The 48,920-nt window shown below is 68.5% G+C and carries 50 protein-coding genes and 2 pseudogenes; 20 read left to right on the top strand and 32 right to left on the bottom strand.

The genetic code is table 11. The features are described 5' to 3' along the window. Positions 1-192: hypothetical protein (locus tag AB0L65_RS59340; RefSeq protein ID WP_364265851.1), on the top strand; the 192-nt coding region annotated here is incomplete at its 5' end. 29 nt (positions 193-221) lie between these two features. On the opposite strand, the gene AB0L65_RS59335 is transcribed toward AB0L65_RS59340, so the two are convergent. The 7 genes from AB0L65_RS59335 to AB0L65_RS59305 all read right to left on the bottom strand — a co-directional run bounded on the left by AB0L65_RS59335 (position 222) and on the right by AB0L65_RS59305 (position 4,693). After that, entirely contained in the window at positions 222-1,331 is a 1,110-nt protein-coding gene (locus AB0L65_RS59335) for an ABC transporter permease (RefSeq protein ID WP_364265849.1), read from the bottom strand. Continuing rightward, positions 1,328-2,224, bottom strand: coding sequence for an ATP-binding cassette domain-containing protein (locus tag AB0L65_RS59330; RefSeq protein ID WP_364265847.1), 897 nt, complete (start codon positions 2,222-2,224; stop codon positions 1,328-1,330). Before AB0L65_RS59330 ends, AB0L65_RS59335 begins: the two co-directional genes overlap by 4 nt. 65 nt (positions 2,225-2,289) lie before the next feature. Beyond that, positions 2,290-2,946 (bottom strand): GPP34 family phosphoprotein, encoded by a 657-nt coding sequence (locus AB0L65_RS59325; RefSeq protein ID WP_364265845.1) that lies wholly within the window; start codon positions 2,944-2,946, stop codon positions 2,290-2,292. Then, positions 2,921-3,181 carry a hypothetical protein gene (locus AB0L65_RS59320; protein ID WP_364265853.1) on the bottom strand — a complete coding sequence of 87 codons (261 nt, stop codon included), beginning with the start codon at positions 3,179-3,181 and terminating at the stop codon, positions 2,921-2,923. Before AB0L65_RS59320 ends, AB0L65_RS59325 begins: the two co-directional genes overlap by 26 nt. Beyond that, the gene (locus tag AB0L65_RS59315) at positions 3,181-3,381 is read right to left on the bottom strand and encodes a hypothetical protein (RefSeq protein WP_364265843.1); all 201 of its coding nucleotides are present in this window, start codon (positions 3,379-3,381) and stop codon (positions 3,181-3,183) included. The genes AB0L65_RS59320 and AB0L65_RS59315 overlap by 1 nt, the downstream gene beginning before the upstream one ends. Continuing rightward, a complete protein-coding gene (locus tag AB0L65_RS59310; RefSeq protein ID WP_364265841.1) occupies positions 3,374-3,811 on the bottom strand; it encodes a hypothetical protein in 438 nt (145 codons plus the stop codon). Before AB0L65_RS59310 ends, AB0L65_RS59315 begins: the two co-directional genes overlap by 8 nt. 99 nt (positions 3,812-3,910) lie before the next feature. Beyond that, the gene (locus tag AB0L65_RS59305) at positions 3,911-4,693 is read right to left on the bottom strand and encodes an alpha/beta hydrolase (protein ID WP_364265840.1); all 783 of its coding nucleotides are present in this window, start codon (positions 4,691-4,693) and stop codon (positions 3,911-3,913) included. A gap of 233 nt (positions 4,694-4,926) precedes the next feature. On the opposite strand from AB0L65_RS59305, the gene AB0L65_RS59300 reads away from it, so the two are divergent. Then, positions 4,927-5,523: a DUF2218 domain-containing protein gene (locus AB0L65_RS59300; protein WP_364265838.1), complete on the top strand. Its 597-nt coding sequence runs from the start codon at positions 4,927-4,929 to the stop codon at positions 5,521-5,523. A 19-nt stretch (positions 5,524-5,542) separates the two neighbouring features. Here AB0L65_RS59300 and AB0L65_RS59295 read toward each other — a convergent pair whose 3' ends face one another. From AB0L65_RS59295 to AB0L65_RS59235, 13 genes are all read right to left on the bottom strand, one after another. Further along, positions 5,543-6,121 (bottom strand): TetR/AcrR family transcriptional regulator, encoded by a 579-nt coding sequence (locus AB0L65_RS59295; protein WP_364265836.1) that lies wholly within the window; start codon positions 6,119-6,121, stop codon positions 5,543-5,545. 54 nt (positions 6,122-6,175) lie between these two features. Beyond that, positions 6,176-7,012: an alpha/beta fold hydrolase gene (locus AB0L65_RS59290; protein ID WP_364265834.1), complete on the bottom strand. Its 837-nt coding sequence runs from the start codon at positions 7,010-7,012 to the stop codon at positions 6,176-6,178. Continuing rightward, positions 7,009-7,515: a RidA family protein gene (locus tag AB0L65_RS59285; protein ID WP_364265832.1), complete on the bottom strand. Its 507-nt coding sequence runs from the start codon at positions 7,513-7,515 to the stop codon at positions 7,009-7,011. The genes AB0L65_RS59290 and AB0L65_RS59285 overlap by 4 nt, the downstream gene beginning before the upstream one ends. Then, positions 7,512-8,963, bottom strand: a complete 1,452-nt coding sequence (locus AB0L65_RS59280) for an amidohydrolase family protein (protein WP_364265830.1) — start codon at positions 8,961-8,963, stop codon at positions 7,512-7,514. Before AB0L65_RS59280 ends, AB0L65_RS59285 begins: the two co-directional genes overlap by 4 nt. Continuing rightward, on the bottom strand, positions 8,960-9,853 hold the full coding sequence (locus AB0L65_RS59275; RefSeq protein ID WP_364265828.1) for a fumarylacetoacetate hydrolase family protein: 894 nt from the start codon (positions 9,851-9,853) through the stop codon (positions 8,960-8,962). The genes AB0L65_RS59280 and AB0L65_RS59275 overlap by 4 nt, the downstream gene beginning before the upstream one ends. Beyond that, positions 9,828-10,769 carry a LysR family transcriptional regulator gene (locus tag AB0L65_RS59270; protein ID WP_364265826.1) on the bottom strand — a complete coding sequence of 314 codons (942 nt, stop codon included), beginning with the start codon at positions 10,767-10,769 and terminating at the stop codon, positions 9,828-9,830. Before AB0L65_RS59270 ends, AB0L65_RS59275 begins: the two co-directional genes overlap by 26 nt. Before the next feature lie 4 nt (positions 10,770-10,773). Beyond that, positions 10,774-11,328, bottom strand: a complete 555-nt coding sequence (locus AB0L65_RS59265; protein ID WP_364265824.1) for a flavin reductase — start codon at positions 11,326-11,328, stop codon at positions 10,774-10,776. A 51-nt stretch (positions 11,329-11,379) separates the two neighbouring features. Next, positions 11,380-13,002, bottom strand: a complete 1,623-nt coding sequence (locus AB0L65_RS59260) for a 4-hydroxyphenylacetate 3-hydroxylase N-terminal domain-containing protein (protein WP_364265823.1) — start codon at positions 13,000-13,002, stop codon at positions 11,380-11,382. Further along, positions 12,929-14,485 (bottom strand): histidine ammonia-lyase, encoded by a 1,557-nt coding sequence (gene hutH / locus AB0L65_RS59255; RefSeq protein ID WP_364265821.1) that lies wholly within the window; start codon positions 14,483-14,485, stop codon positions 12,929-12,931. The genes AB0L65_RS59260 and hutH overlap by 74 nt, the downstream gene beginning before the upstream one ends. A 136-nt stretch (positions 14,486-14,621) precedes the next feature. After that, positions 14,622-16,229 (bottom strand): alpha-amylase family glycosyl hydrolase, encoded by a 1,608-nt coding sequence (locus tag AB0L65_RS59250; protein WP_364265819.1) that lies wholly within the window; start codon positions 16,227-16,229, stop codon positions 14,622-14,624. Further along, positions 16,226-17,104: a carbohydrate ABC transporter permease gene (locus AB0L65_RS59245; protein WP_364265818.1), complete on the bottom strand. Its 879-nt coding sequence runs from the start codon at positions 17,102-17,104 to the stop codon at positions 16,226-16,228. The genes AB0L65_RS59250 and AB0L65_RS59245 overlap by 4 nt, the downstream gene beginning before the upstream one ends. Next, complete coding sequence (locus AB0L65_RS59240) at positions 17,101-17,937, bottom strand: sugar ABC transporter permease (RefSeq protein WP_364265816.1); 837 nt, start codon at positions 17,935-17,937, stop codon at positions 17,101-17,103. The genes AB0L65_RS59245 and AB0L65_RS59240 overlap by 4 nt, the downstream gene beginning before the upstream one ends. A 92-nt stretch (positions 17,938-18,029) precedes the next feature. After that, the gene (locus AB0L65_RS59235) at positions 18,030-19,196 is read right to left on the bottom strand and encodes an ABC transporter substrate-binding protein (protein ID WP_364265814.1); all 1,167 of its coding nucleotides are present in this window, start codon (positions 19,194-19,196) and stop codon (positions 18,030-18,032) included. A 259-nt stretch (positions 19,197-19,455) separates the two neighbouring features. Between AB0L65_RS59235 and AB0L65_RS59230 the strand changes: the two genes are divergently transcribed. The 3 genes from AB0L65_RS59230 (at position 19,456) to AB0L65_RS59220 (ending at position 21,840) form a co-directional block, all read left to right on the top strand. Then, positions 19,456-20,172, top strand: a complete 717-nt coding sequence (locus AB0L65_RS59230; protein ID WP_357754311.1) for a FadR/GntR family transcriptional regulator — start codon at positions 19,456-19,458, stop codon at positions 20,170-20,172. Between the two features lie 7 nt (positions 20,173-20,179). Next, positions 20,180-21,274 carry a D-2-hydroxyacid dehydrogenase gene (locus AB0L65_RS59225; RefSeq protein WP_364265812.1) on the top strand — a complete coding sequence of 365 codons (1,095 nt, stop codon included), beginning with the start codon at positions 20,180-20,182 and terminating at the stop codon, positions 21,272-21,274. A gap of 68 nt (positions 21,275-21,342) precedes the next feature. Further along, positions 21,343-21,840, top strand: a complete 498-nt coding sequence (locus AB0L65_RS59220; RefSeq protein ID WP_364265810.1) for a gluconokinase — start codon at positions 21,343-21,345, stop codon at positions 21,838-21,840. Positions 21,841-21,871: 31 nt separating this feature from the next. Here AB0L65_RS59220 and AB0L65_RS59215 read toward each other — a convergent pair whose 3' ends face one another. Further along, positions 21,872-23,074, bottom strand: a complete 1,203-nt coding sequence (locus tag AB0L65_RS59215) for an acyltransferase (RefSeq protein ID WP_364265808.1) — start codon at positions 23,072-23,074, stop codon at positions 21,872-21,874. 97 nt (positions 23,075-23,171) lie between these two features. On the opposite strand from AB0L65_RS59215, the gene AB0L65_RS59210 reads away from it, so the two are divergent. Beyond that, positions 23,172-23,576, top strand: a complete 405-nt coding sequence (locus tag AB0L65_RS59210; RefSeq protein ID WP_364265806.1) for a hypothetical protein — start codon at positions 23,172-23,174, stop codon at positions 23,574-23,576. 183 nt (positions 23,577-23,759) lie between these two features. Next, positions 23,760-24,092 carry a hypothetical protein gene (locus AB0L65_RS59205; protein ID WP_364265805.1) on the top strand — a complete coding sequence of 111 codons (333 nt, stop codon included), beginning with the start codon at positions 23,760-23,762 and terminating at the stop codon, positions 24,090-24,092. Here the strand turns inward: AB0L65_RS59205 and AB0L65_RS59200 are convergent. Continuing rightward, positions 24,083-24,637 (bottom strand): TetR/AcrR family transcriptional regulator, encoded by a 555-nt coding sequence (locus AB0L65_RS59200; RefSeq protein WP_364265803.1) that lies wholly within the window; start codon positions 24,635-24,637, stop codon positions 24,083-24,085. The two genes, AB0L65_RS59205 and AB0L65_RS59200, sit on opposite strands and share 10 nt — an antisense overlap. 115 nt (positions 24,638-24,752) lie before the next feature. On the opposite strand from AB0L65_RS59200, the gene AB0L65_RS59195 reads away from it, so the two are divergent. Both AB0L65_RS59195 and AB0L65_RS59190 read left to right on the top strand, forming a co-directional pair. After that, positions 24,753-25,400 carry a methyltransferase domain-containing protein gene (locus tag AB0L65_RS59195; RefSeq protein ID WP_364265801.1) on the top strand — a complete coding sequence of 216 codons (648 nt, stop codon included), beginning with the start codon at positions 24,753-24,755 and terminating at the stop codon, positions 25,398-25,400. Between the two features lie 59 nt (positions 25,401-25,459). After that, positions 25,460-26,305 (top strand): histidine kinase, encoded by an 846-nt coding sequence (locus tag AB0L65_RS59190; RefSeq protein ID WP_364265799.1) that lies wholly within the window; start codon positions 25,460-25,462, stop codon positions 26,303-26,305. Here AB0L65_RS59190 and AB0L65_RS59185 read toward each other — a convergent pair. Together AB0L65_RS59185 and AB0L65_RS59180 are read right to left on the bottom strand one after the other, a co-directional pair. Continuing rightward, positions 26,295-26,825 carry a GNAT family N-acetyltransferase gene (locus tag AB0L65_RS59185; RefSeq protein ID WP_364265797.1) on the bottom strand — a complete coding sequence of 177 codons (531 nt, stop codon included), beginning with the start codon at positions 26,823-26,825 and terminating at the stop codon, positions 26,295-26,297. The two genes, AB0L65_RS59190 and AB0L65_RS59185, sit on opposite strands and share 11 nt — an antisense overlap. Positions 26,826-26,908: 83 nt before the next feature. Beyond that, entirely contained in the window at positions 26,909-27,610 is a 702-nt protein-coding gene (locus AB0L65_RS59180; protein ID WP_364265795.1) for a GntR family transcriptional regulator, read from the bottom strand. Between the two features lie 134 nt (positions 27,611-27,744). On the opposite strand from AB0L65_RS59180, the gene AB0L65_RS59175 reads away from it, so the two are divergent. From AB0L65_RS59175 to AB0L65_RS59140, 8 genes are all read left to right on the top strand, one after another. Beyond that, positions 27,745-29,034, top strand: a complete 1,290-nt coding sequence (locus tag AB0L65_RS59175) for an alpha-L-fucosidase (RefSeq protein WP_364265793.1) — start codon at positions 27,745-27,747, stop codon at positions 29,032-29,034. Then, entirely contained in the window at positions 29,021-30,373 is a 1,353-nt protein-coding gene (locus tag AB0L65_RS59170; protein ID WP_364265791.1) for an extracellular solute-binding protein, read from the top strand. Before AB0L65_RS59175 ends, AB0L65_RS59170 begins: the two co-directional genes overlap by 14 nt. Further along, complete coding sequence (locus AB0L65_RS59165) at positions 30,373-31,296, top strand: sugar ABC transporter permease (RefSeq protein ID WP_364265789.1); 924 nt, start codon at positions 30,373-30,375, stop codon at positions 31,294-31,296. Before AB0L65_RS59170 ends, AB0L65_RS59165 begins: the two co-directional genes overlap by 1 nt. Then, positions 31,293-32,162, top strand: coding sequence for a carbohydrate ABC transporter permease (locus tag AB0L65_RS59160; protein WP_364265787.1), 870 nt, complete (start codon positions 31,293-31,295; stop codon positions 32,160-32,162). The genes AB0L65_RS59165 and AB0L65_RS59160 overlap by 4 nt, the downstream gene beginning before the upstream one ends. Positions 32,163-32,176: 14 nt before the next feature. Continuing rightward, positions 32,177-33,265 (top strand): mandelate racemase/muconate lactonizing enzyme family protein, encoded by a 1,089-nt coding sequence (locus AB0L65_RS59155; RefSeq protein ID WP_364265785.1) that lies wholly within the window; start codon positions 32,177-32,179, stop codon positions 33,263-33,265. A gap of 255 nt (positions 33,266-33,520) precedes the next feature. Next, entirely contained in the window at positions 33,521-34,093 is a 573-nt protein-coding gene (locus AB0L65_RS59150; protein WP_364265784.1) for a DUF6506 family protein, read from the top strand. A 381-nt stretch (positions 34,094-34,474) separates the two neighbouring features. Further along, positions 34,475-35,668 (top strand): Nramp family divalent metal transporter, encoded by a 1,194-nt coding sequence (locus AB0L65_RS59145; RefSeq protein ID WP_364265782.1) that lies wholly within the window; start codon positions 34,475-34,477, stop codon positions 35,666-35,668. Positions 35,669-35,688: 20 nt separating this feature from the next. Then, complete coding sequence (locus AB0L65_RS59140) at positions 35,689-35,946, top strand: hypothetical protein (protein ID WP_364265780.1); 258 nt, start codon at positions 35,689-35,691, stop codon at positions 35,944-35,946. Between the two features lie 13 nt (positions 35,947-35,959). Here AB0L65_RS59140 and AB0L65_RS59135 read toward each other — a convergent pair whose 3' ends face one another. The 6 genes and pseudogenes from AB0L65_RS59135 to AB0L65_RS59110 form a co-directional block, all read right to left on the bottom strand. Beyond that, positions 35,960-37,147: a cupin domain-containing protein gene (locus AB0L65_RS59135; protein ID WP_364265778.1), complete on the bottom strand. Its 1,188-nt coding sequence runs from the start codon at positions 37,145-37,147 to the stop codon at positions 35,960-35,962. Positions 37,148-37,312: 165 nt separating this feature from the next. Further along, entirely contained in the window at positions 37,313-37,849 is a 537-nt protein-coding gene (locus AB0L65_RS59130) for a hypothetical protein (protein WP_364265776.1), read from the bottom strand. Further along, positions 37,846-38,277 (bottom strand): chromate resistance protein ChrB domain-containing protein, encoded by a 432-nt coding sequence (locus AB0L65_RS59125; protein WP_350737099.1) that lies wholly within the window; start codon positions 38,275-38,277, stop codon positions 37,846-37,848. Before AB0L65_RS59125 ends, AB0L65_RS59130 begins: the two co-directional genes overlap by 4 nt. After that, complete coding sequence (locus AB0L65_RS59120) at positions 38,274-38,750, bottom strand: Chromate resistance protein ChrB (RefSeq protein WP_364265774.1); 477 nt, start codon at positions 38,748-38,750, stop codon at positions 38,274-38,276. Before AB0L65_RS59120 ends, AB0L65_RS59125 begins: the two co-directional genes overlap by 4 nt. 122 nt (positions 38,751-38,872) lie before the next feature. Further along, positions 38,873-39,358, bottom strand: coding sequence for a hypothetical protein (locus AB0L65_RS59115; RefSeq protein ID WP_364265772.1), 486 nt, complete (start codon positions 39,356-39,358; stop codon positions 38,873-38,875). A gap of 382 nt (positions 39,359-39,740) precedes the next feature. Continuing rightward, a pseudogene (locus AB0L65_RS59110) lies at positions 39,741-40,562 on the bottom strand (cation:dicarboxylase symporter family transporter); the annotation flags it as partial. A gap of 34 nt (positions 40,563-40,596) precedes the next feature. Between AB0L65_RS59110 and AB0L65_RS59105 the strand changes: the two are divergent. After that, positions 40,597-40,716: pseudogene (locus AB0L65_RS59105) on the top strand (ATP-binding cassette domain-containing protein); the annotation flags it as partial. Positions 40,717-40,887: 171 nt separating this feature from the next. Here AB0L65_RS59105 and AB0L65_RS59100 read toward each other — a convergent pair. Next, on the bottom strand, positions 40,888-41,733 hold the full coding sequence (locus AB0L65_RS59100; RefSeq protein ID WP_364265770.1) for a hypothetical protein: 846 nt from the start codon (positions 41,731-41,733) through the stop codon (positions 40,888-40,890). A gap of 637 nt (positions 41,734-42,370) precedes the next feature. On the opposite strand from AB0L65_RS59100, the gene AB0L65_RS59095 reads away from it, so the two are divergent. Together AB0L65_RS59095 and AB0L65_RS59090 are read left to right on the top strand one after the other, a co-directional pair. After that, entirely contained in the window at positions 42,371-42,541 is a 171-nt protein-coding gene (locus tag AB0L65_RS59095; protein WP_364265768.1) for a hypothetical protein, read from the top strand. Positions 42,542-42,720: 179 nt separating this feature from the next. After that, a complete protein-coding gene (locus AB0L65_RS59090) occupies positions 42,721-42,981 on the top strand; it encodes a hypothetical protein (protein WP_364265766.1) in 261 nt (86 codons plus the stop codon). Between the two features lie 11 nt (positions 42,982-42,992). On the opposite strand, the gene AB0L65_RS59085 is transcribed toward AB0L65_RS59090, so the two are convergent. Then, positions 42,993-48,866 (bottom strand): RHS repeat-associated core domain-containing protein, encoded by a 5,874-nt coding sequence (locus AB0L65_RS59085; RefSeq protein ID WP_364265764.1) that lies wholly within the window; start codon positions 48,864-48,866, stop codon positions 42,993-42,995. Between the last annotated feature and the right edge of the window lie 54 nt (positions 48,867-48,920).

Below are 48,920 nucleotides of genomic sequence, written 5' to 3'. Positions count from 1 at the left end.
CCGTTCTCGATGATCGCCGAACCCACCGGCAACCTGGTGGTGACCCTGTCCACCCCGCCAAGCCGACTGCCCGCACTGGCCATCGACCAGATCGTCTGCACGGCCGCCGCCATGGCACCGGAAACCCCTGCAGCCCAGGTCACCCTCCTCGGCGCCGGGCAGGACAGCGGCCCCCGAAGCTGCCCGAGGTGACACGGGCGGTCTTGGTCAGATCGTCCCATTCAGCGCACGCGCACCACGTCGCCGAGCCTGACCCTGGCGCCCGTCCGCAGCACCGCCCGCTGGTACACCTTGGCGCCGAAGGCCAGCGCCGCGAGCACCGCCGCCACCATCGCCGCCGTGGCGAGCCCCGCCTGCCACAGCGGCACCTCGGTCGCGGCCATCCGCACCGGCATGACGATCGAGGAGAACGGCGGCACGTACGACATGACCATGGCCAGCGTACCCGTGGGATCGATGGTGGCGTAGAAGGCCACGAAGTAGCTCACCATGATCACCATGATGATCGGCGTCAGCACGCTGTTGACCTCCTCCAGGCGCGAGACCAGCGAGGCGAATGCCCCCGCCAGCGTGGCGAAGAAGGCGTACCCGAGGACGAACCACACCACCACCCCGGCCACCAGCCCCGGCATGCCGGGCGGGAAGTCGCCGGCGATACCTGAGACCATGGCGGCGGTCAGGCCGACCGTCAGGATCGTGACCAGGTTGATCAGGCCGACCGCGCCCAGCCCGACGATCTTGCCGCCGAACAGCTGCCAGGGCCGCAGCGTGGAGAGCAGGATCTCCACGATCCTGCTGCCCTTCTCCTCCACCACCCCCATGGCCACCATCCCGACCTGGCCGATGAGCATCATGAAGAGCACGATCACCAGCACCACGGCGAGCCCGGTGCGCGCGGCCTGATAGCGGGTGTCGGCGCCCACGGACTCCATCTTCAGCGGCGGGATCGACACGCCTGCGGCCCCGAGCTTCGCCTCCCGGTTGACGCTCTGCAGGAGCACGCCGAGCTGGTCGTCGATCTCCCCGTCCGTGAGCACCTTGGTGCCGTTGACCAGCACCGCGTCCACGTCCTTTGCGAGCACGGCCCGCTTGGCGGCGGCCTCGTCGGAGAACGCGCGCCAGGTGAACTCCGAGTCCGGGGCGGCGGCCTCCAGCGGCAGCCGCTGGGAGTTGACGGTGCCGAGGGTGTAGGAATTAGGCCCGTCGAGCAGCTTCGGCGCGAAGGAGACGGCCGCCACCAGCACGGCCGTGATGATCAGGCCGGTGACGAACGCCTTCGTACGGAGCTGCGTCACGATCTCCCTGCGGGCGACCAGCATCAACTCGTTCATGCCACGGCCTCCTTGAAGATCTCGGTGAGGGTCGGGCGCTCGTGGCCGAAGTGCTCGACGTGCCCGGCCTTGATGGCGCGGCGCAGGATCTCCTGGTCGTCGCCGTTCGTCGTACGCAGAATGTGCCGGTCGCCGGACACGGTGACCGTGCCGGGCAGGCCGTCCGCCCAGCCGGGGGACGGATCGCGGACGACCACCCGCAGCGTGTCGTCCTCGGCCGAGCGCAGGTCGGCCACCGTGCCCGAGGCCACCATCCGCCCGGCGGACACGATGCCGACCGAGTCGCACAGCCGCTCGACCAGCTCCAGTTGGTGGCTGGAGAAGATCACCGGCACTCCGCCCCTGCACCGTTCCTGTAGAGCGGTGGCCAGCGCGTCCACCGCGATCGGGTCGAGTCCGGAGAACGGCTCGTCCAGCACCAGGACCTCGATGTCGTGCACCAGCGCCATGGCGAGCTGCACGCGCTGCTGGTTGCCCAGCGAGAGCGCCTGCACCGGGTCGTTCCTGCGCTCGGCCACGCCCAGCCGCTCCATGAGGTCCTCGGTGGCCTTCCTGGCGGTGGCGGCGCTCATCCCGTGCAGGCGGCCGAAGTATTCGATCTGCTCGGCGACCCGCATCTTCTGGTAGAGGCCGCGCTCTTCCGGCATGTAGCCGAAGCGGCGCCGGTCGTCGTAGCCGAGCGAGCGGCCCTGCCAGCTCACCGAACCGGAGTCGGCCTGGAGCACACCCATCACGATGCGCATGGTCGTCGTCTTGCCCGCGCCGTTCGCGCCGACGAACCCGAACATCTCCCCCGGCCGTACGGCGAAACTGATCCCGTCCAGGGCGATCTTGCCGTCGGGAGCGTCGGGTCCGCCCGCGAAGCGCTTGTGTAACTCGCCGATCTCGAGCATCAGGTGCTCTCCTTCATCATGGGTGCCGTCAAGAACTGTGCGATGAGCCGCCGTGACGCGTCATGTCAGCCGCCCCCGCTCGCCGCCGCCGCCCTGGCCTGCTCGACGCTCTTGCGCAATGCGGTCGCGATCGGCTCGACGGGCGCGGACAGCTGCTCGATCCGGTCCCGGCGCAGACGCGCCTCCCGCCAGGAGGGAACCACCGTCTTGAGCCGGGCCGCCGTGGCCAGCGCCGCCAGGACGCGGACGTCCTCATCCAGGAGCCCGACCGGCTGCCCGCCGCGGATGGCCTGGCCGACGCGCTCGGCCAGCCTGCGCGACAGGTACGCCTTGCGCGGCGTGATCCGCTCGACCGGGAACAGCAGGATCCGGCGCCGCTCCACGGTGATCATCCGGGCGGCCGCCAGCTCGTCGCGTACCAGGCGGACCGCCTTGCCGTTGTGCTTCTGCACCCACCGCCGCCACGAGCGGGGTGGCGAGTTCGAGATCTGCTCCCAGACCACGGCCCGCAGGGAACCCGGCTCGGCGGCCGGGGCGGTGAGAGCCCGCGCCTTGCCCGACTCGTCCGCCAGGTTGCCCGCCCGCAGCAGCTCGGCGAGGGTGGCCGCGCGCAGCAGGTAGCCCAGGTCTCCCCGCTGGGTCAGCTTCTCCTTCCGCAGGTCCAAGGCCAGTAGGAAGGCCGATCGGGTCAGTGACTCACCCTGCTTCACTTGCGTCTCCATCCGCCTGCTCCCCTTCTTCCTGATCTGTGTCGTCCTCTAGGGCCTTCCTCGGCCGTCCGCGCGGGCGCATCCGCCCCACGCTGTCGGGCAGGCGACCCGCCTCCGAGAGGGCCTTGCGCAGCAGGAACTCGATCTGCGAGTTCGTGCTGCGCAGGTCGTCGGCGGCCCACCTGGCCAGCGCGTCGTGGACCACCGGGTCGAGCCGCAGCAGGATCTTCTTCCGCTCCACGGCGATTACTGGTAGAGCGTGCCGGTGTTGACCACCGACCGGGTGTCGCGGTCGCCGACCAGCACCACGAGCAGGTTGTTGATCTCGTCGGCGTTGTCCCGCAGCGACAGCCGCGGCTCGCCGCGCGCGTCGTACGGGTAGACACCCGCGATGTGCCGCACGGCTGTCTCCGCCTGGATGGCCACGAACTCCACGAAGTCATCCACCTCGAACACCGCGGTCGCGATCTGGATCGGGTCGCCCTCGTTGACCTTCGTCACGTCCGTCGCGCCGGCGCACCGTGATCGGGTTGACCCGCTGGAAGCCGGGGGTGCGCAGGGTGCCGACGTACCGGCCGAGCAGTTGCACCACCCTGGCCTCCCCCGGCGCCACCGCGGTGAGGCCGACGGACATGAAGAGCCCGAGCAGGATCATCAGGCTGCTCGCGATGACCACCCACATGCCGTCCTGCCCGGCCCCCGCGGCGAGCAGGACGATCCCCACGACGAGCAGCGCGATCCCGGCCAGGTCCAGCCCCGTCGCCACCCCCAGCATCACGAACCCGTTGGCCACCCGCACCGGGTGCTCGCTCGTGCGCGGTGCGGGCATGTCCACGACGGCGGCCTCAAGTACGGCCTCACCCGATGCGTTCGCCATCGTCCACCCCTTCTATGTGACTTCACCTTGCTAGCAAAGTGATATCACTTTTTGGGCGACTATGGAAGGCCGGGTCAGAGCTCCGCCCCTCCGCGCCCGTCAGAGCGACTTGACGAGCGCGGCGGCGAATGCCGGGGCGTCGGTGACGAAGCCGATGTGGCCGCCGGGAAGTTCGGCCACGTCGCGGCCCAGACGCGTGCCCAGCGCCACGGTCGCCTCGTAACAGGGGCGTCCGCGCGATTCGCGGCCGACCGCGGGAGTGACACGACCGGCGCGCGCCGCGAGCGAGGCAAGGTCGAGAGGGGCCGGCGGGTACTGGCGCAGCTCGTGCTCGAACCAGTAGGCGGCGTTGGCGTCGTTTCTCGGGGCGTTGGCCATGTACTGCTGGTCGTAGGGGGCGAATGTGCGTTCCCGGAACAGCGTCATCGCGGGCTCGGGACCGGAGCGCCGATGGAGGTCGTAGACCTCGGAGAAGAACCGTACCCATGTGTCGCCGTCGGAGAGCAGTCGCGTCACGGGCGGTTCGTACGGGATGAGCGTGCGGATCGCAGAGGGGTGGCGGGCGAGGAGTTCCAGTCCGACCACGGCTCCGGAACTGGCGCCGAAGACGATCGCCGGCCCGGCGCCGAGGTGCTCGATCAGACGGCGAGCGTCGTCGGCGTCGGTTTCCAGGCGGCGGTCGTAGTCCTGCGAGCCTTCGAGGAGGCTGCGGGAGAAGCCGCGGCGGTCGTAGCTGGCGACGGTGAAGTGGGTGGTCAGATGCCGGGTGACGGCTCGATATACGTCGGCCACGCCAGGGGCGCCGGTGATCAGGAGGAGGAGAGGGCCCCTCCCGTGGGTCTCGTAGTAGAGACGGGCTCCTGGGACTTCGAGCGTGCTCACGTGTCCAGCGCTCCTCATCTGTTCGCGGTGTTGCGGAATTTTGCGATACAGAGTGTATGTATATAGTACGACCTGTTCCAGGTCGAGACAGAGAGGCAGCGTCATGACAGGAACGCCGGCCGTACGCCATCGGCGTTCCTCGAAGCCCGGCGGCCGCATCCCCGACGGCGTCCTGGCCCGGCTCGCCGCGCTCACCAGAATCCGACCCTCACCGAATCCCGAAAGGACTGCCGATGCCGACCGCCGAAGCCCGCGTCGCAACCGAACGCGCCGGCCGATACCTCGCCCAGCTATGCCGCCACGCCACCCAGATGGGTCACGGCTTCCCCGCTCACCCCGGCCGCGACCGGCACATGGGCAGCGAGAGGCCGAAGAACGTCCAGGCCGAGTGGTCGGAGACCAGCGGGACCATCACCGTCGACGGGGGATCCTGCGTCCTGGAGGCCACTGCCGAGGCCCTGACCTTACGGATCGAGGCCGAGGACGAGGACGGGCTGCAGCGCCTCCAGACCCTCCTCACCAGGAACATCACGCGGATGGGCAGGAGGGACAGCCTGGCCGTGGACTGGAGCCGTACGGACGCGAACGCCGGAACGGCGCCCGCCGTGGCGAAGGCCACGCCGCGTCGAGGCCGGCACACGGTGCTCGGTCTCACGGTGGCCGCCCTCGTCGCGGTCGGCGTGCACGTGGGCCTGGCCGCGGGCGTTCTGGCGATTCCGCATTGGGCCGGACTGGGCGCGGACGTCGTCCTGGTGGCCCTCCTGGTGAAGGCGGCCCTTGTGGCGACCCACGTCTGGCGCCGCCGCCGTCCATCCGCCAAAGCCCGCTGAGACCGGGCGGGCGTCCGGCTCAGCGGGCTCGCAACCCGGCCAAAGTGAGTGCGACGAGCCGCTGGACAGCGGCTTTTGACGGAAGCGCGCCGGCCGCCTGAAGCGCGTGGAGGCAGAACGTGGCCAGCTCGTCCGCCGCCACGTCGTCACGTATGACGCCGGCCCGCACGGCATCGGCCAGCGCATCGCGGAACATGGCGTGCAGCTGCTGCCGGGCGTGGCCGGCGTCGTGCGATCGGTGCAGGAGGGTGACGAGGTCGGGGCTGAAACCGTGCCCTGCCATCTGCTGGTGGATGAGCGCGTACGTCTCCAGCATGGCCTCGAGCCGCTGCCCGGCATCGGCCTCACGCTCCCCCGCCCGTACGAGGTGCTCCAGATGCCCGGCGACCTGGCGGTTGTGCCAGGCCACCAGAATCGTCTCGACGTCGGGGAAGTACTTGTAGAGCGTGGCCCGGCCGATGCCGGTCTTCTCGGCGATCTGCGACATCGTCACCGCCAGCAGCCCCCGCTCGCCCACCAGCTCCACTGTGGCGTCCAGGATCGCGTCATGCACGGTACGGCGGTGCGCCTCGATCGTCTCGTTCCACAGTTTGGGCACCCGGCCAGTGTACGAGGCGACACAGGGGCCGGCTGAGGTCTCGCCGCCGGGTTGCTATGCGTGCCGGCCGAGGAACCTGAGGATCTCGCTGTTGAAGAGCTCGGGCGCCTGCACGTAAGGCATGTGCCCCACCCCGGGAAGCAGCACAGACGACATCCCGGGCACGCCTTGGGCGATCCGCCGGCCGATCTCCGATGAGATCGAACGGTCGGCTTCGCCCCAGATCTGCAGGACGGGTAGCGTCCGTGCGAGCCGCGCGAGCGACTCGAGCAGCGGCTGGGCGTCCAGCTCCTCGCGCACCATGGTGGCGAGCCGCCGCATGGCGAGGGGCGTTCCGGGGAATGTGGCGATCCGGTATTCCTCCTCGACGAGGACGTCCAGGTCGGCACCGGTCATCCCGGTCATGAACGCCAGACGTGACCGGACCGTCTCGCGATCCGTCTGCGCGAGGCGATCGGCGAGTCCTGCGCGCACCTCCGGGCCAAGCGGGCATATCCCGGTGGGGGCGCTCAGCACCAGAGCGTGCAGGGATGGCGAGTCCGGTCCGGCGTGCAGATCGAGCGCCGTGCGAAGTGCCACCTGTCCGCCGAAAGAGGTGCCGATCAGGGTGATCGGCTCTCCGTCGGCATGGTGTGCCAGGGTCTCGCACATGAATGCCGAGAAGCCCGCCACGGTGTAGGGGAAGTCGTCCGTACGGGAGGCGAATCCGTGTCCGGGGAGGTCGACGGCGCGCACCCGATATCCGGCTTGGGCGAGTGGTTCGAGGCATGAGCGCCAACGGTCGGCGCGGCCGCCGATGCCGTGGACGAGCCAGATCTCCCGTGGGCCGGTTCCGGATTCCAGGATCCGGCTTCGGATGCCCGCGGTCTGGATGGGGTAACTGATGATCATGCGTCAGGACTGTCGGTGATCACCGCATCGGCATCGATCTCGATGAGCGCGTCCGGCCGGACGAGTGCGTCGATGCGGACCAACGTACTGGCCGGCTTACGGGGGCCGTCGAAGAAGGCTCGCCGGGCATCGTGGATCGCCTCGAAGACCTCTTTGGTGAGGGGAGCCCGCACGTACACGCGGACGCGGACGACGTCGTCCATCGTGCCGCCCAGGGAGTGGAGCACCGCTTCGATCTTGGTCAGGGCGGCGGCGCTCTGACGGGAGACCTCCTGCGCCAGGGGCGGCTCCGTCTGCCCGTCGCGGTCCGGGCCGGCGGGGGCGGTGCCGGTGTGCCCGGAGACGAACACGAACCTGGCGGTCCCGACGCTCACCACGCTGGCAGGCGCGTACGTCAGGGAGCCCGCGGGCACCGCGCCATCGGCGAAGCGGAATCCGTGCGCCTCCTGGATCTGGACGGAGTCCTCGCGGACCACCTGCGGCGTGTGAGCACGTGCGATCATGCCTTCTCCTGTTCGTCGATGTCGATCACGGCGTCGCGCTCGAAACGCTTCACCAGGTGGAAGACCTCCGTGAGGTCGGGATCCTTGACGCCAGGCCCGTTCGTCACGGCCGTGGCCGGCGACATGCCGTCCAGGAAGTCACGGCGCAGGACGGTGCCGTGCGAGAGCGTGCGGGAGCGCAGGTTGTGCCACCGTTGCTCCTGCTCCTGGTCGGAGCTGTCGATCGGGCGCCCGCCTTGGATGACGGCGTTGATGCCGCCGGGCTTGAGCAGGACGGACAGGTCCCGGAGCGGGTCGCTCTCGAGCACGAGCACGTCGGCTGTCGCGCCGACCCGCATGGTGCCCAGTTTGCCTTCCATCCCGAGCGCCCTGGCCGGAACGGTCGTGGCGGCCCGCAGGGCTTCGGCTGCCGACAGGCCGGCGAACTCACGCAGGAGCTGCAGCTCTCGCGCATGCCATTCGCCGTATGGCGTGACGGCGAAGCCGCTGTCCGTACCGACCATGAAGGTGACACCGGCGTCATGGGCGTCGTGCAGGGTGTGGGCGGTCCGGTCGAGCAGCCTTTTGACGTTGTCGCGGACGTGCGCCGCGACGCCGACGCTGCCGCCGTAGTCGGCGAGGTTGGCGAGCAGGAGGAGGGTGGGCACGAGGGGAATGCCGGAATCGGCGAGTTCCTCGATGACTTCGGGCGTCATCGAGTTGCCGTGCATGATCCAGTCCATGCCGGCGCGAACCGCCGCCGAGACCTCCGCGGAGCCCCGGGCGTGAATGGTGATCGTGCGTTTCAGCTGGTGGACGAGATCCGCGGCCCTGGCCATTTCGTCGTCGGTGAACGCCTGGTACTCGCCGTAAGGGCTGTCGGCGAGTTTGATGAGGTCGACGCCGTTCTTCACCTGGTGGCGGATCTCACGGACCATCTCGTCCACGGTGTTGGTCAGCACGCCGATGCTTCCCTCGGGGACGCCGACGTGATCCGGGTACCAGTCGGTGAGCCCGTTGCTGGTGGTGAGATAGCGGCCCGCGGTGTGCATCCGCGGCCCCTGGATCAACCCGCTGACCAGGGCGTCGCGGAGCCCGACTCCGATGTAGTAGCTGCCGCCGGGCTGGGAGATCGTGGTGAAGCCGGCGCGCAGCACCTTGCGGAGGTTCGCGGCCGCGATCAGCGTGCGCAGTTCCACGCTGGTGTAGAGGTCCTGCTCCTCCTGCGCGTTGCTCTCCCCGTAGGTCATGTGACAGTGCATGTCGATCATGCCCGGGGACAGGTACTTGCCGTGGGCGTCGATCTGTTCGACCGCTTCTCCACGCGGTACTTCTTCGGCGAGGTCGATGTCGGGCGCGATCTTCACCATGGTCGTGTCCTGGATGAGGACGTCCTGGTCCTGCCGGACCGTCCCCGACTCGGTGTCGACGACATGGCCGCCTTTGAGGAGCAACCACGAACTTGTCACGATGTCCCTCCGATGTTTCGCTGGTTCCGGTCACGTGGCCTGGGGCGTCGGCGGCAGTGGTTCACGCAGGCTCCGATTCCAGCCGCCTTGGTTCGGACCGTGTCGCCGGGCTGGAGGAAGGTGGGCGGGTTCATCGCGGCGCCCACTCCCCCAGGAGTGCCGGTGGCGACGATGTCGCCGGGACGCAGCCCCACACTTCTCGAGAGGTAGCCCAGCAGCGACGGCACGGGGAAGACCAGGTCGCTGGTTCGAGCGCGCTGGCGGGTGATGCCGTTGACCTCGCAGCTGATCTCGATGTCGACGTGGCCCGTACGGTCCTGGGGAAGGTCGTCGGGTGTGACGATGACGGGACCGATGGGAGTGGTCCGCTCGAAGTTCTTTCCCGTGAACCACTGGCTGGTGCGGTGCTGCCAGTCCCTGGCCGTGACGTCGTTGATGAGGGTGTAGCCCGCGATGGCCTGACGGCAGCGTTCCTCCGGGGCGTCGTGGAGCTCGTCCGCCACGACGACGGCCAGTTCGACCTCCCAATCCATCGCGGCGGACGATGTCGGCAGCAGGATGTCGTCGATCGGGCCGACGGTGGCCGTGCTCATCTTGAAGAAGACGGTGGGGTGTTCGGGCAGCGGGCGGCCCATCTCTTGGATGTGCCGGCGATAGTTGTGGCCGACACAGAAAATGCGCGTGGTCTCGTCGGCCAGGTTCAGCAGCACCGGATCCGTGACGGCTTCGCCGCGACGCGCCGCCGACCTCGCTGTGTGTTTCCAGCCGCCGTCCAGGAAGAGATCAGCGAACCGGGTCGCCTCCAGGAGCGTCGCCCGCGGGTGGTCGCCGGCCACGGTCATGACCGCGATCCGCGGGCCGGTGTCAGTCAGGACCCTGGCGAGTCTCATCGGGGGTGTCCTCTCGTGTGGCCGCCGGTTCCGCGGACTGGGAGGGTGCGGCTTCAAGATGGTCGAAGAGCAGGTGTTCCGCGGGGTTGTGGATGTCACCACGCGTCACGTAGTAGATGGGGAGGACGAAATCCTCGTCGAGGGGGACGATGGCCACGCCGCTCCCGTGGTAGGCCAACCGCGCGGGCACGAGACCGGCGCCCTCGCCGAGCGCCACTCGTGCGAGCACGCTGGGGAAGGCCACTTCCTGGGCGGCGATGTGGAGCGCGCGTCCAGCGTTCTGGAAACGCGCGATGAGCTTGTCGTGCAGCTCACGATGCAGATCTCTGGGCACGACGATGAAGCTTTCGTCGAAGAACTCCTCGATGCCGGCCGATGCGCGCGACGCGAGCGCGTGATCGGGGGGAACGGCGACACCGAGTCGTTGCTCACCGATCTGGTGGCTGAGGTGCTCGTCCTCGTGCGAGGGCAGAGTGGTCAGCATGGCGTCGAGCATGCCGAGATCGAGCATCGGGCCGAGTTCGTCGGCGCTTCGGACGGTGACCTCGAAGCGGAACTGCGGATGTGCTTGTTTGAATTCTCTCAGGCGCGCAGGAATGTCGCTCGCCAGCACGGCGGAGGAAAGGCCGACATGCAGGGTTCCCGCGTATCCCTGCGCCCAGGCCTCCGCCTCGCTCTCGAGTCGCTTTATCGATGTCAGGACGATGTGAGCCTGCTTCAGGATGGCCTTGCCGGCCGCCGTCGGCTCCACCTGGCCGCCCCCGCGCGTGAAGAGCTTGACGCCGAAGTGCGCCTCCAACTTCGCGATGTGCTGTGACACGCCGGGCTGCGTGGCATGGAGGGTCTCCGCCGCCCGCACGAAGCTCTTGTGCTCGGCGACCGCGAGCAGTGTCTGAAGGAGTCGGATGTCGAACATGCGCTCAAGCCTGTCCCACGTGTGAGCCATCGCCCTCCAGAGGCAGCCCGCACGCGCATATCTGATCGGCCCGTGCGGCGGCCGGCTCCAGATCCACGCTGAAGTATCGGCGTCCGGCATAACCGAGCCCCCAACGGTCCGGAGAGCGGACGATGTCGATGACCGCGCACACGAACATCTCGTGGGTGCCCATCACCATGGAGCGGGAGACGCGGCAGTCGAAGCTGGTGAGAGACCCCACCAGCAAGGGGACGCCGGTCGATCCGCGCCTCCAGGCCGCATGGGCGAAACGCGCGGGCATGGCGCGGCTGCCTTGTCCGGCGAATTCGGCGGCCAGGGCGAGTTGGTCGTAGGAGAGGGTGTTCACGGCCAGAATGCCGCTGCTGGCGATGAGGCTGTGCGCGTAGCTACGGCGGTTCAGGCAGACCAGCAGGCTGGGGGGTGCGTCGCTGACGGAGCAGACGGCCGTGGCGGTGATGCCGGCGTCATTGCCGTCCGCGACGGTAGTGACGACATGTACGGACGAGGCGACGAGGGCCATCGCTTCGCGGAAGGCCATGCCGGCCTCTGTCGGTTGCGGCACTGAGGCTCACCTTCTTCCTGTCCATGGTCATTGCTGCAGGATGGGCGCGGACCACGGCTCGGAACGCCAGCCGTGTTCGTCGTAGTCGTGCGTGCACTGCTCGATGAGGTCGTCCAGGGACGCCATGACCCCGGTTCCCTGAGCGGAGCGCAGGCACTGCAGGCGTACTTCCTCGTGATTGCCGGCGTAGTTGCGTTCGTAGAGTTCGTGCCTACCCGCGAACTCCGTCCCGACGGCGTCCCACAGGAGCTTCATGATCTTGATCCGCTCGTTGGCGTCGACGCCGTTGGATCCGCGGACGTAGCGGTCGAGGTACGGACCGATCTGCTCGTCGAGCAGATCGGCACCGGACGACGGCAGGTAGACCAGCGCGGACGCGACGATCTTCTGGACGATCTCGCGCACGCGGGGGAAGGCGTCAGGCGCGAACACCCGGTAGGCGAAGGCGGACTGCAGGTTCGGCAGCACCGTTCCGTTGACCCAAGGCTGGGCGCCGTCCGCCATCGCGTCCGACAGAGCCCAGAACATGTTGCGCAGGCCGACGATCTCGCCGAGCAGAGCCTGATTGCCACGGAAGGCATCGCCCCCGGTGATGCTGAGCGCCCGCGCGACGAGCCCCGTCATGAAGTCGAGTTTGACCGCGTACCTCGTGCAACCCTGGAGGCAGAAACCCTGCATGAAACCGGACTCGCGGTAGAAGCGCTGGACGCGGTCCACATCCCGGTAGACCAGGACGTTCTCCCACGGGACGAACACCTTGTCCAGCACCAGGATGGAGTCGTTCTCGTCGAAGCGGCTGGAGAGGGGATAGTCGAATGGCGACCCGGCTCTGGTGGCGTTGAGTTCGTACGACGTCCGGCAGATGAGCGTGCAGCCCGGTGAGTCCATCGGCATCATGAACATGACGGCCATGCTCGGGTCCGCGGCGTCGGACGATCCGCTCTGCCCGACGAAGCTGACCTGTGACAGGGCCGCCCCGGTGGCGACGACTTTGGCGCCCGAGACGATGATCCCTCCGTCCACCTCTTCGTCGATCCTGACGTACACGTCCCTGACGGTCTCCGCGGGCCTCCCGCGATCGACCGGTGGATTGACGATCGCGTGGTTGATGAACGGCACCGCTTCCTGCGACCAGTGGTGCCATCGGCGCGCGTTCTCCGCGAAATCACCATAGAAATCGCTGTTCGCGCCCAGCGTGTTCGTCAATGCGGCCTTGAAGTCCGGAGTCCGGCCCATCCAGCCGTAGGTCATCCGTGACCATGCGGCTATCGCGTCACGCTGCGCGCGCACATCGGCCGCCGATCCGGCCGGCCGGAAAAAGCGATGCGTGTAACCGCCGTTGCCGGTGTTGGTCGGCGTGGTCAGGACTTCGCGATGTTCATCCAGGTGCAGCGCGTCATAGAGCCGGGCGACCGACCGTGCCGTATTCCGGAATGCCGGATGGCTCACCACGTCGGAGACCTTCTCCCCATTGAGATAGATCGTCCGTCCGTCGCGAAGGGATGCCAGATATTCCTCTCCGGTGAACGGTCTGGAGCCGCTGCTGCGCCGGTCGCCTATGCCGGTCGGCACAGTTTCAGAATTCACGGATCGTCCTTTCGAGGGGGAGGCGGATGTCCTCGCGCAATCCGGCGCATTCGGTGATGTCACCGCTGCGTACCAATTGGCCTGCCGACGTCACCGCCTGAGAGAATTCCCAGTCGTCCCGCATCGGCCGCACATGGTGGCGCACCAGCTCACGCACCTTCTCCAACCGGGCTGATGACCGCATTCCGGCGTGGTGGTCCATGCCTTCCGTGGCGGCGAGCAATTCGACGGCGATGATGGAGTACGTGTTTCCGGCCATGTCGAGCAGCCGCCGCGCGCCGTGGGTGGCCATGGAGACGAAGTCCTCCTGATTGCCCGCGGTGGGAATGCTGTCGATCGACGCCGGATGCGTTCGCTGTTTGTTCTCGGAGGCCAGCGCGGCGGCAGCGATCTGCAGGCTCATGAACCCCGAGGTCAACCCGCTGGTGTTGGTGAGGAAGGCAGGGAGCCCGCTCAATGATTGGTCGGTGAGGAAGGCGATGCGCCGCTCCGACATGGCACCGATCTCCGAAAGAGCGATGGCCAGCATGTCGGCCGCGAAGGCCACCGGTTCGGCATGGAAATTCCCGGCGGACACCACGTCACCGGACTCCGCGATCAGCAGGGGGTTGTCCGTCACGCTGTTGGCCTCGATCTCCAACGTGGCACGCGCTTGCTGGACGAGGTCCAGGCAGGCGCCGAGAACCTGCGGCATGCAACGCACCGAATAGGGATCCTGGATACGGTTGCCGACACTCGCCTCCCGATAATCTCCGGTCGGGAGCAACTGTCTGAGGAGGGCCGCAACCCGTACCTGCCCTGGGTGCGGCCGCAGTTCCTGCACGGCAGGACTGAACGGCGCAGTGGAGCCGAGCGAGGCTTCGACCGACATCGCACCGGTGACCAGTGCGGCGGCCAGGGCGTTCTCGGTCTCGAAGAGTCCCGCGAGCGCGAGCGCGGTGGACACCTGGGTCCCGTTGAGGAGCGCCAGCCCTTCTTTGGGGCCGAGCACGAGCGGCTGGATCCCCGCCCGCAGCATCGCCTCGTGACCGGGAAGCACTTCTCCGTCGAACCTGGCCGTCCCCCGCCCGATCATCACGGCGGCCAGGTGCGCGAGCGGCGCAAGATCACCGGAAGCGCCGACCGATCCCTGGGCCGGGATCACCGGGAGAACCCCACGGTCACACATGTCGATCAACGTGTCGGCCACGACGGGCCTGGTGCCGGAGGCCCCCCGAGCCAGCGCCGCCAGCTTCAGGCACAGGATCAGACGGACGATGGAGTCCGGCAACGGCTCGCCCACGCCTACGGTGTGCGACAGGACGAGGTTCTCCTGCAGGCGCTCCAGGTCCGCTTCCGCTATCCGCCGGGTCGCCAGCCTTCCGAAGCCGGTGTTGACGCCATAGATGGGTGCGCCCGCTTCGAGCAGGTCCAGAGCCAGAGCGTACGACTGTTCGACGGAGGCTCGGGCCGCATCGCTCAGGCGCACCGCTACCGGGTCGCGGGCGAAGTAGATCTCTCGCCAGCCGGCCAGGCTGTTGTTCCCCGGACCTATCGTGAGCAACACCGGCGCTCCCCTGCGTGATTGGTGACACGCCCAATGGTGGCCGGATTCAACCCATAAAAGCGAATAATGTCTGGGGATTACTCCATCACAGAAACTTATTTGCCGAGCCTGGCCGGCACACGCGACCCCCGGGCTGTCACCGCAGGAGTCGCGCCTCGAAAGGCGCGAGAGTGACCGCACCGGGCAGCCGGTCTCCCTCGCCGACGGTCGCATGCGATGACCAGAGCGTGCTCCGGGACCCGGGAAACGCGACCGTCTGGTCGCGGTCGGAAAGGTTCACCGCCACGACGAGCGAGTTCTCGCCGTCGCCACGGAGGTAGGCGAGATGGTCCGGGTCGGCGGAGAGCACAGTGATGCCGCCCTGACGCAACACGGCCAGCTCTCGCCGGAGCTTCAGAAGTTCCCGGACGCGGGAGAAGAGGGAGCGGGGGTCGAGCTCCTGGCTCTCGACGCTGAACTGCCCTGCCCACGCGGGTATGGGCAACCACGGCTCGACGTCGTCGGGCGTGAATCCGGCGTGCGACGGCGTCGCCTCCCAGGGCATGGGCATCCGCTGGGGGTCCCGACCGAGTCCGAGGCCGGGCGCGCGGAGTTCGGCGCAGTCGCGGGCGCGCCCGGCGTCGACCGGGGCGTCGGGCAGGCCGAGTTCGTCGCCGTAGTAGAGCGTCGGCGTCCCCTTGAGCGTGAGCAGCAGGGCCAGCGCGCCGGGGACGCGGTCCGTCCCGATGCGGCTGGCGAGCCGGGACCTGTCGTGGTTGCTCAGCACCCAGTTGGGGTGCGAGCCGGGCGGGAGCGCGGCGTAGTAGCGCTGGATGAGTGTCGCCAGGTCGAGGCCGTTCCAGGGGGTGTCGATGAGGGAGAAGTTCATCGCGATGTCCAGCCCCCGCGTGCCGAGGGCGGCGACGCGTTCGAGCTTGAGGTGGAGCTCACCCATCAGCATCCGGTCGTCGTACTCGTCGACGACCGTGTGCATCTGCGCGAGCAGGCCCGGGAGCTCGGGTTGGTCGGCGGTGTACTTCTGGATCTGCCGGACCGTCGTGTGCGCGGCCGCGCCGCCGATCTCGAACGACTCGCCGTCGTCCTCCATCATCGGGTTGTCGCGCAGCTGCGCGTCCTTGATGAGCCGCCACACCGCGTCCACGCGGAACCCGTCGACCCCGCGGTCCAGCCAGAACCTCATGACCTCGAACATCGCCTCCCGGACGGCCGGGTTGCGCCAGTTCAGGCTCGGCTGCTCGGGCAGGTGCGCGTGGTAGTAGTACTGCCCGGTCGGCTCGTGGAAGGTCCAGGCGGGGCCGCCGAAGGCGGAGGCCCAGTTGTTGGGCGGGCTGCCGTCCGGTTTCGGATCGTACCAGAGGTACCAGTCCCGGTGCGTGCTGTCACGGCTCGACAGCGCGTCGCGGAACCAGGGATGTTCGCTGGAGGTGTGCTGGGGCACGTAGTCGAGGACGACCCGCAGCCCTCGATCGTGCGCCCCTCGTACGACGCGATCGAAGGTGGCCAGATCGCCGAACACCGTCCCGACCTCCGTGTGACCGGACACGTCGTAACCGAAGTCCAGCAGCGGCGACGCATAGATCGGGCTCAGCCACACCGCGGTCACGCCGAGTGCCGCGATGTGGTCGAGGCGCCGCTCCACACCCCGCAGATCGCCGAATCCGTCCGCGTCGCCGTCCTGGAACGACGGCACGTACACCTGGTAGAAGGCGCCCTCGCGCCACCACCGTCCGTTCTGGGCGTTCATCCTTTGACTGCTCCCGCGGTGAGGCCGGACACGATCTTTCTCTGGAAGACCAGAACCAGGAGGACGAGCGGGATCGAGATGATCACGGACGCGGCGCTGATCGTGCCGAGCGGTTGCTCGTACTCGCTCGCGCCCGTGAAGAACGCGATGGCGACGGGGACGGTGCGGGCCTCGGGACTGTACGTCAGCGTGGCCGCGAGCAGGAACTCGTTCCAGGCGAAGATGAACGCGAGGATCCCCACGGTGGCTATGCCGGGGGCAGCCAGCGGGAGGATGACCTTGTAGTAGGCCTGGAACGGGGACGTGCCGTCGATGTACGCCGCCTCCTCGAGCTCCACGGGGATCTCTTTGAAGAAGGACACGAGGGTGTAGATCGACAACGGCAGGGTGAACGTCAGATAGGGGATGATCAGCCCGACCAGCGTGTTGTAGAGCCCGAGATCGTTCCACAGGGAGAACATCGGCGCGGCGATCGCGATGCCCGGGAAGGTCGTCACGGACAGCACGATGCTCAGGATGAGGAACTTGCCGCGCATCCTGAGCCGCGCGAGAGGATACGCGGCGAACGACGCGACGGCGAGCGCGAGCAGGGTCGTCGTCGTCGCCACGATGACGGAGTTGACCAGCGCCCCCACGAACTGGCTGTCGCCGAGCACCGCCAGGTAGTTCTCGAAAGTGGGGCGCGGCGGGGTGAGACTCGCCGTCGAGAGGTCGGGCCCGGCCTTCAACGAGGTGTTGACCAGCCAGTAGACCGGCACGATCGAGAAGACCATGACGACGGCGATGGCACACCAGACCAGCGGGTTGTGCTCCGGACCGCGCCGTCGGGCCCTACGCCGTGGCGACGGCTGCCGGCCGGTGGCGGTGCTGCTCATCGCGAACCTCCCTTGACGACCGATCGGATGTTGCCGCCGGCGAAGCGGATGTAGACGAAGGACACGAACATGACGATGGCGAACGTGAGGATCGACACCGCGGATCCTTCGCCGATCAGCTGGTTGCCGCGCAAGGTCTGGTAGGCCAGGACCGACATCGTCTCCGTGCCGTAGGCGCCACGCGTCAGCACGAACGGCAGGTCGAAAACGCGCAGAGCGTCGAGCGTACGGAAGATCATCGCCAGCGCGATCGCGGGCCACAGCAGGGGCAGCGTGATGCTCCAGAAGTGCCGCAGAGCGCCGGCGCCGTCGATCTGCGAGGCCTCCCGCAGGTCGGCGGGGATGACCTGGAGCCCGGCGAGCACCAGGAGCGCGACGAAGGGGGCCGTCTTCCAGACGTCCGCCAGGATCACCACCGTCATCGCGTATCCGCTCTGCCCCAGCCAGACCACGCCGGCGTCGGTGAGGCCGAGGGAGCTGAGCATCGTGGAGACGAGGCCCAGGTCCGGGTCGAAGATGGTCCGCCACGTGATGGCGGACACGACCGTCAGGATCGCGTACGGGAGCAGCACGATGCTGCGCAGCAGCGTCCTGAACCGGAAGGCGATGTTCAGCAGGAGCGCCAGGCCGATCCCGATGACCAGCTCGAGCGGGACCGAGATCGCGGTGAACAGGAAGGTGTTGCGCACGGCTTCCCACCACGCGCGCGAGGTGAGCTGCTCGGCGTAATTGCCCAGGCCGACGAATCGCGAGAGCCCAGGGGTGATGACGCTGTACTGGTGCAGCGAGAGCCAGATCGCGTAGAGCACGGGATAGCCGGCGACGCCGGCCATGAGAATGAGGGCGGGCGCCACCATACGCGCCGCGAGGCGCCTCTCGGTGGAGTCCGAGAGGTGCCTCGAGGATCGGAAGAACCGCATCGCTATCAGAACGTCTTCAGGGCGGTGCCGACCTTGTCCGCCATCTGCGAGGCCCCTGCCTGCGGAGTCAGCTCTCCGGAGAGCACCTTCCCCACGGTCTGGTAGATCGCCTGCGAGATCTGCGGATAGACGGGCGACACCGGCCGCGCCTTCGCGCTCGTCAGCGCCTTCAGCAGCTCCTGCGAGAACGGCAGCGCCTTCTTGACCGGCTCGGACGCGTAGGCCGCCGCGACGGCGGGGGCGAGCGCGTTCTTGACCGCGATCTGCTCCTGCCAGCTGTCGCCGGTCATGAAGTCGATCATCGCGAGGGCGCCCGCCTGGTTCTTGGAGAACGTGCTGACCGCGACGTTGCTGCCGCCGAGCACGCCGACGCCGTTGCCCGGCGTCTTCCAGCCGGGAAGCGGCATCACGGCGAACTTGCCGGCGATGGCCGACTTCTGGCCGGCCGCGTAGGCGTAGGGGTAATTGCGCATGGTCGCGCCGGCGCCGGACTCGAACGCGAGGCGGGTGGCGTCCTCGTCGTACGTCAGCACCGCCTTCGGCGCGGCGCCCTTGTTGATGCCGTTCTGCATGAACGTGAGGACTTCGGCCGTCTGCGGCGAATTGACGGCCACCTCGCCCTTGTCGTTCAGCACCTCGCCGCCCGCGCTGTACAACAACTCGAGAAAGCTCACAGTGAGCGACTCACTTTGTGAGGCCTGGTAGAGGAATCCCTTCTTGGCGTCCGCCTCGCCATATGAGTAGAGCTGCTGCCAGGTCTGCGGAGCCTGCGTCTTGTCGGTGCGGTAGTAGAGCAGACCGGTGTTCGAATAGAACGGGACACCCCAGTATTTGTCCTTGTAGAGCAGAGTGCCGGCCGTGGACGGAATGAGTTTGTCCAGCTTGGACGAGATGACTTTGCTCATGTCCGCGAGCCAGCCCTGGGCGGCCAGCTGCGCCGTCCAGACCACATCCAGGCGGACGACGTCACACTGCGTCGACTTCGTCTGCATTCGCTGCGTAATCTGCTGCAGCTGGTCGTCGGCCGACGCTCCCAGCTCCACATAATTGGCCACCGTCCCCGGGTTGGCCTTGTTGAAGGCCTCCATCGTCGCCTTCCAAACGCCCGACGAGTCCGTGGGCCCGCAGACCGTGACATTTCCCTTCGCGGACTTGGCCAGCGCCGGATCCATTGCCGTACTGGTGGAGGCCGACTGCTGGGAGTCGGAACACGCGGTGAGCGCTACGGCCAGTGCTGAGCCCGCTCCGATTACCGTGACGGCACGGAGCAGACGTCGTTCACGTGTCAACATCATTGCCGCTTTCTCTGGTTACTTCTGGGCTATGTCGTCGTAGCGCCACGAATCGAGCAGGCCCGGGGAGTTTGCTGTTGAAGGGGATTCTCGCTAGAATCCGAATAATCCTATTTGTAGGATGAATGGAGTAGATCACATGATCGAACCTCGTGTCAAGGTGACCAGGAGGAACCTGTCGGCCTCGATCGCCGACGACCTGCTGTTCAAGATCAAGAGTGGCCAGTATCCACCGGGGTCGAAGGTGCCGGGCGAGAAGGAGTTGATGGAGGCTTACGGGGTTGGCCGCAACACCGTCCGGGAGGCGGTCCAATCGCTGGTGACCATGGGTTACCTCGACGTGCGCCCACGCGTCGGAGCGCGGGTGACCTCCGTCCCGATCGAAGAGGCGGTCGAGGCGGCGGCGATCTCCGCATTACTGGAGGGGCAGGCCGTTGGGGACATCTATGAGCTGCGGCGCGTGCTGGAGACCGCGATAGCCGAGCGGGCCGCGACCGAGGCGAGTCCCGCCGACCTCGAGGCGATCGGCGTCGCCCTCGACGACTACGAACGCGCACACCGGGACGGGCAGGGCGCCTACCGCGCCGACGTCGCCTTCCACGCGGCGCTGGCGGTCGCGAGCCACAACGTGGCGTTCCGCAACGTGCTCGAGGGTGTGGGGGATCTTCTTCTGAACGCGCGCCAGCTGACCGATCGGCTGCCTGGCGCGATCTCACTTGCGCTGAAGGAGCACACGGAGATCTTGCGAGCGGTCGAGCAGCGTGACCCCGACAAGGCGCGTCACGCGATGAAGGTGCACATGGACACTTCCGTGGAGGCGTGGAAACGCGCCCAGCGACTCTTCGTCGAGAGCTGATCGGCGAGTGAGCGATCACAAGAAGCCGGACGGGGACCGACTCCCGCCCGGCCGGAAAAACCTTCGAGTTGCCGTCGCCAACCCCCTTCACGAGGAGTCCTACCAGCTCATTCTGGAACGCGAACCGCGCGTGACCCTGCTGTTCGATCCCTCGTTGCTGCCGCCTGCCCGACACCATGCGGACTTCTCCGGCGATCCCGGATTTCGGCGGACTCCGGAGCAGCAGCGAAAATTCGAAGCCCTCCTCGATTCCGCCGACGCGCTGCTGGGGATCCCCGACGTCGATCCTGCGGCGCTGGCCCGTACGGTGCAGTCGAATCCGCGCCTGAAGTGGGTGCACACGACCTCCGCCGGCGGCGGTCAGCAGGTCGGGAAGGCCGGGCTGAGCCCGTCGCACTTCCAGAGGGTCACGTTCACCACGTCGGCGGGCGTGCATGGCTCGCCGCTGTCCGAGTTCGTGGTGCTGGGCGTCCTCTGCGGCGCCAAGGATCTTCCGCGGCTGCTGCGGCAGAAGAGCCGGCGCCAGTGGGGCGAGCGGTGGATGTCGCGGCAGATCTCCCGGCAGAAGGCGCTGATCCTCGGCTTCGGGGGGATCGGCAGGGCCGTCGCCCGCTCTCTCTCCGCGCTCGGCATGAGCGTCACGGCGACCTCACGCCACGCCGACGCCAAACACCTGGACGTCGACAGGTTCGTGAGCATCGACGAATTGGACGACGTCGTCGGCGAGATGGACGTGATCGTGTCCGCGCTGCCGGGCACCGACCTGACGAGACGGCTCGTGGGCGAACGGCTGCTCGCACGGGTCAAGCGCGGTGTCACGTTCGTGAACGTGGGCCGCGGCAGCGTGGTCGACGAACCGGCTCTGATCGCGGCGCTGGAGGACGGGCGGATCGGGTTCGCGGCCCTCGACGTGTTCGAGGTCGAGCCGTTGCCCGCCGCGAGCCCGCTCTGGGGAATGCCCAACGTCCTGATCAGTCCGCACACCGCGGCCCTCGCGGTCGACGAGGAGGCGGCCGTCGTGGAGCTGTTCGCCGACAACGCCACCCGGCTGCTGGACGGGCACGAGCTCGTGAACGTCGTCGACACGGTCGAGTTCTACTGATGCCGCGGGTCGATATCGGCCGGTCCGACCGAGGAAGGGGATTTCCGCTGCGACCACTTGTTGTGGTGATGGGCGTGTCCGGGGCCGGAAAGACCACCGTCGGCCGCTTACTCGCCGAGCGGCTGCGAGTGCCTTTCCTCGACGGCGACGACCTTCACCCGCGGGCCAATGTGGCCAAGATGGCTTCGGGCGTCCCGCTCACGGACGACGACCGTCTCCCGTGGCTCGTCACGGTCGGAGGCGCTCTCGCCGGCTTACGAGCGGAAGGGGCGGTCGTCGCGTGCTCGGCACTCAAACGGAAATATCGGGAGACCATTCTCGCCGAGGCCCCGGGTGCGGTGTTCGTCGAGCTCCATGCCCCGCCGGACCTCATCGCCCGTCGCATCGAGGCACGCACCGGGCATTTCATGCCGGGGGCGCTGTTCGACTCGCAAATGAAAACCCTCGAGCCGCTGGAGGCGGACGAACCGGGGTTCCGCGTGGACTGCACTCACGAGCCGGACCGCGTGGTCGCGAACCTCATGGAGAAGATCCTGCCGCGCGACTCCCGCGTCCCACCCTGCTGATGCCGCCGAGCCTCACCCGACCCGGTGGTCCTCACGTGAGTACGGGCGCCGCGGAGGAGCGCCGGTCAGCCAGGCGGCGGCCGAATCGCTGCAGGGGCCGCTCGATGAATCGGTGGCTCAGCCAGCTGGCCGGGAGGAGCACACCGAGGAAGAGCACGCTGATGCCGATCTGCAGGGGCAGGGGTGACCAGCGCATCTCCCCCGCCAGTTCCATGACGACGAGCAGGATCGGCAGGTGCACCAGATAGAGGGAGTAGCTGATCGTCCCGAGCCAGGTGAGGAAGACGGGCACGCGGCGGGTGCGCCAGACCATGGCAGCGGCGAAGGTGACGCCCGCCAGGACGATGGTCAAGCTCCACACATCAGGCTGGACCCACCACCATCCCGCGTTGATCGCCCACAGAGGCGTGGCCGTCACCAGGACGGCGGCGACGGCCACCGGCCACAGCCGGCCGTCGCCGCGCTCCCACCGGTGAATCGCCGTACCGGCGAACATGACCGCGAGGATCGCGGCGGCGAACCACGGGACGCGGCTGCTCACCAGGACCAGGGCCAGTGCCATGACGCCCAGCGCACATGATCCGACGGTGATCGCGCGTCCGGAGATCACACCCGCCAGACCGATGACGAACACGGCGAACGACAGCCAGGCCAGCCACCCGCCCGACAGCGACGCGCCGGACAGAGCCAGGCCGGTGACGGCGCAGATCAGCCCGAACAGGACCGGGAGCAGAGCGTGGCGGTCACGCACGCCGGTCACGAACAGCGCGGCGACCAGCAGGTAGAAGACCATCTCGTACGACAACGTCCACATGGTGTTCAGCACGCCGGCCACGCCGATCGCGTCCATCAGCATCGTCGCGTGCGCGGCCACCGACGCGAGCTCCCTGGGCACCTCGTCGCGTACGGGGATCCACCACGACAGGGCCAGCACCACGGCGATGACCGCGAGGTAGAGCGGATAGAGGCGGAAGAGGCGGCCGATCCAGAAGGCGCGCACGCCGCCCTGCCGCTCCAGCGATGCCGGGATGATGTACCCGCTGACCAGGAAAAAGACCAAGACACCGTACACGCCCAGATTGAACGAGGTGGGGCGCAACCAGGGCATGGCCCAGGTCGTCAGGTGCTCTCCCACGACCGCGAGCGCCCCGACGCCACGCAACGCGTCCAGCCACGCCAGTCGGGTAGGCGCAGTATGCGCGGCTTGAGGAGTTTTCGGAGGGGCCGTCACCATATGCCAAACGTATCGGAGTGATGATCCAACGCCACATCGCTCCGTCCAGGCCGGCGTCAGGAGGCCTTTTGTCGGAGCGGCCGGGTAGCCTGCGTCGGTGTTCATGGGCAAGAAGGAGCGAGAGCCGTTCCCGGCAGCAGCGAAGACGCTGCTGTGGATTCGGGTGCTCAACCAGCTCGGCGCCTATGCCCTGGCCTTTCTCGCGGTGCTCACCGGCCCTGAGCTCGCACCCGCCGCGCTGGCGAGCTTCGGGATCGCCGCCCTGATCTCACGCTGGATGGGGGCCTTCCTCCTGGACCGTATGCCGCCACGCACGGTCCTCACCTTCGGTCTCGGCCTGACCGGCCTGTCCTTGCTGGCCCTCGCCGCCGCCCGGACCCCGCCGCACATGCTGGGAGCGGTCGTCCTCGTGGGCCTGGCGTTCGCTTCCTCCCACGCGGCGAGGAACGGGTCATCGCGCCGAAACGACGCTGGCGGCCTCCCGCCCCCTTGCTCCGGTTGACCCTCGCCAGCACCGCCTTCGCGGTGGGCTGTCTGGCCGTGATGATGTTCCTCCCCTTGGCCCTGCTCGAACGCGGCGCCCCTGCCTGGGCACCCGGGCTCACCCTCGCCGGCGCGGCGGTGCTCAGCCCGCTCGCGCTGTGGGCAGGGGGGGCGACAGCTGGCACGCCCGGGTCACGGGATCGTGCTCGGTGGGGGCGCCGTGCTGCTCGGCCTGCTCGCCCTGACCATGGCGCTCACCGAACGGCCAGGGCTGACCGCGGCGGCCTACCTCGCGTCCACGGCCGCCAACGGACTGCTGCTCGGACGCTGGCAGACCCTCGTCGCCGACTCCGCACCCGAGCCCGAACGGCCGCGCTGGTTCGCCTTCCAGGGCTCGTCCTGGGGTGTCGCCCAACCCGTCGTCCCGGGTCTGGCGGCCATGTTCGGCTCCTTGGCGGGCGCCCCGGGTGCGGGCGCGTTCTGGACCGCGGCTCTGGCCTTCCTGGTGGTGCCCCTCACCCTCAGCTACTCCTGACCCAGCGCCGCCCGCACGCCCGGCTCGATCGCCGCGCGGAAGGCCGCGTCCAGTTCGGCGGGCGTGGCGGTGCTCTCGCCGTCCACCCACGCCCGCATCAGCCCCATGAACGCGCCGACCACGCACACCACCAGCAGGTCCAGCGAGGCCGACGCCCGCGCGCCCGCGGCCACGAGCTCGGTCCTGACCGCGACCGAGAGCAGTTGCTCGCCACGCGCGTACACCTGGCCGCCGCCCCGCCGCCCCAGCAGCGCACGCACGAGCCGCCGCTGCTCCCGCACGTGCTCGAACATCGGCAGGCTGAACGCGAAAAGCTCCCCCGATCGGGCAGCCGGCACGGGATGCAGGAACGCGAGCTCGTCGAGGTTGCTGAACAGCACGTCCTGCTTGTCCGTGAAGTGCGAGTAGAACGTGGACCGGCCCACGTCCGCGCGGTCGATGATGTCGGTGACGGTCACCGCGTCATACCCCTTCTCCAGGATCAGCGCCACCAGCGCCTCCTGGACGACCCGCCGGGTACGCCGCACCCGCCTGTCTCCGGACACTTTTCCACCCTCTGTTCGGTACCGCACAACAAGGCCGATCTGCTCGTTGCCCCCTCACCATTATGAACGCATCATTCATAACTGAACACTTTGTTCATCATTGGGAGGCAATGCCATGGGTCTGGGAAGGCTCCTGCACACCCACGAAGAGCACGCCGACGCCGGCGGCACCATCGACCACCCGCGCGCCTACGAGACCCTCGTCTCGATCGGATTCCTGGGCGCCCGCCGCGCCGCCTTCACCCGCGTGGCGACAGCGGCCGGGCCACGAGCAGGCGATCGCGTCCTGGACGTCGGCTGCGGCACCGGCTATCTCAGCCGGATCCTCGCCCCGGTCGTCACGCGGAGCGGCCACGTCACCGGCGTGGACCCCTCCCCCGCGATGATCGACTACGCCACCCGGCACGCTCCGGCGAACTGCGCCTATGTGGAAGGCGAGGGCCAGGACCTGCCGTTCCCCGACGGCTCGTTCGACCTGGTGGTCTCCAGCTTCGCCGTCCACCACATCCCCGCCGGCGCCCGGCCCGAGGCGCTGCGCCAGATGTTCCGCGTGCTGCGGCCCGGCGGCCGCCTGCTCATCGCCGAATTCCGCCCACCTGCCAACCCCCTGGCCAGACACCTCATCGGCGCCCTCAGCGGCCCCGCCATGCGGCACGACCCTCGTGACCTTCTCGGCACCATGATCCCCGACGCCGGTTTCCAGGTGGAATCAGAAGGCCGCCTGCCGTACCTCCTCTACTACGTCCGCGCCACACGGCCGTAGAACGGAGTCACCTCGGCAGGAGGAACAGGCTCAGCGGCGGGCTCGTTAGGGTCTGCGGTATGGCTCAGCACTGGTTCGATCCCGACCGGTCCGGCTCCCCCGGCTGGGACCTGGCGGCCGTGGCGCTGTGCGTCCTGGTGTTCTGGCTGCCGATCGACAGCGCTGGCCGCGCCGCCTGGGTTCACGCCGGGCTGATCGCGCTGCTGGTCGTCGGCATGCTGCTGCGCGGGCGGCGGCCGTTCGTCGCGCTGGGCGTCGTCGGCGCCGTCACCCTGGCGGGTGCCGCGTTCGGGATGACGCTGGACCCGTTCGTCGCCTCGGCGTGGGTGCTCTACCGCGTCGCCCTCAGGTACGGCACCGCCAGGTCCCTCAACACCGTGGTGGCGGCGACGGGGGTGACCATCGCGGCCGTGGCGTTCCTGGGGACCGCCGACACGGGGAGCGCCGTGCGTTACACGATGCTGAGCCTGTTCGCGCTGGCTTCGGCCTGGGTGCTGGGCGCCACGACGCGCCGCGCGGCGCTGGAGGTCGAGCACGCGATGCTGGCCGAGCGGCGTGGGGCCGTGACGGCGGAGCGGCTGCGCGTGGTGCGGGAGGTTCACGACGTCGTCTCCCACTCGCTCGGCACGATCGCCGTCACCGCCGGGGTCGCGGCCCGCGCGGACGACGACCTCCCGGTCGTTGCGCAACTCCGTCCGCCGTCCCGACCGATACGTCCCGGGCGTCTTGTGGATACCGAGGACGTACTCGCGAACAGCGCGCGTCCTCGGCCCGCAGCCGGGCCATCACCGATCTGTGAAGCTCGGGCGTCCACGCCTCACCCATGCCCGCCGGCACGTCGGCGTCGCGGTCCAGATCGCTCATCAGCCCCTCCCCGCGGCCCCGAACCACTGCCTACAGAGTGATCCAGTAGCGGCGCTTGACGCCCACCTCCGTGGTCCGGACATCCTCCAGGACGCCACCGTTGCGCTCGATGCTGCGCGCCGATCCGACGTTGTCGTCGTCGCAGGTGACCAGGACCTGATCCATACCGAACGCACGCGCCTCGGGCAGAACCGCCCCGAGGGCCCACGTGGCCAGGCCGCGCCTTCGGGCAGAGGGCCGGATGCTGTAGCCGATGTGCCCGCCGATATCGAGGAGAACGGCGTTCAGGTAGTGCCGCAGATCGATGGCTCCCAGGTAGTCGTCGTCCTCGACGATCCACCAGTGGGTGGCGTGGACGCTCCCGTCTCCCAGGGCGACCGACCTGTCCGACTGCTGCCGCAGTTGCTTGACCCACGCCGAGAAGACCTCGGGATTGTCCAGCTCGGCTTCAGGCGCGAGGCGCAAGCCGGTCCCGTCCTGATGGGCGCCTGGAGGCCACTCGTCACGCGCCGCGAGCCATGAGGACTGGAGTCGACGTGTGGGTGTGATCAGTTCGGGCATGCGGGCGAGGATAGCAGCCTCTGATCAGGCATTTTACGCTGCCCCTGACCCGCGACGCCGCACTCTCCGCGGACCTCGCGGGGTCAGGCTTCGTACGCGCTCGTCAGGCGTGACCGCGACGCCTCGAGGTGGGCGGTCATGGCGCTCGCCGCCGCCTCGGGATCCTTGCGGCAGATGGCGTCGAGCACCGCGCGGTGCTCATCGGCGGCGTGGGTGGCGATCCCGTGGCGGAAGTAGAGGCGGTAACCATGGGTGTGCGCGCGGAACCTGCGCAGCGTATCGGCGATGAGCGGGCTGCGACTGGCCTCGGCGATCGCGTTGTGAAACAGGGCGTCCAGTTCCGCGAAGCCACGGTAGGCCTCGTAGGTGTCGCCGAGCAGCGGCGACATCATCTGCTCCAGCGCCTCCCGCATGGCGGTCACCTCCGCATCCGTGGCGTGCCGTGCGGCACGCGCGGCGGCGGACGGTTCGAGGAGCAGGCGAACGTCGTACAGGTCGTCGAGGGCGGCCCGGTCGAGCAGCGGCGCCACCAGATAGCCAGCGTTCGGCCGGCGGACGACGAGCCCCTCCGACTCGCAGCGCGCGAGCGCTTCGCGGACCGGTGTCTGCGACACGTCGAGTTCGCGGGAGAGCCCGTCGATCGACAGCTTCGTCCCGGGCTCCAGGTCGTGATCCATGAGCCGGGCTTTGAGCGCCTGGAAGACCGATTCGCGCACGCTGACCTTGGCCGGCTCGTCGGAGCCCGAGCCGCTGGATGCGCCTGCCACCGGCGCGGAGTCACCCATCGTCCCTCCCTCTGAGACCACCGCGGACATCTTCGCCACTCGTGGTTGACACATGCCCGAAACGCCCTGCATCCTCGTGCAAATCGTATCGTATCCGATCTGGGCAAGCTCGCCCAACGCAGAAGGATGAGCTCGTGACCTTTCCCGGCTGGTTCGGTGACGCGGGTTTCGGCCTGTTCGTGCACTGGGACCATGCGAGTCAGCAAGGCGTGGAGATCGGCTGGCCCCTGGTCGGCCATTCGATCCTTCCGGGCCGGACAGAACCCGAAGCCGACATCACGATCACGCAGTACCAGTCGAGCGCGGCCACGTTCGACCCGCGGCGCTGGGACCCGCGAGCCGTGGCGCGGCTCGCCCGCGACGCGGGTGCCCGCTACGTGGTCTTCACCGTCCGCCATCACGCCGGGTACTCGATGTACCACACGAGGCAGTCGGAGTTCTCCGTCGCGGCGTCGCCGTACGGACGTGACATCACCCGGGAGTTCTTCGACGCGCTGCGCGCCGAGGGCCTGCGCGTCGGCGTCTACTACTCGCTGCTCGACTGGAACCATCCCGACTACCCGGCGTTCACCGACGCCGACCGTCCCTACCCGCACGAACGCTACCGGCGGCCCGCGCCCGAGCAGTGGGCGCGCTATCTCGACTACGTCAAGGGGCAGCTCACCGAACTGCTCACCGAGTACGGGACCATCGACCTGCTGTGGTTCGACGGGGAGTGGGAACGCACCGCGGAGGAGTGGCACGCCGCCGAGCTGCGCGAGCTGATCAAATCCCTGCAGCCGGACGTGATCATCAACGACCGGCTGCCGGGCCAGGGCGACTACGCGACCCCCGAACAGGGCATGCCGCGCCGGCCACCGGGCGGACCGTGGGAGCTGTGTCTCACCATGAGCGAGAGCTGGGCGTACCGGCCCGACGACCTCGACTACAAGAGCCCGCGGCTGCTCGCCTCCTACCTGAGCGAGGTCGTCTCCCGGGGCGGAAACCTCCTGCTCAACATCGGGCCGCGGGGTGACGGGTCGCTGGTGCCGACCGAGGTCGCCACGCTCAAGCAGCTCGGCAGCTGGCTCGCCGGCCACGGCGAGAGCATCGTCGGGGCCGCGCCCGCGCCGGAACGCCTCGACTTCCACGGCCCGGCCACGCAGCGCGGCAACAACATCTACCTCCACCTGCTGATGCAGCCGCAGGAGGTGCTCATCGTCCGGAACGTTCCCATCGGCTCGGTCGTCGGCGTCCGCCTGCTCGGCACCGAGCAACAGCTGCGGTTCAGCGTCAACGAGGAAGTGCACAAGGCGAACGGCGCGGACGACGAGCCGCTCGGCGAGCTGTTCATCACCGTGCCACCACCGACCGGCGCGCTCATCGACGTCATCGCCATAGAGCTGTCAGCCCCCTGGAAGGACGGGTCCCGTGCCACTCTCTAGAACTCTCAGGGCGGTCAGGCCGGTCCTCGCGGGCGTCCTGCTCGCGGCCGTCGGCATCGCGTGCGGCACCGGCACCGGACCGGGCGGCGGCGACGGCAAGTCGCTCCGGATCCAGATTCCCACCGGACCGCTGGCGAGCGCCATGCAGCAGGTCGGCAAGGACTTCGAGAAGGCCAACCCGGGCACGGTGGTCACCTTCGAGGGCGTCGACTCCGGCAGCTCCCGCGGCCCCAACGTGGCCCTGCTCAGCTCGACCGGCACCCCGGACATCGGCTACCTGCAGCGCAGCACGGGCGTCTGGTCCGCGCTGCTGAAGAACAAGCAGCTGACCCCGCTGGACGACGTCTGGAAGGCCGCGGGCCTGGCGGACAAGTACTCCAAGAGCCAGGTCGACTACTACACGACCGACGGGCACCACTACGGCGTCCTCTACGAGCAGCTGCTCATCAACCCCGTCTACTACAACAAGGCGGCCTTCGCGAAGGCCGGCATCCCCGAGCCGCAAGACCATCAGATCGCCTCCGTCGCCGACTTCGAGTCCATGGTGGGCAAGGTCAAGGCCGCCGGTTACGAGGGATTCGGCGTGGGCGGTTCGAGCCCGTACGACCTGGGGCACACGCTGGACGCGCTGCTGCCCACCGCGGTGTCGGCCGACGACTACGCCGCCATGCTCACCAACTTCAAGCCCGGCTCCCCCACGAACGTCAAGTACACCGGCCCCGGCTTCGTGAAGGTGCTCCAGACGATCCAGGACTGGCAGAAGAAGGGCATCTACCAGAACGGGATGCTCGGCATGGACACCGACCAGGCCCAGGGGCTGTTCACCAGCGGCAAACTCGCCATGCTGCAGGGCGGCAACTACACCTACGCGAGCCTGAAGGAGGCCAAGCCGTCGTTCGAGATGGGCTGGTTCCTGCTGCCCCCGCTCACCCCGGGCCGGAAGACGCCGTTCAACGCCTTCAACGGTGACACCCTGGTGGTCCCGGCCAAGGCGGCGAACCCGGAGCTGGCCAAGAAGTTCCTCCAGTTCTTCATGACCGACAAGTACCAGGTCAGCGTCATCGCCGCCACCGGGTCGCTCCCGGTGTTCACCTCGATCCCCGCATCGAGCCTGTCGAACCTCGGTGACCTGGTGCAGCAGCAGTTCGAGCTGTCGCAGTCCGTCGGATTGGTCAACATCTGGGACTCGACCGTGCCCTCCACCCTCGGGCAGGCGTTCTCGGTGCCGGTGCTGCAGAAGCTCGTGGCGGACAAGCTGACCCCGCAGCAGGCGGCGCAGCAGTTCCAGTCGGCGCTGGAGGACCTGCAGTCCGGCAAGGTGTCGGGGGCGTCCGACTGATGACCGCCGACAAAGTCGTTCTGGCGACGGCCGCCACGGCGCGGCCGCCCCGCCGGAGGGCGCGGATCTTCCCGATCGCGGCGATGGCCCCGGCCCTGGCGCTGCTGCTCGCGCTCGTCGCCTACCCGATCGCCGGATCCGTGCGCATCAGCCTCGGTTCCTGGGACGGCGTCGGCGCGGTCGTCTACCACGGCCTGGACAACTACCGCCGACTTCTGCACGATTCGCTGGTCTGGCAGTCCATCGGGACCAGCCTGCAGTTCTTCATCGGGACCGTGGTGTTCACGGTGACCTTGGGCTGTCTGCTGGCCAACGCGATCAGCCGGAAGGTCCCCGGCGCCCGGATCTTCAAGGTCGTCTGGTTCCTGCCGGTGATCATCCCGGTCAGCATCGCGGGCATCTTCTGGTCGAACGCGTTCCAGCCCACGACCGGAGTGGTGAACTCCCTGCTCGGCCTGATCGGGCTCGGAGACGGGCACGCCTGGCTGGCGTCGTCCTCGACGGCGCTGTACGCGGCGATCTTCGTCGCGGTGTGGACGCAGACCGGGTACGCGATGCTGATCCTGCTGGGCGCGATGGAGGCCATCCCCCAGGAGGTGCACGAGGCGGCCACGATCGACGGCGTCGGAGCGGCCGGACGGCTGTTCCGGATCACCTTGCCGAACATCGTGCCGATGCTGGGCACGATCACGACGTTGACCTCGGTGTTCTCGTTCAACGCGTTCGGCGTCATCTACGCGATGACCCGGGGCGGGCCGGGCAACTCCACGAGCATCCTCCCGGTCCTGGTCTACAAGCAGTCCTTCGTCGACCAGGACTACGGCTACGGCTCGGCCACCGCGGTCATCACGACCCTGATCGTCGCCGTCATCGGGATCATGACCCTGCGGATCTTCCGCCAGCAGACCCTGGACGCGCGATGACGGCGCCGCGGCGGCCGCGACGGCGATCGGCCTGGCGGCACGGCCCGCTCTGGTACGTCGGCTACACGCTCCTGCTGGTCTGGACGGCGATCACGGTCGTGCCGTTCGTGTCGATGCTGCTGCTGTCGCTGCACCCGACCAGCGACATCTACGCCCACCCGCTGGGGCTGGGCGGCGAGTGGGTGCTGTCGAACTACGCCGACGCCTGGCGGGGCGTGGTCGGCGGCGCGCCGCTGTCGACGTACATCATCAACAGCGTGCTGGTGGCACTCTGCAGCCTGGCCATCGGCGTGACCTGCGGCAGCCTGGCCGGCTACGGCCTGGCCCGCGCGACCAGGGGCCTGTCGAACGCGGTCAGCCGCGTCATGGTCCTCGCCCTGAGCGTCCCGCTGGTCGTCGCGCTGATCCCGACGTTCGAGCTGCTGGGCAGGTATCAGATGCTCAACAGCGTGCCGGGCATCTCGCTGGTCTACGCGGCGTTCATGACGCCCACCATCGCCCTCATCATGCGGTCGGTGTTCGCCGCCGTACCGCGGGAACTGCTCGAAGCGGCCAAGATCGACGGCTACGGGGAGCTGGCAGCGCTGCTCCGCGTGGTCCTGCCGATCAGCAAGGGCGGTTTCGTCTCGGTCACGCTGCTCGGGCTCATCTTCGTGTGGAGCGAGGTGCAGTTCGGGGTCGTCCTGCTGACCCGCCCGCAGAACCGCACGCTGTCGGTCGGCCTGCTCTCCTTCCAGGGCCAGTTCGTCAGCGACCAGGGGGCCTTCTTCGCCGGCCTCGTCATCGCGACGTTCCCGATCGTCATCCTCTTCCTGATCTTCCAGCGCTACGTCACGAGCGGCATCACCCTGGGTGCGCTCAAGTGAAGAAGGCATATGACATGACCCGAATCGAACGAATCGACGTCCAGTTGGTCGACCTGCAACCGGCGGCCGTCCGCGTCGACGCGATGCAGTCCTTCGTCAAGCAGGAGACGGTGCTGGTCACCGTGCACACCTCCGACGGGCTGTCCGGTACCGGGTACTCGTACACGATCGGGACCGGCGGGCGGGCCGTCATGTCACTCATCACCGACCACCTGGTCCCGGCGCTTCTGGGCCGGGACGCCCGGCCGGTGGAGGCGCTGTGGCGGCACATGCTCGACCAGACCCGCGCGACCACCGTCGGGGCCATCACCTCGCTGGCGTTCGCCGCCGTCGACACCGCGCTCTGGGACCTGCGCGGCCGGCGTACCGGTGAGTCGCTGTGGCAGATGGCAGGCGGCGCGCACGAGCGGCTGCCCGTCTACGACACCGAGGGCGGCTGGCTGCACCTGCCCGTCGAGGAACTGGTGGACGGCGCGAAGCGAGCGGCCACGGCCGGGCTGTGCGGGGTGAAGATCAAGGTGGGCAGGCCGTCGCTCGCCGAGGACGCCGAGCGGCTCGCGGCCGTCCGCGAGGCGGTGGGACCGGGCTTCGAGGTCATGGTCGACGCCAATCAGGCGTTCACCTCCGCGGAGGCGATCCGACGCGCCCGGACCTACGAGCCGCTCGGCATCGCCTGGTTCGAGGAGCCGCTGCCGGCCGACGACCTGCACGGACACCGAAGGCTGGCCGCCTCCACCTCGGTGCCGGTGGCGGTCGGCGAATCCCTCTACTCCGTCCAGCGGTTCGGCGACTACCTGGCCGCGGGCGCGGTCGGCATCGTGCAGGTCGACGTGGCCCGCATCGGCGGGATCACCCCATGGCTGAAGGTCGCCCACGCCGCCGAGGCGTTCAACGTCGCGGTGAGCCCGCACTTCCTCATGGAGCTGCACGTCAGCCTGGCCGCCGCCGTGCCCAACGGGATGTACGTCGAGCACATCCCGCAGTTGCAGGCGATCACCCGTAGCTCTCTGGTGATCGAGGAGGGCCAGGTGACACCGCCCGACGTGCCCGGCATCGGGATCGACTGGGATCCCGATGCCCTCGACGACCACCGCGTCGCCTGAGCGGGACGAGGAGGGCGATGACACGGGTGGCCGACGGCCCGGGACAGCGGGACCGCCCACCCGCAGCGAAGGTGAGCCGTCGCTACAGACGAGCGTTCGACGGGTGAACGCCGGAGCACCGGGACGAGGTGCCCGGGCCGCACGAAGGCGTCATCTACCCATGCGTGTCGCGGGCCTCAGGCCGCCTGGTGCTCGACATGTGAGGTTCAGGTCCGCCTTGACCTCAAGTTTGGTTGAGGTAGCAGACTCGCGGGCATGAGCGAAGACAGAGTGATCATTTATGAGGAGACCGGCGCCGACCCGTGGACGGACGTCATGACGATCCAGAACGAGGGCGGGCGCACGCGGGTGCGGGCCGTCGGCGAGCCGGGGCAGATGACCGAGCTCGTGTCCCGGCTGGTCGGCGAAGGGGCGACACAGGTCGAGCTCTGCGGCGGGTTCGGCGCGGTCTGGCACGCCGCGGCCGGCCGGGCAGCCGGTGGGAAGGTCCCCGTGGGGGCCATCTACTACGGGTTCGAGTCGCTGACCGGCGTGGCCTCGTACAAGACCCGTTTCGAGGCCGGGGAGACGCTTTCCGAGGCGTTCATCATCGTGCACGAAGGCGCCGATCCAGCGGTTGACGTGGTGGTGCACGAGAAGGCCGACGGCGGCCGGACGACCTTTGTGGCGGTGCCCGACGAGACCGTCGCCGGCGAGGTGGCCGGGACGATGGCCAGCGAGCTGCAGCTGATCGAGCTGTACGGCGGGTCCGGGCCCGAGGGTGCCGAGCCGGTCGTCCGCGCCGTGGACGGCCGGGTGCCCGTCGGCGTCAGCGCGTACCGGCGTTAGAGGAGGGTGCCTGACACCACCGGGTACGGGGCCGGCGGGTGTTCCGGTTGAGGCCCCCGTGCCACACACCCAAATCGCCTCGATTTGCAGGGAAACCTGAAGATAGAGCTCTTCGAATGGATTGATGGCAATTTAGCACTCCCACGATATCGATCAGATCCTTTCGTGAAATGATCGTGTTTCACGACCCTCTTTGTACGGGTATCCCTAACTCGGCATGCCGATTCTGGCGACACGGAAAAATGCCGAATACATCATCATTAGGGAAGCTCGGTGATTGCTCGCCTCAAGCCGACGAATTCGAGTAGGTGGTCCGGCAGACTCCGCACCGCCGCCACCGCTGCGGGGCCGGAAAGGAAGAGAGTCACCCAGGTGGCCCCCATGCTGGGGCCGGCCTTCGTCGCGGCGATCGCGTACGTCGACCCCGGGAATGTGGCCACCAACCTCACCGCGGGCGCGACGCTGGGCTACACCCTGGTATGGGTCGTCGTGGCGGCCAGCCTCGTCGCGATCCTCGTGCAGTTCCAGGCGGCGAAACTCGGCATGGCGACCGGGAAGAACCTCCCGCAGTTGTGCCGGCAGCGGTTCACCCGGGCGGGCAGCCTCATGCTGTGGTTGCAGGTCGAGGTCGTCGTGCTCGCGACCGACCTCGCGGAGTTCGTCGGCGCGGCGATCGGGATGCAGCTGCTGTTCGGCATGCCGGTGGGGGTGTCGGCGGTGGCGACGGCGGTGGTGTCACTCGCGCTGCTCGAACTGCGTCGCAAGGGCCGGACCCGCCCGTTCGAGCTCATGAGCGCCGCGGCTCTCCTGTTCGTCGGCGCGGGCATCGGCTACGACATCATCGTCACGGGAAACCAGTCCGCGAGCGGACTCGCCACCGGGCTGATCCCGAGCCTCGGAGGTGAGGGTGCGCTGCTCCTGGCCATGGGCATTGTCGGCGCCACGGTCATGCCCCACGCGGTCTACCTGCACTCGGCGCTGGTGCAGGGACGCGGCATGACGACCGCCGCCGCCCGCTCGCAGCCGGACCTCGTCCGCCGGATCCTGCGCCTGGACTGCTCACTGGCCCTGGGCGTCGCCACGGTCATCAATGTGTCGATGATCGCCCTCGGCGCCGGGCTCGGCGCCGAGACCGGCGGTGCGTGGGCCGGCGACCTGCCGGCCGCCCATGCGGAACTGAGCGCCCGGATAGGCGGAGCCGCCGCCCTCGCCTTCGCCATCGCGCTCCTGTCGTCCGGGATCTCTTCCTCCGGGATCGGAACGCTCGCAGGCGACATCGTGATGCAGGGGTTCCTGGGCCGGCGGGTGCCCGTGCACGTGCGCCGGATCGTGACCATGACGCCGGCCGTCCTCGCGCTGTTCTCCGGCGCGCCGCTGACCGACCTGCTGATTCTCAGCCAGGTGGTCATCTCCCTCGGCGTGCCCGTGGTGCTGTTCCTGCTCGTCCGTTTCTGCCGTGATCGGTCGCTGATGGGTCCGCTCGTCAACGCCCCGCACACGACCTGGATCGCGGGCACCGCCGCGGCGATCGTCGCTCTTCTCGGCTGTTCGCTGCCGGTTCTCCTGCTGTTCTGACCTGCGAACGGGGTCTTTCGATGCACGACCACACCGGGCCCGACGAGGACCGCACCCCGCCCGAGACACTGATTCCGATTTCCCTGGCCAGAATTCGGGTCAAGTTCTTCGTCTTCGCCGGACTGGCAGTCGGCTGTGCGATTTTCGGTGCGACCGTATGGCTCACCCTCACGCTGCTGCTCACGTGTGCCGGGATTCTGCTCGCCGTGGCGATCATCGGAGGGAAGGAGCTGGTCCGTTCCCTTTTCTTCATGTCGCCGAAGCGGGACTGGCGATAAGAGCCGCGAGCCGTCATTGCCGAACAGGATCGCTGGGGTTGGCCCGGGCGACGATGAGCGGATCCATCGGCGTGAAGGGGAATTGCGGAAGCTCACGCTCGGGAATGCCGAAACTCGCGGCGAGGACTTCGCGGGAGAACGCCGACGCGGTGGCCCGATAGCCGATGTCGCCGGGCGTGGGCTGATCGAAGAAGATGAGGAAGTGGATGTCCTCGTCGCCGATGACCTCGATATGGTGCGGGAAGGCTCGTGGCACGAAGTAGAGGTCGCCGGGGCCGAGCAGATACTCGTCGAGGGTGTTGTCGGGGTCCAGGACGCGCATGCGGGCGTGACCTTTCGCGACGTATCCCATCTCGGCGGTGACCGGATGCCAGTGCGGTTCGCGCATCCCGCTCTCCCTGATGCGCAGGGAGTACATGGAGATGTCCTCCAGGGCGGCCCAATACTGCTTACGGGCCAGGCGGGCGTCACCGTAGGCGTAGGACAGCGGCGCGTGCTGGCCTTCGGCGTCGAACAGGTGGGCATTGGGCAGCCCGGCCGTGGACGGGACGTCGGCGGCACCGCTACGGCGGACGATCTGCTGGGCCGGAGACCGCTCGAAGGCGTTGAACGCCGATGAGGGCAGGTCATAGGTGTTGCCGAGCACCGCATCGGTCATCGCGTTGAAGCTGTCGTGCAGCGAGAAATGCTGCGGGCGCTCGTTGCGCAGGGCGAGGAGGAACTCGGCGCGCTCGGCGCCGATGTTCTCGATGTGGTAAACGGCGCCGGACTCGACGTGATACATCTGACCGGCGCTGACGATGAACGAGGAGAAGGCGTCGGCGTTGCCCAGGATCGACACCAGGACCGTGCCGGAAAGGCAGTAGCCGAGCTGGTTGGCGTTGACATTCCACTGCGGCTCGCGGATCGCGCCGGGTTCGAGGACGATGCGCTTGAGCGAGAGCCGGTTGAGGATCGGCAGCACGGTGGCGTCGACCATGGTGACCGAGCCGAGCTCGTTCTCGAATGCGGGTGACACGGTCGCCAACGAGGTGATGTGCGGCGATGCGTTCGTCATGGCTTTCCCTTCGTTGCCGCAACCCGCACGCTCAACGTCGAATGCGTGCCACCGCGAAAATGTCGCCCCGGGTCGCGTGGCGCGTCCACGCCGGTGGTCTATGAGTTGGCCTTCGGCCTGCTCCAGTTTTCCAAGGTTAAGCACTAAGTGTCCGCTGCAGCGGATTATGGTGCAGCGTGTCGCCCGTTCGACCACGTTGTGTAACCGGCCGAAGGCATGGCTCTGCGAGTCACGCCGGCAGCACCGTGCCCAGGCCCAGCACCGCGCAGATGCCCAGGATGCGCAGCATCGGCCACTTGAGGGCGAACGTCATCCGGCTCGGGCAGTTGGACGTTGAACGGCCCCCAGGCCCGTGACCCAGGTGGTCAGCAGCGCCCCCAGCAGCGCGACCACCGCCACGGGCAGCCACCAGACCACCAGCCCGACGGCGAGGATCCTGCCCGCGGAGCGCCGGCTCGGCTGCGCGTGGTGCAGGGCGTCATCGGAGATCAGCGGAGCCGGTCCCCCGTCGCCGCCATGTCCACCACGACTCCGGCAGATCTGAGGGGCCGGCTTGTGAGCGGTCCAGCCGACGAGCGCGGCGACCGCGATGACGATCCCGCAACAGGCCAGCGCGCCGTACAGAGCCGCGTACGCCCGGCGGCGGCCGACACGATCACCCCAGCGCGCCAGGACGAGGCTGGCGGCGAACGTGCCGGCCAGGATCGCCGCCAGCATCAGCCCGACCTCGGCCGGCGACAGCCCGTCGGCCCGCAGGATCACACCGAGCTGGACCGCCGCGACGCCGTACCCCAGGCCGCGTAGCGCCTGTGCGGCAAGCAGGATGCCGACGACATTCCGGATCATGCCGGCTCGCGTCCCAGCAGCATCGAGCGCCGGTAGAACTCGTACAGCCCGTCGAAGAGCGGGCCCGTGAGCTCGAGAACGCGCCGATCGTCGCAGGTCATGGACAGCCCACGGAGGATCACGTCCAGACCGGCGGCCTCGGGCGCGTCATAGCGCTCATCGTCGATATCGGCCTCATGCACGATCTCGGCCAGCTTCCACAGCACCGGATCGTCGAGGTCGTACCGGCGCAGGATCGTCTCGAAGCTGCAGTCGCCGCCGTGGTGCGACAACTCCACGCCGCGCATGTCGAACGGCGTGGCATCGGCGGGGACCTCGGCCGGATCATCGACGAACACGAACTCCGCCTCGGCATCGAGACGGCGGCGGATCAGCCAGGCACACGCCGCCCGGTCGATGTGCACCCCGGCACGCGTGGCCCACCTCATCCGGCGCTCTCCATCTCTCGGGCCAGTGCGCGCACGGCCCGCTGCGCGGTCTCGCGCTCGGCGGGCGGGAAGTAGTCGCGGCGGCCGATCCTGCGCAGCTCGGCCTGCAACCGCTTGACCGCCCGGCTGCGCTCTCCGGGCCGCGCGTGTGCGGCGGCCTCGGCGTGCGCGATCACCTCGCGATATTCGGCCGCCCGCGCCCGGCGCATGTCCACGGCGATGGCCTTCTCCTGCGCCGCGTTGCCCGGGGCGGCCAGCCAGATGGTCGAGCTGCCGCCCAGCTCGCCGATCTCCTCGGCGAGCCACTCCAGGTGCTCGCGGGTACGGGCGTCGGCGGGCAGCGCCACCAGCCCGTCACCCAGCCGCGCCACGCCGAGCCGGTCCAGCTTGCGCCAGATCGTGATCCGCAACGTCGAGGGCTGGCGCGGGATGCGGTACGCCAGCAGCACCCACTGCCCCACCGTGTCCGCCATCCGGCCTCCCTTGCTGCAACCACAGTTACTGTAACCATGGTTGCGCTCATGAGTCCAGGCAGAAGGCGTCAGAGGTCGAGTCGGCGGCCCTTGAACTGCGGGTGCCTGGTTTCCCAATATCGTCAGCCTTCGACCCTGGCCGGCACGTTGGCGATTCCGGAACCGATCTGGACGTGGCCGCACGTGCCGAGGACGGACCAGGCGGACCATCCGATGCGGTAACCGGCGACGCGGTACCACATGTTGCCGTACATGCCCTTGCTGACGTCCCGTTTGTATTCGTGTCCGGTGAAGACCTTGTACTCCTCCCGGAGATGGGGAAGCCCCACCCGCTGCAATCCGCGGACCAGGTCGCCGATGCTGATCGCGGCGGGCCTGATGTCGAAGGTCTCAATGGACGCGCGCACTTGGTGCTCCCTCGTGACCGACACCCTCATCTTGCCGCCGGGGCCGTCGATGTAGCGGGTGCGGGGAACGGTGAAGTTCCTCGGCGAAAGCCAATCGGCCTTGAAGATGGTGCGCGGAGAGCACCGGCCGTGGCCGACGCTGTCCGCGCGCGCGGAGAGGGGCAAGGCGGCGACCATGACCATCGAAAGGCAGCCGCTCATGGTTGACATGGTCGTTCTCTGGGTCGCGTGACGTACCCCTGGCCTGGCGAGAGCGGCTGCGGCTGCCGTTCGGGGAATTGGCGCGAACATATACCGTTCCTTCCGAAATACGAACCCTGACCGCTACTGTCCGGCAGCCGAAAGCAGCGCTCATCGCCCGCTGAGCGAACCGAGGAGACTCGTACGATGCTTACAGCCGCCGCGAGCCGGTCCATGACGCCACGCCGCGCTCGGATCCCATAACCGGTGATCCCGCCTCGGGTTCTCTGCGGCCGCTCTCAGGCCCGGAGGCCGTCGAGCATGACCGTGGTGAGCGGGTCGTCGAAGCGGACGGGGCGGCCCTTGCGCGGGCCGCCCCGGTCCGGTCATCCGAGCGGGGAGGTCATGCGATCGCCGGTTCGCCGGAGGGGCGCGGCGGGCTCACCGGAGACTCGTCGAGCGGCTGCGGCGGAGCGTTGAGCACCGCCTCGTCGATCCGGCCCTCGCCGCGGGCGACGAGGACCGGCACCACGATCTGTCCCGCGACGTTGGTCGCGGTGCGGATCATGTCCAGGATCGGGTCGATGGCGAGCAGCAGGCCGACGCCCTCGAGCGGCAGGCCCAGCGTGCTCAGAGTCAGCGTGAGCATGACGATCGCGCCGGTCAGACCGGCCGTCGCGGCCGAGCCGACCACGGAGACGAACGCGATGAGCAGGTATTCGCCGACCCCCAGCGGGATGTCGAACACCTGCGCCACGAAGATCGCCGCCAGCGCCGGGTAGATCGAGGCGCAGCCGTCCATCTTGGTGGTCGCACCGAACGGCACGGCGAAGGAAGCGTAGTCGCGGTCGACTCCCAGACGCTCGATCGTGACCTTCTGCGTCAGCGGCAGCGTGCCGACCGAGGAGCGGGAGACGAAGGCCAGCTCGATCGCGGGCCACACGTTGCGGAAGAACGTGATCGGGTTGACCTTGCCGACCAGCGAGAGCAGCGTCGGGTAGACGGCCAGCAGGACGATGAAGCAGCCGACGTAGACGCCGAGGCTGAACCTGGCCAGCGGCGCGAGCAGATCCCACCCGTACGTGGCGACCGACTTGCCGATCAGGCCGGCGGTCCCGATGGGGGCCAGGCGGATGACCCACCACAGCGCCTTCTGGACGAGTTCGAGGATCGAGCGGCTGAAGCTGAGGAACGGCTCGGCCTTCTCGCCGATCGCGATGGCCGCCGCGCTGCGGATGGCCGCGGTCTCCGCGCCGGTCAGGCGGTCCCGGGCCGCCGAACTGCTCGACCTCGTGGGGCTGGGCGACGCGGCCGGGCGGCGGCCGTACGAGCTGTCGGGTGGCATGCAGCAGCGCGCCGCCATCGCCCGCGCGCTCGCCCCCTGGTCGGCTCGTACGACGAGGTCGCTGCCCCGGGAGTACGTCGCCGCCGGGGTGGACGAGTTCGTCCTGTCGGGGTGGCCGCACCTGGAGGAGGCGTACCGGGTCGGCGAGCACGTACTCCCCCGCCTGGAGCGCGTAGTGACGCTAGGCTTCTCCTCCCGGGGCGACTTACCCGGTGAGCTGGCTCTTGTAGAAGACGGTCGCCTGGAACTGGTCAGGACTGCCACTGATCTTGCTGGAGAAGCCGAACGCGAGGCGTGGGCCGTCCGACGAGCGCCAGATCGCCATTCCCTGAGGTTCGCGACCGGGCAGCGACTCGCCCGCTCTCGTCCGGTACACCTCCTCGACCGAACCCCCGGTCTTGTTCATGTCGAGACGGACCAGGTAGGACGGCTTGGCCGGGTCCGAGGGCTGCGCGGGCGGACCCCCGTAGGAGAGGTACGCGTACTGGCCGTACGAGGTCACGCCCTGGAAGAGGTCGGAGTCGGAGAGACCGAGTTGGGCGTTGGTCGGGAGAGCGCGCATGGCAAGGACGGGAGTGGTGTCGCTGATGCCCTTGTCGAGGACGGCGGGGAGGTCGAACAGCGCGAGGCGCCACGGGCTCGTCGTCCCCATGTACCGGACGAGCAGCCGGTTGGTGTAAGGATCGATCGACGGTCGCGGACAGTCCAGGAAATCGGAGAGGCGGACCGGGAAGTTCCGGACCCCCGCGCCGTCGGCGTAGTCGAGCAGGCCCCCGTCGCTGTACTTGATGCGGCAGATCGTGTGGCTGTTCGGGCCGGTATCGGGGGACAAACTCCTCCAGTCGCCCGCGAGCCACACATACGGAGATCCGGACGTGTCCGGCTGGATCGCCATCGACGAACCGTGGTCGAACCCGTGGAGCGCCATGGCGCCCAGCACCTTGCCGCTCAGGTCGGCCCTGGTCATCCAGAGGTCGCCGTTCGTGCTCCCGACCTTGCTCTGCGCGAAGTAGATGTGCCCGTGGACGTGGTCGAAGGCGAAGGACTGCATCGCCCAGTAAGGCTGGTGAAGCGTGGCCCGCACAACGGGATCGCCGCCGGCCCCCTCGAACACGAAACGCTGCGATGTCGGGACGGTCGCGGACGCCGCTTCAGCCGCGAACAAGGAAAGGCCGCCGGTGGCGGCGGCGGCTGCTATCCCTGTACCGGTTCGGAGGAGTGTGCGACGACTTACGGCGGATGCTTCGCTGATGTGGGAATTTTCGCGCAAGTGCATCACCCTGCCGGTCGTTCGGCCGATTTGGTTGATCATGACGAACCTAGCAATCGGACCGATGGGTGTCGATAACACGAACTGCGGGCGACCGGCCGGAAAGCCGGACGTGTGCTCGTACTTGCCGTGAGCCTGCTCAGTGCCGGGTGTTCGAGCGGGCAGGCCGGTCCGCAGCCATCGTCTCCCCATCCAACATCCTCATCCCCCACCCCCTCCTCACCGTCCTCCTCCGCATCCTCCGCCGCCACGCAGGTCGCGGCTGTGCCTCGCGCTCGACGGACACGACCGCGCCGCCCTCGGAATCAGAGGCCGGGGGAAACAAGAGTCCGGGAAGCACGGGGCGACGTGCGCGTGGAACGTAAGCGGTCAGAAGGTCAGCCTCGCACTGGATCTGCCGCTGTCCTACGCGCAAACCATGACCAAGAACGGGCGCGTCTCGCAGGTGCCGGTGGGGCAGCACAAGGCTGTGCAGGCCGAGTTTCAGAGGATCTGCTTCATTTTCGTCGCGGTGCACGATGTCGATCGCGACCCCGCTTCCTCCCAAGCCGACGCGCCCGGTTGTTCGCGCGAACAGATCGACAGATGAGCCGGCCCCTTGGCTCCACCCCGATTCCCAGGGCTTGCAGAAGCCGCAGACCGGACTCGCGCCGCCTCGCAGCCTGGTCAGCCGGCCCAGCAGCCCGTTCTTCCCGACCAGCTCCATGCCCTCGGCGCGGGCCTGGCCCCGGCCCTGTCAAGCTCGGCACCGTCCGCGACGGCAAGCCGATGACGCTCGACGTCACGCGCATCGCCCAGGACCGGCCCAACCTCGAAGAACCCGAGAAGATCGATGAGGATCACCGGGTGGATGAGGTTGAGCGGCCGATTCTGCCATTCGGCCATAGATCGGCGAACTTGAGCGGCTTCATCATTGCCGGGCGCACCTATCGATCTGGTAGGGCCAACCCCGCCATGCCCGCGCCCGGGGTCCGGGAACACCACCGGCGCGGGGCCGCGAAGGCCCCGCGCCGGTCATCGATCAGCTGACGACGGCAGGATCAGCCCAAACCGCCACCGAACCAGCCGTCGAAGAAGTCGGCGATGTCGTCGCCGAGCTGTCCACCGCGGAAGCCCAGGTGCGTGGTCGCCCCTCTCTTGGTGTTGACCTCCATCTCGATCGCCTCCGGCTTGAAGATCTGCTTCTCACCCTGGCCGGTACCGCCGCGCGGGAGGTTCGACGGCGGCCTGCCCTGCGGATACATCCGGCCGTTGCCGTAGACGGTGTAGGACTGTGTCGGCTGGACGCTGCCGTCGTTCCGGTAGACCTGGCTGGGCCGTGGCCGCGCCGGCTGACGGTTCGCCCTGGGCGGCGCCTGCCGCTGCGTCGACCTGTGGCTGGTCGGACGCCGCGCCGGACGCGAGCGCGCCTGCTGGATTCCTATGGGCACGTAGCCGACCCGACGCTGGCGTCGGCCCATCGCCGCCCGCCTTCGTCGCTCGGCCCTCACCTCGCGAGCCGCCCTTTGCCCCTCTCTGCGGACCGCGGCCGCGGCCCGTCGCTTCGCCGCGGCGTCCCGAGCCCGCCTGGCGGCGTCCCGAGCCCGGATCCTGGCGGCCTCCTGGGCACGCTTCAGCGCCTTCGCCTCGGCCCGCCTTCTGGCTTCCTCCCTGGCTCGCTTCCTGGCGGTCTCCAAAGCCCGCTTCCTGGCCTCCTCCTCGGCCTTCTCCCTGGCCTTCTCGATGGCCCTCTCCCTGACCCTTCGGAGGTACGCACGCCTCGCAGCGCGCTGGGCCGCCTTCTTGGCGAGGTAGCGGGCCCCGAACCTGGCGCCGATGGCGAGCGCGACCCAGAACCACTGCCCGTCGGGGTCGGTCATGGTGACGGGGCTGTTGTTGGCGTAGGCGTAGGCGTTGAGGGTCTGCGGATCCACATCGTCGATGATCGGGTCCACCGACATGAACCGGCCGAGTTTGGGGTCGTACTCGCGGGCGCCGAGGTGAACGAGCCCGGTCGTCCCGTCCTTCGTGCCGCCGACGAACCCGCGCTGGCCCGGCCACCATGGCGGCGGCGAGCCCCGGTCCTCACCGAACGGCGTAGTCCTCCGCACCGCCAGATCGCCGTTGCCGGCGTTCACCGCGGCCTGCGCGGTGCCCTGGTGGTCACCGGCCAGGAAGTACACCTGGTTGTCCGGCGTGCGTACCGCGATGGGCTCGTCGTTGATGGTGTAGTAGCGGGTCTGCTCGACGACGTCCTTGGCGTAGTCGAAGCGCAGTTCCATGTCGTCGATGTAGAGCGTGGCGTCGGTCGATGTCCTGCGGATGAGCCGGTCGCCCTCCGCGTCGTAGACGAACGACGTCGTCTTGCCCGCCTCCGTCACCGACTCCAGGTTGCCCTCGGCGTCCCAGACCAGGCTCTGGTCCGAGTTGCCGACCTTGCGCCTGGTGGTGTTGCCCGCGGCGTCGTACTCGAACAGGTCCGACCCGACGCTTTGCAGCGCGTGCGGCTGCCTGCCGCCCGCCTGCGGGTAGGTGTAGTCGCGGACGGTCTCACCGGCACCGCCCCAGGCGTGCTTGGTCTCCTTGGTCCGGTTGCCGGTGGAGTCGTAGGCGTAGCTGACCGCGTACGGGGCCACGCCGCCGACCTTGTCGGACTGCGGGCTGCCGCCGGCGCAGTCGTCGGTCGCCGTCCAGGCCGAGGTCAGGCGGCGCAGGTGGTCGTACGTGAAGCATTGCGTGTCCTGGCCGGTCGCCTTGTCGGCGATCTTGGTGATGTTGCCGACCGCGTCGTAGGTGTAGTTGACGTCGAAGTCGGTCTTGGCCGTGCCCTCCCGGTCCAGCCGCATGCTGGTCAGCCTGCGGGTGGCCTCGTCGTGGGTGTAGGTGAGCCAGGTCTTCTTACCCGCCTCGCCCAGCTCGTACTGCAGGGTCTCGCCCATCTTGGAGTAGCGGGCCGCGCCCACGTACGCCGACAGGCCGGTGACCTTGGTCGGCTGGCCGAGCTCGTCGTAGGTGTAGACGACCTGCTCCTCGGCCAGTCCTCCAACGCCGGGGAAACTGACCGACTGGACCTTGTCGTCGGCCGTGTACCGGGTGTTGAGCTGGTACGTGCCCGCCAGCTTGCCCTCCCGTTCGGGGATGGTGACCGTCTCGCGGAGCGGGCGGTAGTCGGCGTCGATGACATTGATCTCGCCCTTGTACGCCTGCCCGCCCACGTACCGGATGCTGGCGTTCATGTGGCCCTTGGCCAGGGCGTCGTACTTCCACTCGGCCAGCAGCGGCCCGGTCGCGGAGTTCTCGCGCAGCTCCTTCTGGCGGCCCAGCTCGTCGTAGACGTACCACAGGGTCTTGCCGCGGGAGTCGGTCGTGCTGACGACCTCGTCGGCGTCGTTGTACGTCATCGTGGTGACGCCCTGGTCGGGGTCCTCGGTCTTGATCTCGCGGCCGCGCATGTCGTAGTGGTGGCGCCACACGTTGCCTGCCGAGTCGGTCACCGTGGACAACCGGCCGGCGGCGTCGTAGGTGTACTTGGTGGCCTCGTACTCGCCTGCCGGGGTCTCGCCCTTGTACTGGCGCAGCTCGATCAGGCGGTCCTCGGCGTCGCCGATGCGGGTGGTCGCCGTGCCACCCGCCGGCGGCGTCATGTGGACCCTGTCACCCTCCTGCTTGACCGTGACCCGGTACTTCTCCGCGCCCTTCGCCATGAGGATCTGGGCGTTGACCTCACCCGCGCCGTCGAAGGTCGACACGACCTGGTTGGGCACGTCGGTGTCGGCGACCGCGAGCAGGTCGGTGGCGGGTGTGCCGGTGGCGAAGTAGCCGGAGTTCGACTTGTACTCCTCGCCCTGGGAGTTGTAGAAGGTGTCGGTGATCGTGCGCCCGTCACGCAGTGCGGGGTCCTGCGTCTGGTCGTCCCTGGGCGCGGGTTCCTGGGTCTGGCGCTCGCGCATCAGGCCGTCGTACAGCTCGTGGCTGGCGGTGTAGCCACCATCGGCGCGCAGCGTCTTGGTGGTGACGTAGCTGGGGCCGTCGTCCCGCATGACGTAGGCGTACTCGGTGCTGGGCGACTGGTTGCCCTCTTTGCTGCGGTCGGGCTGCCAGACCTTGGTCAGGCGGCCGAGCGCGTCGCGTTCCAGGTCGGTACGGCGGTTGTTCGTGTCGATCTCGGCGACGGGCTCGGCCCAGGCCGGTTCGAGGATCGTGCGGTTGACGTGGCTGAGCTGGTTGGTCTCGGCGATCTCGGTCGCGAGGGCACCCGTGGCCGGGGTGTAACTGGTCACGGACTTGTTGCCGAGCGAGTCGGTCTCGCTGGTCTCGCGGCCGTAGACGTCATACGTGTGGGTCCTGTCGGTGATCGTCGTGCCGTCACCGGAAACGACCTGCTGGACCGAGGTCACGTCGCCCTTGCTCGGGGCCTGGCCGTACGCCTTGCCGTCGTACTGGACCTTCTCATCCGAGATCACCTCGTCGTCGGCCAGTGTGGAGACGGCGGTGCCGCAGCTCGCGGCGACCTTCTGGACGCGGCTGGTGTAGTCGAGCATCCAGCTGGTGTCGTTGCGGGCGTAGGTGTAGCGGGTGCACTGGTCGTCGTCGGTGGTGGCCAGGTCGCCCTTCTCCTCCACCTGGGTGAGCAGGCCCTTGGTGTCGTACGTACGCTCCTCGCCGACACGCCGCCAGGTACCGCCGGGCAACGCTTTACGGGTGACCGTGGACTTGGCCTCGACCACGTGCGCGGCCTTGGTGACGCCGCCCTGTGTGGACTCCGCGGTCTTCACCGACCACGGCTGCTCGACGCTCGCGCTCAGGACGGCCCCGCCGTCCCCGTCGTACAGGATCTCCTCGCGCTCGAAGCCGGAGAACTGGTCGAGGTCGTCCAGCTTGACGCCCTCGGAGTCCTCGACCTGCGCGTCGCGCTTGGAGCCGTCGGCCTGCTTGTCACCGTCCATGCCCCGGAAGTACCGGAACTCCTTGAGCGTGCGCTTGGTGTCCTGCCCGTCGCCCTCGCGCACCCGGACCCGGCCGAACCCGCGGAAGTCCGACCACGTGCGGTGCTCGGGCTTGACGAGGATGTTCTCGGCGTAGCGCCAGGCGGCGCCGCCCAGGTATTCGTAGCTGGTGACCACATTGGGCGAGCCCGAGATGCGGTCCACCTCGATCATCTGCGACACCACGTACTTGTGGAACCAGTCGTTGACCTCGGCCTCGTTCAACGGTGCCCAGCGCTGCGGGAAGCACAGCTTGGTGTTCTTGTCGGCCGCCGGGAGTTCGCCGGCCTTGCATTCTGCGGGGGCGTAGTTGATCCGCAACTCGCCGCCGGTCCCGTTGTTCACCGACTGGACGCGCCACTTGACCAGCGGGGCGCGGCCTTCGTTCGTGTCCACCCGGTTGGCGAGCTGGACGCCGACGAACGTGGTCCTGGGCGCCGTGATCGTGCCGCCCACGTGACCGGTCTGCTGGACCGAGGCCAGCCAGAGCGACGGGCTGAGGCCGTCACCCGTGGCGGGGAACTGGTGTTTCAGCACCCAGGAGTCGACGTCGCCGTACGCGCTCCCGGACAGGATCTGCGTGGTGACCTTGACCAGGCGCTTGCGGCTGAAGAACGTCGGGGCCAGGCGGTCGGTGCACTTCACGCCGGAGTCACAGATCTGGTCGAACGGGACGTCCGGCCAGCTGCTGGCGGTCTCCTTCTTGAGCTGGTCGGCGGCGCAGGTGATGGTGCCGCTGGGCAGGCAGCGCTCGGCCACGTCGAAGACGACGCGGGAGGCGGGAGCCTTGGTGAACAGCTCGTTCTGCAGGTAGCCGTAGTCGATGCGGGTGAGGTAGCCCGCGCGGTCGTACACGGTGCCCAGCTCGGGCTTCATGTTGCGGCCGTAGTAGTTCTTCTCCTGCGCGTACCAGTACGTGGTGGCGTTGCCGTGGGTGTCCACCGCGTAGTCCAGGTTCCAGCGGTATGCCTGCTGGCACCAGGCGTTGGCCGGGGTGCTGTTGTAGCAGGGCTCGCCGCTGTTGTTGCCGAACACCGGCACCGTCTGGACCGACTTCGTCTCCGCCTTGCCGGTGACCCAGCCGGGCAGCCGGTTCAGGCCGAAGGTGTATTGGCTGCCGTCAGCGGTGGTGACGCGCCAGTACTCGCCGTTGTTGTCGCCGTTGGTGGCGCCGGTGAGGTACTCGATGCGGGTGCCGTCGTCGCGCTTGGGCCGCCACTGCTTGCTGGTGGCGTCCTTGATCAATTCGATGGCCGAGTTGCCGAGCGAGAGGATTGCGTTGTCCTGGTCCCAGCACAGGTCGCCAGTCTTCTTGCCGTCGATCATGCAGGACTTGTAGCGGCGCTCGATGAAGCCGCCGGGGTTCAGCTCGAAGCCCTCACCCGCCCAGGACGCCTGGTTGTTGGTGGAGGCGGTGCGACCGTCCACGCTCTGGGAGGAGTAGGCCAGCGAGATCTCCGGCTCCTCGCCGCCCAGCGCGGGCGGGGTACGCATGTCGTAGCCCCAGGAGAAGTCGCCGGTCTGGGTGCCGACGCTCCAGTCCGCCGAGGCACCCAGCGAGGTGGCGGAGTGGTCGCCGGAGGGCCCGGAGGCGGCGGCGGTCAGGGCGTACAGGCCGTTCGTCTCGAAGTCGGCGGTCAGCTTGCCCGCCTTGACGTCGTTGTCGCTCTTGACGGGCTCAGGCAGGGCACAATTGCTCGCCTTGGCGTCGAGCGCGCACCCCTCCAGCTTGACCAGGTACAGGCGGGCACCGTAGTCGCCACCGTAGGCGTAGCGGAAGCCGGAGTAGTCGATCTGCAGACGGCTCTTCCCCGACGCCTTGGCCGCCGCTACGCCCTGGGCAGGGGAGACGCGCAGCGCGAGGCCGAACCGGTCCGTTTCGAGAAGCTCGACCTTGACCGGGTCGGCCGCGGCGGCGGCTTTGGCGTCTTTCTGCGGGGCCAGCTTCACGGGGAAGCCGGTCGCCGCCAGGGTGCTCGCCCCGGTGCCGCCCAGCTCCGCTGC

Source organism: Nonomuraea sp. NPDC052116, assembly GCF_040680035.1.
Lineage (GTDB): Bacteria > Actinomycetota > Actinomycetes > Streptosporangiales > Streptosporangiaceae > Nonomuraea > Nonomuraea angiospora_A.
This window is presented reverse-complemented; position numbering and strand designations above follow the sequence as displayed.

Coding starts and splice junctions, on each gene's coding strand:
- AB0L65_RS59335 (WP_364265849.1), bottom strand. CDS start 1,331: ATGAACGAGTTGATGCTGGTCGCCCGCAGGGAGATCGTGACGCAGCTC.
- AB0L65_RS59330 (WP_364265847.1), bottom strand. CDS start 2,224: ATGCTCGAGATCGGCGAGTTACACAAGCGCTTCGCGGGCGGACCCGAC.
- AB0L65_RS59325 (WP_364265845.1), bottom strand. CDS start 2,946: ATGGAGACGCAAGTGAAGCAGGGTGAGTCACTGACCCGATCGGCCTTC.
- AB0L65_RS59310 (WP_364265841.1), bottom strand. CDS start 3,811: ATGGCGAACGCATCGGGTGAGGCCGTACTTGAGGCCGCCGTCGTGGAC.
- AB0L65_RS59300 (WP_364265838.1), top strand. CDS start 4,927: ATGCCGACCGCCGAAGCCCGCGTCGCAACCGAACGCGCCGGCCGATAC.
- AB0L65_RS59290 (WP_364265834.1), bottom strand. CDS start 7,012: ATGATCATCAGTTACCCCATCCAGACCGCGGGCATCCGAAGCCGGATC.
- AB0L65_RS59285 (WP_364265832.1), bottom strand. CDS start 7,515: ATGATCGCACGTGCTCACACGCCGCAGGTGGTCCGCGAGGACTCCGTC.
- AB0L65_RS59275 (WP_364265828.1), bottom strand. CDS start 9,853: ATGAGACTCGCCAGGGTCCTGACTGACACCGGCCCGCGGATCGCGGTC.
- AB0L65_RS59270 (WP_364265826.1), bottom strand. CDS start 10,769: ATGTTCGACATCCGACTCCTTCAGACACTGCTCGCGGTCGCCGAGCAC.
- AB0L65_RS59265 (WP_364265824.1), bottom strand. CDS start 11,328: ATGGCCTTCCGCGAAGCGATGGCCCTCGTCGCCTCGTCCGTACATGTC.
- AB0L65_RS59250 (WP_364265819.1), bottom strand. CDS start 16,229: ATGAACGCCCAGAACGGACGGTGGTGGCGCGAGGGCGCCTTCTACCAG.
- AB0L65_RS59245 (WP_364265818.1), bottom strand. CDS start 17,104: ATGAGCAGCACCGCCACCGGCCGGCAGCCGTCGCCACGGCGTAGGGCC.
- AB0L65_RS59240 (WP_364265816.1), bottom strand. CDS start 17,937: ATGGCCGGCGTCGCCGGCTATCCCGTGCTCTACGCGATCTGGCTCTCG.
- AB0L65_RS59235 (WP_364265814.1), bottom strand. CDS start 19,196: ATGGATCCGGCGCTGGCCAAGTCCGCGAAGGGAAATGTCACGGTCTGC.
- AB0L65_RS59230 (WP_357754311.1), top strand. CDS start 19,456: ATGATCGAACCTCGTGTCAAGGTGACCAGGAGGAACCTGTCGGCCTCG.
- AB0L65_RS59220 (WP_364265810.1), top strand. CDS start 21,343: ATGGGCGTGTCCGGGGCCGGAAAGACCACCGTCGGCCGCTTACTCGCC.
- AB0L65_RS59215 (WP_364265808.1), bottom strand. CDS start 23,074: ATGGTGACGGCCCCTCCGAAAACTCCTCAAGCCGCGCATACTGCGCCT.
- AB0L65_RS59195 (WP_364265801.1), top strand. CDS start 24,753: ATGGGTCTGGGAAGGCTCCTGCACACCCACGAAGAGCACGCCGACGCC.
- AB0L65_RS59190 (WP_364265799.1), top strand. CDS start 25,460: ATGGCTCAGCACTGGTTCGATCCCGACCGGTCCGGCTCCCCCGGCTGG.
- AB0L65_RS59185 (WP_364265797.1), bottom strand. CDS start 26,825: ATGCCCGAACTGATCACACCCACACGTCGACTCCAGTCCTCATGGCTC.
- AB0L65_RS59180 (WP_364265795.1), bottom strand. CDS start 27,610: ATGGGTGACTCCGCGCCGGTGGCAGGCGCATCCAGCGGCTCGGGCTCC.
- AB0L65_RS59165 (WP_364265789.1), top strand. CDS start 30,373: ATGACCGCCGACAAAGTCGTTCTGGCGACGGCCGCCACGGCGCGGCCG.
- AB0L65_RS59160 (WP_364265787.1), top strand. CDS start 31,293: ATGACGGCGCCGCGGCGGCCGCGACGGCGATCGGCCTGGCGGCACGGC.
- AB0L65_RS59155 (WP_364265785.1), top strand. CDS start 32,177: ATGACCCGAATCGAACGAATCGACGTCCAGTTGGTCGACCTGCAACCG.
- AB0L65_RS59150 (WP_364265784.1), top strand. CDS start 33,521: ATGAGCGAAGACAGAGTGATCATTTATGAGGAGACCGGCGCCGACCCG.
- AB0L65_RS59145 (WP_364265782.1), top strand. CDS start 34,475: ATGCTGGGGCCGGCCTTCGTCGCGGCGATCGCGTACGTCGACCCCGGG.
- AB0L65_RS59140 (WP_364265780.1), top strand. CDS start 35,689: ATGCACGACCACACCGGGCCCGACGAGGACCGCACCCCGCCCGAGACA.
- AB0L65_RS59130 (WP_364265776.1), bottom strand. CDS start 37,849: ATGATCCGGAATGTCGTCGGCATCCTGCTTGCCGCACAGGCGCTACGC.
- AB0L65_RS59125 (WP_350737099.1), bottom strand. CDS start 38,277: ATGAGGTGGGCCACGCGTGCCGGGGTGCACATCGACCGGGCGGCGTGT.
- AB0L65_RS59120 (WP_364265774.1), bottom strand. CDS start 38,750: ATGGCGGACACGGTGGGGCAGTGGGTGCTGCTGGCGTACCGCATCCCG.
- AB0L65_RS59115 (WP_364265772.1), bottom strand. CDS start 39,358: ATGAGCGGCTGCCTTTCGATGGTCATGGTCGCCGCCTTGCCCCTCTCC.
- AB0L65_RS59100 (WP_364265770.1), bottom strand. CDS start 41,733: ATGCAGTCCTTCGCCTTCGACCACGTCCACGGGCACATCTACTTCGCG.
- AB0L65_RS59095 (WP_364265768.1), top strand. CDS start 42,371: ATGACCAAGAACGGGCGCGTCTCGCAGGTGCCGGTGGGGCAGCACAAG.
- AB0L65_RS59090 (WP_364265766.1), top strand. CDS start 42,721: ATGACGCTCGACGTCACGCGCATCGCCCAGGACCGGCCCAACCTCGAA.